The sequence below is a fragment of the Kitasatospora sp. NPDC004669 genome (genome assembly GCF_040609455.1).
In the GTDB taxonomy this organism is placed as follows: domain Bacteria; phylum Actinomycetota; class Actinomycetes; order Streptomycetales; family Streptomycetaceae; genus Kitasatospora.
Genome location: NZ_JBEXKB010000060.1, coordinates 1 through 52855, shown reverse-complemented (window position 1 = coordinate 52855; position 52855 = coordinate 1). Strand labels below are relative to the sequence as shown.

At 73.9% G+C, this 52855-nt stretch carries 52 protein-coding genes and 2 pseudogenes; 37 read left to right on the top strand and 17 right to left on the bottom strand.

What is annotated here, in order from left to right:
- Positions 1–99 precede the first annotated feature (99 nt).
- Entirely contained in the window at positions 100–1725 is a 1626-nt protein-coding gene (locus ABZW30_RS35810) for an FAD-dependent monooxygenase (protein ID WP_355675431.1), read from the bottom strand.
- A gap of 306 nt (positions 1726–2031) precedes the next feature.
- Here ABZW30_RS35810 and ABZW30_RS35805 point away from each other — a divergent pair, with 306 nt between their 5' ends.
- The 9 genes from ABZW30_RS35805 (at position 2032) to ABZW30_RS35765 (ending at position 8812) form a co-directional block, all read left to right on the top strand.
- A complete protein-coding gene (locus ABZW30_RS35805) occupies positions 2032–3198 on the top strand; it encodes a SchA/CurD-like domain-containing protein (RefSeq protein ID WP_355675430.1) in 1167 nt (388 codons plus the stop codon).
- A 31-nt stretch (positions 3199–3229) separates the two neighbouring features.
- Entirely contained in the window at positions 3230–3655 is a 426-nt protein-coding gene (locus ABZW30_RS35800; protein ID WP_355675429.1) for a cupin domain-containing protein, read from the top strand.
- On the top strand, positions 3652–4908 hold the full coding sequence (locus tag ABZW30_RS35795) for a beta-ketoacyl-[acyl-carrier-protein] synthase family protein (RefSeq protein WP_355675428.1): 1257 nt from the start codon (positions 3652–3654) through the stop codon (positions 4906–4908). The genes ABZW30_RS35800 and ABZW30_RS35795 overlap by 4 nt, the downstream gene beginning before the upstream one ends.
- A gap of 5 nt (positions 4909–4913) precedes the next feature.
- Positions 4914–6155 carry a beta-ketoacyl synthase N-terminal-like domain-containing protein gene (locus ABZW30_RS35790; RefSeq protein WP_355675427.1) on the top strand — a complete coding sequence of 414 codons (1242 nt, stop codon included), beginning with the start codon at positions 4914–4916 and terminating at the stop codon, positions 6153–6155.
- 28 nt (positions 6156–6183) lie between these two features.
- Positions 6184–6444, top strand: coding sequence for an acyl carrier protein (locus tag ABZW30_RS35785; protein ID WP_355675426.1), 261 nt, complete (start codon positions 6184–6186; stop codon positions 6442–6444).
- 1 nt (position 6445) lies between these two features.
- Positions 6446–6901 (top strand): SRPBCC family protein, encoded by a 456-nt coding sequence (locus ABZW30_RS35780; protein WP_355675425.1) that lies wholly within the window; start codon positions 6446–6448, stop codon positions 6899–6901.
- On the top strand, positions 6898–7227 hold the full coding sequence (locus tag ABZW30_RS35775; RefSeq protein ID WP_355675424.1) for a TcmI family type II polyketide cyclase: 330 nt from the start codon (positions 6898–6900) through the stop codon (positions 7225–7227). The genes ABZW30_RS35780 and ABZW30_RS35775 overlap by 4 nt, the downstream gene beginning before the upstream one ends.
- Before the next feature lie 282 nt (positions 7228–7509).
- Positions 7510–7950 (top strand): hypothetical protein, encoded by a 441-nt coding sequence (locus ABZW30_RS35770; protein WP_355675423.1) that lies wholly within the window; start codon positions 7510–7512, stop codon positions 7948–7950.
- Positions 7951–8104: 154 nt separating this feature from the next.
- Positions 8105–8812 carry a class F sortase gene (locus tag ABZW30_RS35765; RefSeq protein ID WP_355675422.1) on the top strand — a complete coding sequence of 236 codons (708 nt, stop codon included), beginning with the start codon at positions 8105–8107 and terminating at the stop codon, positions 8810–8812.
- A gap of 65 nt (positions 8813–8877) precedes the next feature.
- Here the strand turns inward: ABZW30_RS35765 and ABZW30_RS35760 are convergent, their stop codons facing one another.
- Together ABZW30_RS35760 and ABZW30_RS35755 are read right to left on the bottom strand one after the other, a co-directional pair.
- Positions 8878–9912, bottom strand: coding sequence for a methyltransferase (locus ABZW30_RS35760; protein WP_355675421.1), 1035 nt, complete (start codon positions 9910–9912; stop codon positions 8878–8880).
- A 58-nt stretch (positions 9913–9970) separates the two neighbouring features.
- Positions 9971–11050 (bottom strand): right-handed parallel beta-helix repeat-containing protein, encoded by a 1080-nt coding sequence (locus ABZW30_RS35755; protein ID WP_355675420.1) that lies wholly within the window; start codon positions 11048–11050, stop codon positions 9971–9973.
- A gap of 304 nt (positions 11051–11354) precedes the next feature.
- Between ABZW30_RS35755 and ABZW30_RS35750 the strand changes: the two genes are divergently transcribed.
- Positions 11355–12296, top strand: coding sequence for a deoxyribonuclease IV (locus ABZW30_RS35750; RefSeq protein WP_355675419.1), 942 nt, complete (start codon positions 11355–11357; stop codon positions 12294–12296).
- 274 nt (positions 12297–12570) lie between these two features.
- On the opposite strand, the gene ABZW30_RS35745 is transcribed toward ABZW30_RS35750, so the two are convergent.
- Positions 12571–12786 (bottom strand): hypothetical protein, encoded by a 216-nt coding sequence (locus tag ABZW30_RS35745; RefSeq protein ID WP_355675418.1) that lies wholly within the window; start codon positions 12784–12786, stop codon positions 12571–12573.
- A 337-nt stretch (positions 12787–13123) separates the two neighbouring features.
- Here ABZW30_RS35745 and ABZW30_RS35740 point away from each other — a divergent pair, with 337 nt between their 5' ends.
- From ABZW30_RS35740 to ABZW30_RS35705, 8 genes and pseudogenes are all read left to right on the top strand, one after another.
- Positions 13124–14584 carry an amino acid permease gene (locus ABZW30_RS35740; RefSeq protein ID WP_355675417.1) on the top strand — a complete coding sequence of 487 codons (1461 nt, stop codon included), beginning with the start codon at positions 13124–13126 and terminating at the stop codon, positions 14582–14584.
- 89 nt (positions 14585–14673) lie between these two features.
- The gene (locus ABZW30_RS35735) at positions 14674–14862 is read left to right on the top strand and encodes a DUF1508 domain-containing protein (protein WP_355675416.1); all 189 of its coding nucleotides are present in this window, start codon (positions 14674–14676) and stop codon (positions 14860–14862) included.
- A gap of 167 nt (positions 14863–15029) precedes the next feature.
- Positions 15030–16274 carry a glycosyltransferase family 1 protein gene (locus tag ABZW30_RS35730; protein WP_355675415.1) on the top strand — a complete coding sequence of 415 codons (1245 nt, stop codon included), beginning with the start codon at positions 15030–15032 and terminating at the stop codon, positions 16272–16274.
- Positions 16271–17467 carry a glycosyltransferase gene (locus ABZW30_RS35725; protein ID WP_355675414.1) on the top strand — a complete coding sequence of 399 codons (1197 nt, stop codon included), beginning with the start codon at positions 16271–16273 and terminating at the stop codon, positions 17465–17467. Before ABZW30_RS35730 ends, ABZW30_RS35725 begins: the two co-directional genes overlap by 4 nt.
- Positions 17442–18326 (top strand): SGNH/GDSL hydrolase family protein, encoded by an 885-nt coding sequence (locus ABZW30_RS35720; RefSeq protein ID WP_355675413.1) that lies wholly within the window; start codon positions 17442–17444, stop codon positions 18324–18326. Before ABZW30_RS35725 ends, ABZW30_RS35720 begins: the two co-directional genes overlap by 26 nt.
- A gap of 189 nt (positions 18327–18515) precedes the next feature.
- A pseudogene (locus ABZW30_RS35715) lies at positions 18516–18821 on the top strand (ABC transporter ATP-binding protein); the annotation flags it as partial.
- A gap of 96 nt (positions 18822–18917) precedes the next feature.
- A complete protein-coding gene (locus ABZW30_RS35710) occupies positions 18918–20066 on the top strand; it encodes an NUDIX hydrolase (RefSeq protein WP_355675412.1) in 1149 nt (382 codons plus the stop codon).
- A 10-nt stretch (positions 20067–20076) separates the two neighbouring features.
- Positions 20077–20490 carry a DUF6188 family protein gene (locus ABZW30_RS35705; protein ID WP_355675411.1) on the top strand — a complete coding sequence of 138 codons (414 nt, stop codon included), beginning with the start codon at positions 20077–20079 and terminating at the stop codon, positions 20488–20490.
- Positions 20491–20524: 34 nt separating this feature from the next.
- Here ABZW30_RS35705 and ABZW30_RS35700 read toward each other — a convergent pair whose 3' ends face one another.
- From ABZW30_RS35700 to ABZW30_RS35675, 6 genes are all read right to left on the bottom strand, one after another.
- Positions 20525–20899, bottom strand: a complete 375-nt coding sequence (locus ABZW30_RS35700; RefSeq protein ID WP_355675410.1) for a hypothetical protein — start codon at positions 20897–20899, stop codon at positions 20525–20527.
- Positions 20900–21001: 102 nt separating this feature from the next.
- Positions 21002–21397: a roadblock/LC7 domain-containing protein gene (locus ABZW30_RS35695; RefSeq protein WP_355675409.1), complete on the bottom strand. Its 396-nt coding sequence runs from the start codon at positions 21395–21397 to the stop codon at positions 21002–21004.
- An 82-nt stretch (positions 21398–21479) separates the two neighbouring features.
- Positions 21480–22583, bottom strand: coding sequence for a hypothetical protein (locus ABZW30_RS35690; RefSeq protein ID WP_355675408.1), 1104 nt, complete (start codon positions 22581–22583; stop codon positions 21480–21482).
- A 157-nt stretch (positions 22584–22740) separates the two neighbouring features.
- The gene (locus ABZW30_RS35685) at positions 22741–23124 is read right to left on the bottom strand and encodes a hypothetical protein (protein WP_355675407.1); all 384 of its coding nucleotides are present in this window, start codon (positions 23122–23124) and stop codon (positions 22741–22743) included.
- Between the two features lie 682 nt (positions 23125–23806).
- On the bottom strand, positions 23807–24847 hold the full coding sequence (locus ABZW30_RS35680; protein ID WP_355675406.1) for an MsnO8 family LLM class oxidoreductase: 1041 nt from the start codon (positions 24845–24847) through the stop codon (positions 23807–23809).
- A gap of 32 nt (positions 24848–24879) precedes the next feature.
- Positions 24880–26076, bottom strand: coding sequence for a peptidoglycan-binding protein (locus tag ABZW30_RS35675; RefSeq protein ID WP_355675405.1), 1197 nt, complete (start codon positions 26074–26076; stop codon positions 24880–24882).
- Between the two features lie 665 nt (positions 26077–26741).
- On the opposite strand from ABZW30_RS35675, the gene ABZW30_RS35670 reads away from it, so the two are divergent.
- From ABZW30_RS35670 to ABZW30_RS35625, 10 genes and pseudogenes are all read left to right on the top strand, one after another.
- Complete coding sequence (locus tag ABZW30_RS35670; protein WP_355675404.1) at positions 26742–27821, top strand: hypothetical protein; 1080 nt, start codon at positions 26742–26744, stop codon at positions 27819–27821.
- Positions 27822–28060: 239 nt separating this feature from the next.
- Positions 28061–29659, top strand: a pseudogene (locus ABZW30_RS35665) (AMP-binding protein); the annotation flags it as partial.
- A gap of 12 nt (positions 29660–29671) precedes the next feature.
- Positions 29672–30088 carry a thioesterase family protein gene (locus ABZW30_RS35660; RefSeq protein WP_355675434.1) on the top strand — a complete coding sequence of 139 codons (417 nt, stop codon included), beginning with the start codon at positions 29672–29674 and terminating at the stop codon, positions 30086–30088.
- Complete coding sequence (locus tag ABZW30_RS35655; RefSeq protein ID WP_355675403.1) at positions 30085–32442, top strand: FAD-dependent monooxygenase; 2358 nt, start codon at positions 30085–30087, stop codon at positions 32440–32442. The genes ABZW30_RS35660 and ABZW30_RS35655 overlap by 4 nt, the downstream gene beginning before the upstream one ends.
- A 2-nt stretch (positions 32443–32444) precedes the next feature.
- Positions 32445–33416 carry a carbon-nitrogen hydrolase family protein gene (locus tag ABZW30_RS35650; RefSeq protein WP_355675402.1) on the top strand — a complete coding sequence of 324 codons (972 nt, stop codon included), beginning with the start codon at positions 32445–32447 and terminating at the stop codon, positions 33414–33416.
- Complete coding sequence (locus tag ABZW30_RS35645; protein WP_355675401.1) at positions 33413–34528, top strand: cupin domain-containing protein; 1116 nt, start codon at positions 33413–33415, stop codon at positions 34526–34528. The genes ABZW30_RS35650 and ABZW30_RS35645 overlap by 4 nt, the downstream gene beginning before the upstream one ends.
- Before the next feature lie 16 nt (positions 34529–34544).
- Positions 34545–35438: a fumarylacetoacetate hydrolase family protein gene (locus ABZW30_RS35640; RefSeq protein ID WP_355675400.1), complete on the top strand. Its 894-nt coding sequence runs from the start codon at positions 34545–34547 to the stop codon at positions 35436–35438.
- 75 nt (positions 35439–35513) lie between these two features.
- On the top strand, positions 35514–36266 hold the full coding sequence (locus ABZW30_RS35635) for an Asp/Glu racemase (protein ID WP_355675399.1): 753 nt from the start codon (positions 35514–35516) through the stop codon (positions 36264–36266).
- A gap of 81 nt (positions 36267–36347) precedes the next feature.
- A complete protein-coding gene (locus tag ABZW30_RS35630; RefSeq protein WP_355675398.1) occupies positions 36348–37178 on the top strand; it encodes a PaaX family transcriptional regulator C-terminal domain-containing protein in 831 nt (276 codons plus the stop codon).
- Between the two features lie 151 nt (positions 37179–37329).
- The gene (locus tag ABZW30_RS35625; RefSeq protein ID WP_355675397.1) at positions 37330–38973 is read left to right on the top strand and encodes an amidohydrolase; all 1644 of its coding nucleotides are present in this window, start codon (positions 37330–37332) and stop codon (positions 38971–38973) included.
- A 7-nt stretch (positions 38974–38980) separates the two neighbouring features.
- On the opposite strand, the gene ABZW30_RS35620 is transcribed toward ABZW30_RS35625, so the two are convergent.
- Positions 38981–39499 (bottom strand): universal stress protein, encoded by a 519-nt coding sequence (locus ABZW30_RS35620; protein ID WP_355675396.1) that lies wholly within the window; start codon positions 39497–39499, stop codon positions 38981–38983.
- 131 nt (positions 39500–39630) lie between these two features.
- A complete protein-coding gene (locus ABZW30_RS35615) occupies positions 39631–40212 on the bottom strand; it encodes a hypothetical protein (RefSeq protein ID WP_355675395.1) in 582 nt (193 codons plus the stop codon).
- A gap of 142 nt (positions 40213–40354) precedes the next feature.
- Here ABZW30_RS35615 and ABZW30_RS35610 point away from each other — a divergent pair, with 142 nt between their 5' ends.
- From ABZW30_RS35610 to ABZW30_RS35595, 4 genes are all read left to right on the top strand, one after another.
- Positions 40355–40996, top strand: coding sequence for an alpha-ketoglutarate-dependent dioxygenase AlkB (locus ABZW30_RS35610; RefSeq protein ID WP_355675394.1), 642 nt, complete (start codon positions 40355–40357; stop codon positions 40994–40996).
- Between the two features lie 70 nt (positions 40997–41066).
- A complete protein-coding gene (locus ABZW30_RS35605) occupies positions 41067–41825 on the top strand; it encodes a VOC family protein (RefSeq protein WP_355675393.1) in 759 nt (252 codons plus the stop codon).
- Positions 41826–42031: 206 nt separating this feature from the next.
- Positions 42032–42637, top strand: a complete 606-nt coding sequence (locus tag ABZW30_RS35600) for a hypothetical protein (RefSeq protein ID WP_355675392.1) — start codon at positions 42032–42034, stop codon at positions 42635–42637.
- A 363-nt stretch (positions 42638–43000) separates the two neighbouring features.
- A complete protein-coding gene (locus tag ABZW30_RS35595) occupies positions 43001–43711 on the top strand; it encodes an alpha/beta hydrolase (protein WP_355675391.1) in 711 nt (236 codons plus the stop codon).
- A gap of 70 nt (positions 43712–43781) precedes the next feature.
- On the opposite strand, the gene ABZW30_RS35590 is transcribed toward ABZW30_RS35595, so the two are convergent.
- Both ABZW30_RS35590 and ABZW30_RS35585 read right to left on the bottom strand, forming a co-directional pair.
- Positions 43782–44306, bottom strand: a complete 525-nt coding sequence (locus ABZW30_RS35590) for a universal stress protein (protein ID WP_355675390.1) — start codon at positions 44304–44306, stop codon at positions 43782–43784.
- A 196-nt stretch (positions 44307–44502) separates the two neighbouring features.
- The gene (locus ABZW30_RS35585; protein ID WP_355675389.1) at positions 44503–45174 is read right to left on the bottom strand and encodes a helix-turn-helix domain-containing protein; all 672 of its coding nucleotides are present in this window, start codon (positions 45172–45174) and stop codon (positions 44503–44505) included.
- Positions 45175–45312: 138 nt separating this feature from the next.
- Here ABZW30_RS35585 and ABZW30_RS35580 point away from each other — a divergent pair, with 138 nt between their 5' ends.
- Positions 45313–46131, top strand: a complete 819-nt coding sequence (locus ABZW30_RS35580) for an MOSC N-terminal beta barrel domain-containing protein (protein ID WP_355675388.1) — start codon at positions 45313–45315, stop codon at positions 46129–46131.
- A 79-nt stretch (positions 46132–46210) separates the two neighbouring features.
- Here the strand turns inward: ABZW30_RS35580 and ABZW30_RS35575 are convergent, their stop codons facing one another.
- Positions 46211–46546: a ribonuclease gene (locus ABZW30_RS35575; protein ID WP_355675433.1), complete on the bottom strand. Its 336-nt coding sequence runs from the start codon at positions 46544–46546 to the stop codon at positions 46211–46213.
- Between the two features lie 348 nt (positions 46547–46894).
- On the opposite strand from ABZW30_RS35575, the gene ABZW30_RS35570 reads away from it, so the two are divergent.
- Together ABZW30_RS35570 and ABZW30_RS35565 are read left to right on the top strand one after the other, a co-directional pair.
- The gene (locus tag ABZW30_RS35570) at positions 46895–48442 is read left to right on the top strand and encodes a carboxyl transferase domain-containing protein (RefSeq protein WP_355675387.1); all 1548 of its coding nucleotides are present in this window, start codon (positions 46895–46897) and stop codon (positions 48440–48442) included.
- A gap of 478 nt (positions 48443–48920) precedes the next feature.
- The gene (locus ABZW30_RS35565) at positions 48921–49295 is read left to right on the top strand and encodes a transglycosylase SLT domain-containing protein (protein ID WP_355675386.1); all 375 of its coding nucleotides are present in this window, start codon (positions 48921–48923) and stop codon (positions 49293–49295) included.
- A 211-nt stretch (positions 49296–49506) separates the two neighbouring features.
- Here the strand turns inward: ABZW30_RS35565 and ABZW30_RS35560 are convergent, their stop codons facing one another.
- Positions 49507–49965 (bottom strand): HD domain-containing protein, encoded by a 459-nt coding sequence (locus ABZW30_RS35560; protein WP_355675385.1) that lies wholly within the window; start codon positions 49963–49965, stop codon positions 49507–49509.
- Between the two features lie 161 nt (positions 49966–50126).
- Here ABZW30_RS35560 and ABZW30_RS35555 point away from each other — a divergent pair, with 161 nt between their 5' ends.
- Entirely contained in the window at positions 50127–51053 is a 927-nt protein-coding gene (locus tag ABZW30_RS35555) for an AEC family transporter (protein WP_355675384.1), read from the top strand.
- A gap of 6 nt (positions 51054–51059) precedes the next feature.
- Here the strand turns inward: ABZW30_RS35555 and ABZW30_RS35550 are convergent, their stop codons facing one another.
- Positions 51060–51497, bottom strand: a complete 438-nt coding sequence (locus tag ABZW30_RS35550; protein WP_355675432.1) for a MarR family transcriptional regulator — start codon at positions 51495–51497, stop codon at positions 51060–51062.
- A gap of 141 nt (positions 51498–51638) precedes the next feature.
- Here ABZW30_RS35550 and ABZW30_RS35545 point away from each other — a divergent pair, with 141 nt between their 5' ends.
- Positions 51639–52505 carry an alpha/beta hydrolase gene (locus ABZW30_RS35545; protein ID WP_355675383.1) on the top strand — a complete coding sequence of 289 codons (867 nt, stop codon included), beginning with the start codon at positions 51639–51641 and terminating at the stop codon, positions 52503–52505.
- Positions 52506–52855 lie beyond the last annotated feature (350 nt).

Here is a 52855-nt window from a genome sequence, read left to right as displayed (position 1 = left end):
TCGGGGTGGGGGGCGGCGGGGCGGCCCCCTGCCCCCCCCCCGTCGCGGGGGGGCGCGGGGCGCCCCCCCCCCCCCCCCCCCGGGCCCGTCCCGTTTCCGTCAGAGGTCCAGCACCGCCCGCAGCGCCGCCGCCACCTCGGCCTCCGGGTCGTCGACCGGGCCGGGCGAGCGCCAGGCGACGAAGCCGTCCGGGCGCACCAGCAGCGCGCCGTCCGGGCCGATGCCGTGCAGGGCGGCGAAGTCCGCGCCCGGCTCGGGGGCCAGGTCCTCCTCGGCGCCGTTGCCGATCCGGTAGGCGTCCAGCGGGACGGCCAGCCGGTCGGCCGCCCGCCGGGCGCCCCGCTGCCAGGCCGTACCCGCAGGACCGGTGAGCAGCACCATCGCCTGCTCGTACAGGTCCAGCGTGGACAGCCGGACGCCCGCGCGCAGCAGCCACTGGTGCGGGGCGCGGCTGCCCGGCTCGCCGGCGGACTCGAACGTCTCCGGGACGACCGCGCCGGACGGGTCCGTGCCGAGCACCGCGCCCTTCGGGTAGCGGTAGCCGAGCGCGACCGCCAGCACCCCGGCCTGACGGCCGACGCCCGGGACCACCGCGTAGCCGGGGTGGCTGTGCTCGGCGGAACGGGCCGAGGCCCGCTCGCTGGTCACCAGGGCGACGGGGCGGCGCTCCTGCCCGTACGTCTCCAGCAGGCCGGGCCCGGCCCAGCCGCACAGCACCGCGGCGAGCTTCCAGGCCAGGTTGTGGGCGTCCTGGATGCCCGTGTTGGAGCCGAAGGCGCCGGTCGGGGACATCTCGTGGGCGGAGTCCCCGGCGAGGAAGACCCGCCCCGTGCCGTAGCGCTCGGCCACCCGTTCGGCGGCGTGCCAGGGCGCCTTGCCGGTCACCTCGACGTCCAGCTCCGGCAGGCCGACGGCGGTGCGGATGTGCCCCTCGCAGCGCTCGTCGGTGAAGGCCTCCAGCGGCTCGCCGTGCTCGGGGTGCCAGGGCGCGTGGAAGACCCACTCGCTCTGGTTGTCCACCGGCAGCAGCGCGCCGTCCGCCTCCGGGTTGGTCAGGTAGCAGGCGATGAAGTGCCGGTCGCCGACCACCTCGGCCAGCCGCTTGGCCCGGAAGGTGATGCTGACGTTGTGGAACAGCTCACCCTTGCCGGTCTGGCCGATGCCCAGCCGCTCGCGGACCGGGCTGCGCGGGCCGTCCGCCGCGACCAGGTACTCCGAACGCACCACCCGCTCCTCGCCGGTCTCCCGGCTGCGCAGCACCGAGGTGACACCGTCCGCGTCCTGCGCGAAGGAGACCAGCTCGGTGCTGAACCGGACGTCTCCGCCGAGCTCGCGGGCTGCCCGCAGCAGCACCGGCTCCAGGTCGTTCTGGCTGCACAGGCACCAGGAGCTGGGGCTGAACCGGGCCAGCTTGCCGCCCGGGTCGATCTCCCGGAACAGCCACTCCTGGTCCACGCCGGTCAGTGAGGGCGCCTGGAGGATGCCGTGGTTGGGGGCCAGCACCGAGGCCGCCTCACGGATCGCCGGCTCGATCCCGGCCCCCCGGTACAGCTCCATCGTGCGGACGTTGTTGCCTCGCCCGCGCGGGTGATGCGAGGTGTCGGCGTGCTTCTCGACCAGCAGGTGCCTCACACCCAACCGACCGAGGAACAGCGAGGCCGACAGCCCGACCAGGGAACCGCCCACGATCAGGACCGGCACCCGGTCGTCAACCTTCGGATTCATCAATTGCTCCACCCTGTAAGGGGATTCCGCGGCCCGGCGACTGGACTCGGTGCCGCCCTCGACGGGCCCGCTCAGCCGGGGGCCCCGCTCTTCCATCCCCCGCCCGGGGCGGGCTGTGCCGCCTCTTCGCCCGGATGGCCCGCAAATCTCGCGCCGCGCCCGGTCGGCCGCTCACGATCGACCTCAGGCCTGGCGCCGACTGCCCCGGGCCGACCGCCACCGCAACTGCCTCCCCCAGGCCGGGAGGACCCCGGCAGACGCGGCCGTCACGGCCCGCCGCGTGCGGCCCAGAGCAGAAAGTGGATCATGACAACTCTGTCCGAACCGCAGCCGAAGCAGCACGAAGAGCTCGACACCCGGCTGAGGGTGGTGCTGATGCTGGAGATCCGGGACGGCGCCCAGCAGCGCTTCCTCGACGTCTACGAGCAGCTGCGCCACCAGGTGGCCGCGGTGCCCGGCCATGTCAGCGACCAGCTGTGCCAGTCGATCAACGACCCCCGCCAGTGGCTGATCACCAGCGAGTGGAAGGACCAGGAGACCTTCCTGCAGTGGGTGGACAGCCCGGCCCACCGCGAGATGGTCCAACCGATGCACAGCTGCGTCAGCGACAGCTTCCGCTCGCTGCGGTACGCCGTCCTGCGCGAGACCTCGGCGGCCGGCTCCACCGGCACCCGGGCCCCGATGGAGGTCCCGCCCGGGCTGCCGCGCAGCGCGCCCGCCGGGCACGCCGGCCCGCCGAAGGCCGACCCGGGCCCGGACGGCGTGATCCGCCACGCGCTGACCTTCACCGTCAAGCCCGGCAGCGAGTCCGAGGTGGCCCGGATCCTGGCCGGCTACGCCTCCCCCAAGGCCGAGGTGGACGAGCGCACCCGGCTGCGCCGCACCTCGCTGTTCATGCACGGCAACCGGGTGGTCCGGGCCGTCGAGGTGGTCGGCGACCTGGGCGACGCGCTGCGCCACGTGGCGATGCAGCCCGAGGTGCGGGCGGTCGAGGAGGAGATCAACCCGTACCTGGAGGAGGCCCGCCAGCTGGGCGACCCGATGGCCGCCCGCGCCTTCTTCGCCAAGGCGGCGCTGCCCGCCAAGCACCAGGCGATCGCCAGCTCCCCCGCCTCCGGGCGACTGCACCGGCACGCCGTGCTGTACCCGGTCCGCCCGGGCCGGGGGCAGGCCGTCGCCGAGCTGCTCTTCGACCACGACAACCTCGCCACCGCCGACCCGACCGGCCCGGTCGCGGCGGCCACCGTCTTCCAGCGTGAGGACACCGTGGTGCGCCTGGTCGACCTGCGGGTGCCGGCCGAGGCCGAGCCGGCCGCCGCCCTCGGCGTGGCGGGCGAGCAGGAGGCCGCCGAGCTCGCCCGACTGCTGGACCTGGGCCCGCGGAGCGACCTGCGCACCGTCGCCGGCCTGAGCGCGTTCCTCGCCGCCCGCGCCATGAACCCGATCACCGACCGCAGCTCGCAGGACAACTGACGCCAGTCAACTCTTCCGGAGGAAAGCCATCATGACCACGCAGTACCCACGGATCGTCAACGTCGACGAGGCTCCGGAGAACCGCCGCCACGGTGCCGAACTGCGCACCATGCTCACCCCGACCAGTTGCGGGGCGACCAGCGGCTTCATGGGCCTGGCGATCGTCCAGCCCGGGGAGCGGATCGGCGAGCACTACCACCCGTACTCCGAGGAGTTCGTGTTCGTCGTCCACGGCGACCTGGAGGTGGACCTGGACGGGAAGACCCGGCGGCTCAAGCCCGACCAGGGCCTGATGATCCCGATCAACATGCGGCACCGCTTCCGCAACGTCGGCGACACCGCGGCCCGGATGGTCTTCCACCTCAGCCCGCTCGCCCCGCGCCCCGACCTCGGCCATGTGAGCACCGAGGAGACCGCCGCCTCCGACCCGCCGGAACACGCCAAGGTGACCTCGTGACACGGCGGGTCGCCGTCACGGGGATCGGTGTGGTCGCGCCCGGAGGGATCGGGATCCCCGCCTTCTGGGATCTCCTGACCGCCGGCCGCACCGCCACCCGGGGCATCACCCTGTTCGACCCGGCCGGGTTCCGCTCCCGGATCGCCGCCGAGTGCGACTTCGACCCGGCGGCCCACGGACTGACCCCCGAGGACGTCCAACGGGCGGACCGCTACGTGCAGTTCGCGATGGTCGCGGCCGACGAGGCGATCGCCGACGCCGGGCTGGACCTGGCCGCCGAGGACCCGTGGCGGGTCGCCGTCTCGCTCGGCACCGCCGTCGGCGGCACCACCCGACTGGAGCACGACTACGCCCTGGTCAGCTCCGCCGGCGCGCGCTGGGACGTGGACCACCGGCAGGCCGAGCCGCAGCTGCACCGGGCCTTCGCCCCCAGCACGCTGGCCTCCGCGGTGGCCGAGCGGGTCGGCGCGCACGGCCCGGTGCAGACCGTCTCCACCGGCTGCACCTCCGGCCTGGACGCGATCGGCTACGGCTTCCAGGCGGTCGAGGAGGGACGCGCCGACATCTGCGTCGCCGGCGCCTCCGACTCCCCGATCTCCCCGATCACCGTCGCCTGCTTCGACGCCATCAAGGCCACCAGCGAGCGCAACGACGACCCGGAGCACGCCTCCCGCCCCTTCGACGCCCACCGGGACGGCTTCGTCCTCGGCGAGGGCGGCGCCGTTCTGGTGCTGGAGGAACTGGAGCACGCCCGTCACCGGGGCGCCCGGATCTACGGCGAGGTCGGCGGCTTCGCCACCTTCGGCAACGCGTACCACATGACCGGCCTCACCAAGGAGGGGCTGGAGATGTCCCGGGCGATCGACCACGCGCTCGACCACGCCCGGGTCGACCGCACCGACGTCGACTACGTCAACGCGCACGGCTCGGGCACCAAGCAGAACGACCGGCACGAGACTGCCGCGGTCAAGCGCTCGCTGGGCGGTCACGCCTTCGAGACGCCGATGAGCTCGATCAAGTCGATGGTCGGGCACTCGCTCGGCGCGATCGGCGCCATCGAGGTGGTCGCCTGCACCCTGGCGCTGGCCCACGGCGTGGTGCCGCCGACCGCCAACTACGAGACTCCGGACCCGGAGTGCGACCTCGACTACGTGCCGCGCACCGCGCGCGAGCTGCCGCTGAGCCATATCCTCTCGGTCGGCAGCGGATTCGGCGGATTCCAGTCCGCCGTCGTGCTCAACAGGACGGGGTGAGTTCCATGACGTCACGTCAGCAGGGCCGCCGGGCGGTGGTCACCGGCCTCGGCGTGGTGGCGCCGAACGGTGTCGGGGCCGACGCCTTCTGGAAGGCCACCAGGCAGGGCGTGAGCGTCCTCGACCGGATATCCCGCGAGGGCTGCACCGATATTCCGCTCAAAATCGCGGGCGAGGTACGTGAGTTCGATCCCCAGTCGGTGATCGACAGCCGCTTCCTCGTGCAGACCGACCGGTTCACGCACTATGCGATGGCCGCCGCCGACCTGGCGGTGGCGGACGCCGGCTTCCGGCCCGACTCCGAACAGCCCTTCGCGGTCGGCGTGGTGACCGCGGCCGGCTCCGGCGGCGGCGAGTTCGGCCAGCGCGAGCTTCAGCAACTCTGGGGCAAAGGGCCGAAGTTCGTCGGACCGTACCAGTCCATCGCCTGGTTCTACGCGGCCAGCACCGGCCAGATCTCGATCCGCGGCGGCTACAAAGGCCCGTGCGCAGTGGTTGCCAGCGACGAGGCCGGCGGCCTGGACGCCCTCGCGCACGCCGCCCGCTCGATCAAGCGCGGCACCGACACGGTGGTCGTCGGCGCCGCCGAGGCCCCGCTGGCGCCGTACTCGATGGTCTGCCAACTCGGCTACCCGGAACTGAGCCTGGCCGACCAACCCGACGCGGCCTACCTGCCGTTCACCGCGCAGGCCTGCGGCTTCGCCCCCGCCGAGGGCGGCGCGATGCTGCTGCTGGAGGACGAGGAGGCGGCCCGGCGGCGCGGAGCCAACGTCCGGGCGCACCTGGCCGGACACGGCGCCACCTTCACCGGGGCCTCCCGCTGGGAGGAGTCCCGGGAGGGGCTGGCCGCCGCGATCCGGATCGCACTGGACGAGGCCCGGACGGCACCCGAGGAGATCGACGTGGTCTTCGCCGACGCGCTCGGCGTCCCCACCGCCGACCGGGCCGAGGCCCTCGCGCTGGCCGACGCGCTCGGCTCGGCCGTCGAGAGCGTCCCGGTCACCGCTCCCAAGTCCGGAACGGGGCGGGCCTACTGCGGCGCCCCGATGCTGGACGTGGCCGCCGCCGTACTGGCCATGGAGGACGGCGTGCTGCCGCCCACCCCCAATGTCACCAAGGTCTGCCACGACCTCGCCCTGGTGACCGACCACGCCCGCCCGGCCGAGCTGCGCACCGCGCTGGTGCTCAGCCGCGGGCTGATGGGCTCCAACTCCGCGCTGGTGCTCCGGCGCGGGGACCAGCCCTGATCCACTACACCTTTCGAAGGGACACCCCGTGAGCAACACCCTCAGCTATCCCGAGCTGGCCGCCCTGCTCCAGGCCCGGGCCGGCGTCACCGTCGACCCCGGCGACCTGCAGCAGCCGGGCGCACTGTTCGACGAGTTCGGCGTCGACTCGCTCGGGCTGCTCGGCATCGTCGGCGAGTTGGAGAACCGGCACGGCCTCAAGGTCACCTCCGGTGCCGAATCCGCCAAGACCCCGGCCGAGTTCGTGGAGCTGGTCAACACTTCCCTCGCCGTGAAGGCTGGTGCCTGAGATGCCCGGACACACCGACAACGAGATCGTCATCAACGCCCCGCTCGACCTGGTCTGGGAGATGACCAACGACCTGGAGAACTGGCCTGACCTGTTCAGCGAGTACGCCTCGGTCGAGGTCCTGGAGCGCGAGGGCGACCGCGTGCAGTTCCGGCTCACCATGCACCCGGACGAGAACGGCATGGTGTGGAGCTGGGTCTCCGAGCGCACCACCGACAAGCCCTCGCTCGCGGTCAACGCCCGCAGGGTCGAGCCCGGCCCGTTCGAGTTCATGGAGATCCGCTGGGAGTACGCGGAGGTCCCGGCCGGCACGAAGATGCGCTGGATCCAGGACTTCGCGATGAAGCCCACCGCCCCGGTCGACGACGAGGGCATGGTCAACCACATCAACAGGAACTCCCGGATCCAGATGCAGCTGATCCGCGAGAAGGTCGAGAAGCGGGCGGCCGAGCGATGACCGGAACCCACCGCGCCCTGATCGTCGCCCGGATGAAGCCCGGGGCGGCCCCGGACATCGCCGAGGTGTTCGCCGACTCCGACCGGGGCGAACTGCCGCACCTGATCGGCGTCACCGGCCGCAGCCTCTTCCAGTTCGGCGACGTCTACCTACACCTGATCGAGGCGGACCGCCCGCCGGGCCCGGCCGTCGCCAAGGTCCTCGGCCACCCGGAGTTCCGGGCCGTCAGCGACCGCCTGACCGCCTTCGTCCAGGCCTACGACCCGGCCACCTGGCGCGAGCCGAAGGACGCGATGGCGCGCGAGTTCTACCGCTGGGAGCGCTGACCTCCCGCTCCCCGCATGGGCCCGCCCCCGGCCGTACGCCGGGGGCGGGCCCATGTCCGTACCACCCCGCGCCCGCACCGATTCACCCGGATCACCGGGGCACGCGGGTGAACATGGCCGGGACTCCACCCGAAGAGCGCACTGTCCGTACCGGTGCCGCCACGCTCCGGTGGCAGGCGGCCTCGCGGTGGTTGACGGTAGATCAGGCACCACTGTCCGCGGGTCCCTTTGACCGGCACCGTGCCGGCGGTCGCGGACGCTTGCGCCGGAAGGATCATCCTCATGCGTTCTGCACGCGCACTGCTCGCCGGGGCGGCCGTCACCGCCGTCCTGACCGTCGGCACCCCCATGGCCTTCGCCGACGGCTTCTCCGACCAGGGCAAGAACCTCACCTGGCAGGAGAAGCAGTCCGACAAGGGCTCCGACGGCCGCGGGAACGAAGGCGGCCGCGGGAACGAAGGCGGCCGGGGCAACGAAGGCGGCCGCGGGAACGAAGGCGGCCGGGGCAACGAAGGCGGCCGCGGGAACGAAGGCGGCCGGGGCAACGAAGGCGGGGGTGAGGACCACAAGTCCCCGCACGGCGGCGTGCACACCGGCGGCGGCGGTATGGCGCTGTCCGGCGGCGGCCTGGCCTCCGGCGCGGTACTGCTGCTCGGCGGCCTCGGGGCCGGCGCCGTGGCGCTGCGCCGCAGCCGTCGCACGAACGGCGCGGCCGCCGTCTGAGCCCGCCACCGCCGCCTCTGGGCGCCTCTCCCCGACCGGGGTGGGGCGCACGGGGGCGGCGAGCCGTTGCGGAACCGGTTCCAGCGGTTCCGGCGGTTCAGCGCTTGCCGCGGTGCCAGCGGTTCCAGCGGAGGACTTCTAGCGGAGGACAGGAATGACGGGCGCTCCCGGCTCTGGAATGCCCCGGCTGCTGCGCGCGGGGATGGGCGCGGCAACGGTCGGTCTGCTGCTGCTCTACAACTCGATGGGCTCCCGGCCGAGCGGCGACTCGGTCGTCGGCCAGGCCGCTCCCCCGGCGGTCGTCGCACCCGCCGTCCCGGGGCCGTCGGCATCCGCCGGCGCCACCGCGACGGCCTCCCGGGCGGCCGCGCCGGCCGCGCCGGGCTCGCCGGTGCTCAAGCCGTCCAAGCCGACCCGGCTGCGGATCCCGCAGATCGCGGTGGACGCACCGTTCACCGAGTTGACCCTCAACCCGGCCGGCCAGCTCAATGCCCCACCGCCGGACGAGAAGAACCTGGTCGGCTGGTACCGGGACGGCGTCACCCCGGGTGAGCGCGGCAGCGCGGTCGTCGCCGGGCACGTCGACACCACCAAGGGCCCGGCGGTGTTCCTGCTGCTGAGCATGCTGCGGCCGGGCAACAAGGTCGAGGTGAGCCGGGCGGACGGCACGGTCGCGGTGTTCACGGTCGACTCGGTGGAGACCTTCGCCAAGAAAGCCTTCCCGGACCAGAAGGTGTACGGGAAGACCCCGGACGCCCAGCTGCGGCTGATCACGTGTGGCGGCGCCTACGACAAGAAGCACAAGGACTACATGGACAACGTGGTGGTCTTCGCCCACCTGGAGTCCTCGCACAAGGCCTGACCGACAACGCCAACGGCCGCTGCCACCCCGGGAGTCGGGGAGCAGCGGCCGTTCGGTGTGTCGGGTCAGCCGCGGACGACGGCCTCGAAGGCGTGCAGGTACGGGTTGACCGGGCGTACGGCGGTGACCTCCAGGCCGGCCTCTGCCATCAGGCCGACCATGCTCTCCTCGGAGTGCTTGGCGCCGCCGACGTTGAGCATCAGCAGCAGGTCCATCGCGGTGGTGAAGCGCATCGACGGGCTGTTGTCGACCAGGTTCTCCACCACCACGACCCGGGCACCGGGGCGGGCCGCGGCGACCACGTTGGCGAGGGTGCGGCGGGTGCTCTCGTCGTCCCACTCCAGGATGTTCTTGATGATGTAGAGGTCGGCGTGGACCGGGATCTCCGTCCGGCAGTCGCCGGGCACCAGGCGGGCGCGGGTGGAGAAGGAGCCGCCGTCCTGCAGCCGGGGGTCGGCGCCGGCCACCACCTTGGGCAGGTCGAGCAGGGTGCCGTGCAGCGCCGGGTGCTTCTCCAGCAGGCTGGCCAGTACGTGGCCCTGGCCGCCGCCGATGTCGGCGACCGAGTCGATGCCGGTGAGGTCCAGGTACTCGGCGAAGTCCTGGGCGGACTGGCGGCTGGAGGTGGTCATCGCCTTGTCGAAGACCTTGGCCGAGTCGCCCGCGTCGCTGTGCAGGTAGTCGAAGAACTCCTTGCCGAACAGCTCGGGGAAGACGTTGCGGCCGGAGCGGACCGCCTCGTCCAGCTTCGGCCAGGCCTCCCAGGTCCACGGCTCGGTGCACCAGAGGGAGATGTAGCGCAGGGAGTTGGGGGCGTCCTCGCGCAGCAGGCGGGACATCTCGGTGTGCTCGAAACGGTCGTCGGAGGTCTCGGCGAAGATCCCGTAGCAGGTGAGCGCGCGCAGCAGGCGGCGCAGCTGGCGGGGTTCGGTGTCGAGCTCGTCCGCGAGTTCGGTGACGTCGGCCGGGGTGGCGCCGAGCACGTCCGCGACGCCGAGCCGGGCGGCCGCGCGGACGGCGGCGGCGCAGGCGGCGCCGAAGACGAGCTCGCGCAGGCGCATCTCGGCGTGGGAGACGGTGTTGGCGGGTGCAGTGGTCATGGGCGGTCCCTGTGGGTGTGTGGGGCTCGGGTCTGCGGGGGCTTCGGGTCTGCGGGGCTCAGCAGCGGCCGGACGGCTGGGAGACCGAGCAGGTGTTGCGGCTGTAGGCGTTGTCGGTGCCGGTGTCGCGGTCGGCGAGGTCGGCCGGGCCGTTGCCGCTCAGGTGGTTGTCGGCGATGGTCGCCCGGGTGTTGGGGATGCCGACGACGCTCTTGAAGAGGACGATGCCGCCGGAGAAGTCCGAGGTGCCGGCGTTGTCGTGGATCTCGTTGTCGGTCACCCGGGTGTCCTCGGTGCCGGTGAGCACGATGCCGGCGCCCTGGACCGCACCCAGGCGTGGGTTGGCCGGGCAGAACTTGTTGTTGGCGACCACCCGGTTGTGCCGGACGTCCAGGTCCCCGGCGCGGGGCACGCCGTCGTCGCCGACCACGAAGACTCCCGCGCAGTTGCCGCTGATCTCGTTGCCCTCGACGGTCAGCACGCGCAGTCGGCGGACGGTGACGCCGACCCGGTTCCCGGTGAGCTCGTTGCCCGCGACGACGGTACCCCCGGTGTCGGGCGCGCCGCCCTTGCGGTAGGCGTAGTTCGCGAGGAAGACACCGGACTGGCCGTTGTCGGTCGCGCGGTTGCCGATGATGGCGGCCTTGGTGGACATCTCCTGGCTGATGCCCTGCTCGGCGTTGTCGTGGACGTAGGTGGCGCGGACGGTCAGGCGGGTGGTGCCGCCGGCGTCGATGCCGTTCTTGTGGAAGCCGGTGACGGCGAGGGCCTCGATCGTGACGTCGGACAGCGGGGCCTGCTCGGTGCCGACCACGCAGACGCCGTGCCCGGCGGTGGCGCAGGCGTTCTCCGTACCGTCCCCGGGGGTGATCACGCTGCGGGCGCCGACGCCGCGCAGGGTGAGGCCGGGGGTGGCGATGCGGACGCTGCCGCGGTAGGTGCCGGGGAGCAACTGGACGGTGTCGCCGGGCTTCGCGGCGTCGACGGCCCGCTGAATCGATTCGCCCGGCTGGACGAGGTGCAGGGTGCCGTCGGCGGCGTGGGCCGCGGGGGCGGCGGCCAGGGTGACGAGGGCGGTGGTCAGGGCGGTGGCGGCGGCGGTGGCCGCGGCGAGGTGGTGGACCCGACGCGTGGGCATGAGTGGTGACCTGTCTTTCGGCGCGCTCGGTGTGGCGGTGATGGAGGTGATCGGGGAGGTGGTCCGACGCGGTGCGTCCGACGCGGCGTGTGCGGGTGGTGACGGTCGGTGGATACGGCCGAGTCGACGGTATGGGCGCCCGGGTGAACCCGCCACCAGGGCTGGGCTGCGGGACTGACGGTGCGTCGGCCGCCGGAGGGACGCCCCGGCGTGGCGTGCATGGCCGCCGGGATGTCGGGCCGCCCGCTGCCGGGGCGGACGGGCCGCGCACCGGCCCCGTCCGGGCCCGTGACATCCTCGGGGCATGAGCACCGCGTCCGTACCGCCCGTCGCCACCGTCCGCAACCCGATCGGCGCCCACGTTCCGGTCGCCGCCCGCGGCCTGGCCGGGACGGGCCTGGCGTACGCGCGGAAGGTCGGCGCGGAGACGGTGCAGGTGTTCGTGGCCAACCCGCGGGGCTGGGCCACTCCCCCGGGCGATCCGGCGCAGGACGAGGAGTTCCGGACCGCCTGTGCCGAGCAGGGCATCCCGGCCTGGGTGCACGCGCCGTACCTGATCAACTTCGGATCGGACAATCCGACCACCCGCGAGCGCTCGGCGGACTCGCTGCGGCACTCGCTGCACCGCGGCCACGCGATCGGCGCGCTGGGCGTCGTCCTGCACACCGGCTCGGCGGTCGGCACGGCGCCCGGCGGCGGGTCGCGCCGGGCCGAGGCGATGGCGCAGGTCCGGGCGGACGTCCGGCCGCTGCTGAACGAGCTGGACGCGCTCGGCGAGGACGCGCCCTGGCTGCTGCTGGAGCCCACCGCCGGGCAGGGCAGCTCGCTCTGCTCGCGGCTGGAGCAGCTGGCCGAGTACGTGGAGGCGCTGGACGGGCACCCCAAGGTGGGCGTCTGCCTGGACACCTGCCACGCCTTCGCGGCCGGGCACGACCTGGCGGCACCCGGCGGGGTGACGGCCGCGCTCGACGCGCTGGCCTCGGCCGCCGGTCCGGGCCGGCTGCGGCTGATCCACGCCAACGACTCGGAGGACGTGGTCGGCGCCCGCAAGGACCGGCACGCCAACATCGGCGCGGGGATGATCGGCGCGGAGCCGTTCCGGGAACTGTTCGAGCACCCGCAGACGGCCGGGGTACCGCTGCTGGTGGAGACCCCGGACCGCAAGCACGGCGGGGACGGCACGGGCCACGCGATGGACATCGCGGTGCTGAAGGAACTGCGCGAACGGGCGGCGGCCCGGGTCTGAGGCTGCCGGTCGGCCGGGGCGGTGGGCGACTGGAACGAGTCGTCGCCTCCGCTCCTGGCGGGCTGCCCCGCCCCCGACCCGGTGGCCGACCGCGCTGCCGTACGGACACTGCGGCAAGCGGGTGGTGCCCGCCCTGTGGGGTGCCGCTGATCGCGCTCGGCCCACCGGCCTGCGAGCTCATGGGCGCTGAGGACGACCAAGCGTCCGGCCGGCCGCCGGGCAGCGGTGAGCCCGGGGGCCGACGAGCGGCCTCCGGGCTCGGAGTGCAACGGATTCAGCAGTCGCAGTCGCTCTCGCTGTGCTCGTGGAAGTTGAACCACTTGGCGTGCGGGCCGACCAGGCCGACGCCCGCGGAGCCCGCCTCCAGGCTGTGCGAGGACGACTGCATCGGTGCGTGGCCCCACGCCATCGCCGAGGTCGGCGCCGCCACGACGGCACCGGCCACGGCAACGATCACGGCGAGCTTGCGGATGTTCCCACGAAACGACATCTGATGTCCTTTTGGTTCGTCTCTGGTCCTCAACCCGACTCCCCGAACGGCCGGTTCGACCGCTCGGCGGACCGGGCCGCGCCCCACCGGGGAGGCGCCGCGCCAAGGTTGGCACGCGAACACGCCGCCACGGGCGCGCGCCGCAACCGGGCTGGGGCATCCGGGTGACACATCTCCCCCGCGCGGCCGAACCACCGCACATCCGGTCGAACGGTCTTGCGAAGCGCGCCGGACGAGTGCCGGTCGGACCGGCGTTCGACCGCAAGTCTTGCGGTGCGACGGCGGGCTGCAAGAACAAATCCCATCGATTTGGTGCAAGGTGTCGCCCCATCCGAGCATGAACGGTCGCTCCACCGAGCGCGTGCAGGACCACGAAAGGCGCACCACCCTCATGCAGACCAGCCCCGCCGCACCCCGGCAGGCGACCCGACCGAGCGACCCGGAGACCCCGGACCAGGTCGATGCGAGACCCTCGAAGAACGGCCGCTTCGGGCTGCCGACCGCCACCGCCCTGGTGATGGGCAACATCATCGGCGGCGGCATCTTCATGATCCCGGCCGCCGTGGCGCCGTTCGGGACGGTCAGCCTGCTCGCCTTCGTCGTCCTCACCGTGGGCGCGATCGCGCTGGCACTGGTCTTCGGGCAGCTGGCCCGCCGCAACCCGCGCACCGGCGGGCCGTACGTCTACGCCCGTGAGGCCTTCGGGGACTTCGCCGGCTTCCTGTCGGCCTGGTCGTACTGGATCACCACCTGGGTCAGCAACGCCGCGCTCGCCGTGGCCGCCGTCGGCTACCTGGACGTGCTGGTGCCGATCAGCCACTCCACCGTGCTGAGCATCGCCGCCGCACTGGCCTTCCAGTGGCTGCCCGCGCTGGCCAACCTGGCCGGCACGAAGTATGTCGGCGCGGTCCAACTCGTCTCCACCGTCCTGAAGTTCATCCCGCTGGCGCTGGTCGCGGTGGGCGGGCTCTTCTTCTTCGACCCGAAGAACCTCGGGCCCTTCGACGCGAGCGGGCAGGGCTGGATGGGCGGCATGACGGCCGCTGCGGCGATCCTGCTGTTCAGCTACCTGGGCGTGGAGTCGGCCGCGATGAGCGCCGGTCAGGTCCGCGACCCGGAGCGCAACGTCGGCCGGGCCAGCGTGCTCGGCACCACCGGCGCGGCCGTGGTCTACCTGCTGGGCACCCTCGCGGTGTTCGGCACCGTCGCGCACGAGCAGCTGGTGCACTCCAGCGCGCCGTTCTCGGACGCCATGAACGGCATGTTCGGCGGTTCCTGGGGCGGCGCGGCGATCGCCGTCGCGGCGCTGATCTCGATGACCGGCGCGCTCAACGGCTGGACGCTGCTGGCCGCCCAGGCGCCGTACGCGGCCGCCCAGGACGGCCTGTTCCCGGCCGCCTTCGGAAAGGAGAAGCGCGGCGTGCCGACCTTCGGCGTGATCGTCAGCGTGGCCCTGGCCTCGGTGCTGACCGTCGCCAACTTCGCCAGCGGCGCCAAGGGCGCGTTCGACATGCTGGTGCTGGTCACCACCTTCACCGCGGTCGTCCCGTACCTGCTCTCCACCGCCGCTCAGCTCTACTGGCTGGTCCGGGGCGCCACCGACAAGGTCGACGGCGCCCACCTGGTGCGCGACGCCGTCCTCGGCCTCGGCGCCTTCGCCTTCTCGCTCTGGCTGCTCGCCGGCGCCGGCTACGCCGCCGTCTACCAGGGCGTCCTCTTCCTCTTCGCCGGCATCCTCGTCTACGTCTGGCTCGCCGGCCGCCGCCGGGGCGTCAGTTCGGCGGGGGACGCTTCCTGACCCGAACGGCTCGGCCGGGGGGCGGGGCGCCGGGACGGCGCATACGGTGCGGTGCCAGGGGGTTACCCGAGCGAGAGGTGTCAACTGGCATGGCTGGGAAGTTCGAGCTGTACACGGACGAGAGCGGGATGCACCGGTTCCGGCTCAAGGCGAGCAACGGGTCGGTCGTGGTGACGGGCGACCCGCAGGAGAGCAAGGACGACTGCCTGAAGAGCATCGAGTCGATCCGCAAGCTCGCGCCGTACGCGGAGCTCAAGGAGGCGGCCGGGTCGGCCTGAGCCGGCCAGGGCCTGTCTCTCCGTGGTCCCGGCGGACCCGGTAAGGACCCGAGAGACAGGCCCTGACGCTGAACACGCGGGTCGGTGGTGCAAATCGCCGACCCGCGTTCGCTTGTGCGACAGATCCCTTTGGCCGGAAGCATGCCGGGCACGGACAGAACACTGGCATGCGCGTCGTCATCGTCACCGAATCCTTCCCGCCCGAGGTCAACGGAGTCGCCCACAGCGTGCTGCGGACGGCCGAGCACCTGGTCCGCCGGGGCCACCAGCCCCTCGTCGTCACCCCCGCGCCGGCGCGGGGCGCCCAATGCCCGCCGCAGACCTTCGGCACCGGCGCCGAGGCGGAGCGGATCCCCGTGGTACGGATCCCCTCGATGCCGCTGCCGGGCTACCCGCAGGTGCGGATCGCGCTGCCGAGCCGGCGGCTGGCGGCCGCCGTCGCCGGGCACCGGCCGGACATCGTGCACCTGGCCAGCCCGTTCGTGCTGGGCGCGCGCGGGATGCAGGTCGCGGCACGGCTCGGAGTGCCCGCCGTCGCCGTCTACCAGACCGACCTCGCCGGATACGCGCACGCCTACCGGGCCGGGCGGGGGCTCGGGGAGGCCACGGCCTGGCGGCGGATCCGGGCCGTGCACCGGGCGGCCGCCCGCACCCTGGCGCCGTCCACCCCGGCCGCGCAGGACCTGACCGCGCACGGGGTGCCCCGGGTGCAGCTGTGGCCGCGCGGGGTGGACTCGGTGCGCTTCCACCCCCGACACCGGGACGAGGCGCTGCACCGGGCGCTCGCACCGGGCGGGGAGGTGCTGGTCGGGTACGTCGGGCGGCTGGCGCCGGAGAAGCGGGTGGACCTGCTGGCGGCGGCCTGTGCCCTGCCCGGGGTGCGGGTGGTGGTGGTCGGGGACGGGCCCTCGGCGCCGGGACTGAAGGCCTCGATGCCCGGTGCGGTGTTCCTCGGCCGCCGCACCGGCGAGGAGTTGGCGCGCTGTTTCGCGACGCTGGACGTGTTCGTGCACACCGGCCCGCTGGAGACCTTCTGCCAGACCATCCAGGAGGCGATGGCCAGCGGCGTGCCGGTGATCGGCCCGGCGGCCGGCGGCCCGCTGGACCTGGTCGCCCACCACCGCACCGGCCTGCTGGTGCCGCCCCGGGACGGCGCGGCGGTGGCCCGGGCGGTGGCCGAGCTGGCCGCCGCCCCGGCCCGGCGGGCCGCGTACGGGAAGGCCGGACGGGCCGAGGTGACCGCCCGGACCTGGGAGGCGGTCGGGGACCTGCTGCTGCGGCACTACGACGAGGTGCTCGCCGTGCACCGGCGGCTGCCGCTGCGGGCCGCCTCCCCGGTCTCGGAGTCGGGCCAGGCCTCGGCCCCGACGGCGCCGGTGGTGCCCGTGCTGCCGGAGGAGCTGCCGGCATGAGCGACCTGCCTCGCTCCGATGGGTTGACCATCGTCCGGCTGGCCAACTTCGTCACCCCGGTCTCCGGCGGCCTGCGCACCGCTCTGCGCCACCTCGGCGCCGGGTACCGGGCGGCCGGGCACCGGCCGGTGCTGATCGTGCCCGGCGAGCGACGCTCGGTGGAGGAGACCGAGCAGGGACTGGTGGTCACCCTGCCCGGCCCGGTGCTGCCGGCCAGCGGCGGCTACCGGCTGCTCGCCGACCGGCGGGCGGTGGAGGCCGAGCTGACCCGGCTCAGCCCCGACCGGCTGGAGGTATCCGACCGGACGACCCTGCGCTGGACCGGCGGCTGGGCCCGGCGGCACGGCGTCCGCTCGGTGATGGTCTCGCACGAGAGCGCCACCGGGGTGCTGCGCACCCGGGGCCTGCCCGGTCCGCTGGCCTCGGCGGCCGCCGACCGGCTGAACGCGGCCACCGCCCGCGCCTACGACTCGGTGCTCTGCACCACCGACTGGGCGGCGGCGGAGTTCCGCCGGATCGGTGTGCCCAACCTGGTCCGCGCCCCGCTCGGAGTGGACCTGACGGCGATGCGGCCGCTGCCGCCGACCGTACGGGCCGAGGAACGGGCCCGGTACGCGGCGCCGAAGGACGTACTGCTGGTGCTCTGCTCGCGGCTGTCGGCGGAGAAGCGGCCCGAGCGGGCGGTCGAGGCACTGGCCCGGCTGCGGGCGCTGGGGCTGCCCGCCGTCCTGGTCGTGGCCGGGACCGGGCCGCTGCGGGAGCGGCTGGCCGCCCGGGCGGCCCGGCTCCGGCTGCCGGTGTGCTTCCTCGGGCACCTGGGCCGACGCGAGGCACTGGCCCGACTGCTGGGCTGCGCGGACGTGGTGCTGGCGCCCGGGCCGGTGGAGACCTTCGGGCTGGCCGCGATGGAGGCGCTGGCCTGCGGCACCCCGGTCGCGGTCAGCCGTTCCTCCGCGCTGCCCGGGCTGATCGGGCTCGCCGGGGTGGCGTCCGTCGACACCGGATCTGGATTCGCTCTTGCCGTCAGGGAGTTGCTCGGGCGACCGGAGGAGGTGCGGCGGGCCGCCGCCCGGGCGCAGGCCGAACGGTACGGCTGGCCGGCCGCGGTGGCGGCCTTCCTGGCGGCCCACGGGGTGCGGAACTCGGCAGCGGCGGAAGGGGGTTGGGATGAGCCTGCTGGACGCCGGGCCTGACCGGTCGGCGAAGGAGCGGCCGGCGACGGGCGAGCTGCTGCGTTTCGTCGCGCTCGGGGACTCGCTCACGGAGGGGATCGGGGACCAGGTCGGCGAGGAGTGGCGTGGCTGGGCCGCCGTGCTGGCGCACTCACTGGCCCCCGGGGGCCGGAAGGTCGAGTTCACCAACCTGGCGTACAGCGGGGCACTGACCGCCGACCTGACGGCCCGTCAGCTTCCGGCGGCGCTGGCACGGCGACCGCAGCTCGCCGCGGTGGTGGTCGGCGGCAACGACACCCTGCGGGCGGGCTTCGACATCCGGCGCACCACCCTGGAGTTGGACGCCACCATGGGCGAACTCTCCGCCCACGGCGCCGTGCTGCTGACCGCCTGCCTGCCCGATCCCGGCACCCTGCTGCGGCTCCCGACCCCGCTGGCCCGCCCGCTGGCGCGGCGGATGCGGGCGGTCAACACCGTGGTGCACGCGCTCACCACGCGGCACCGGGCGGTGCACCTGCACATCGCCGAACTGCCCTGGTGCGCGCAGCGCCGGCTGCTGAGCGTGGACCGCCTCCACCCCAGCGCCGAGGGGCACCACGTGATCGCCCGCCGATTCCACGACCTCCTCACCGAGGCCGGCCACCCGCTCGGCCCGCCGCCCGCCCCCGAGGCGGCCGAACCCCCGCCGGGCCTGGCCGCCGACCTGTGGTGGATGGCCACCAAGGGCACCCGCTGGGTCGTCGCCCGCAGCACCGACCTGCTGCCGGGCCTGCTCGCCCTGGCGGCGGCCGAGGGCCTCACCCGGTTGCGCGGGGCGAGCGGGCGGCACGACGAGCGGATGGCCCGGGCGGCGGCCCAGGCGCTCGCCTCACTGGGGTGAGTCGTCAGCCTTCGGCGTACGGCTGGATGCCGTCGAGGAGGTAGCCCGGGCCGAGGGCGAAGGTGCCGTCCCCGTCGCCGCCGACCGGCGGGCCGTGCTCGGCGAGCGTCGGGTAGCGGTCCCGGTGCGCCGCCAGGTGCCCGGCCGCCGCCGCGCGGGCCGCCGACCCGTCGTCGGTCTGTCGGCTGGTCTGCCCTGGGCCTGCGCTGGGAGCGGGCCCGCGGGCGGCCGGTGAACACGCTGTCCGGCGGCGAGCAGAAGCGACTCGCCCTGGAGGCGCTGCTGCGCGGCCCGTACCGGGTGCTGCTGCTGGACGAACCGGACAGTTACCCGGACGTGCCCGGCAAGCGCTGGCTGGAGGAGCAACTGAGGGCGACCGGCAAGACCGTCCTGCCCGTCTCGCACGACCGGCGGCTGCCGGCCGAGGCCACCGACCGGATCGTCACCGTCGAGTCACGCGGCGTCTGGGTGCACGGCGGCGGCTTCGCCGGATACGTTCCGGGGGAACCATGACTGCGGCCGGGGGTGTCGTCCCCGGGTGGAGCAGCATGCTGGAACAGCTGCTGGAACAGCGTGGCGGAGGGAGCTGGGGTGGAAGCGTCTGGTGGGCCGGGCCGGGGGATCCTTGCGGCAGCGGGGGTGCTGTTCCCGGACGGGGACGGGCGGGTGCTGGTGGTGCGGCTGCCGTACGACCGGAAGCATCCGGTGGCGGTTCCGGGTGGCGGCTGGGACCCGACCGACCGCTCGCCGAGGGAGACCGCCGTACGCGAGATCGCCGAGGAGCTCGGGTTCACGCCCCGGTTGGGTCCGCTGGCCTGCGTCGACTGGGCGATGTCCCGGACCCGGCCGCCGATCGTGGCGTACCTGTACTGGGGTGAGCCGCTGACGGCGGAGCAGGTGGCGGCGATCCGGCCGGACGCGGCGGAGGTCGGCGGATGGGTCTGGCTGACGACGGAGGAGGCGGGGCACGCGCTGCCGCCCCGGCTGTCACGGCGGGTGACGGCCTGTCTGCGGGCGCCGCGGGCGGCCGGGCCGCTGGAACTGGAGGACAGCCGGCCGGTCGGGCACACGCTGCGGGAGCTGTCCGCCGACGGTCCGGTGCCCGAGTACACCGGGCTGGCCGCCGCGCCCGGCTTGGGAGCGGCGGACGTGGCGGTGGCGCAGGAGCAACGGCCGGAGCCGCCGATGGACCGGGACACCTACTACGCCACCCGGCCGCGGATCCGGGCGAAGGCGCGGACGCTGTTCACCGACGGTGACGGGCGGGTGCTGCTGGTACGGCTGCGGCCCTGGGACGGGCCGCGCGGGCAGGTCCCGTACTGGACGTTGCCGGGCGGCGGCGTCGAGGCGGACCGGGAAGGACCCCGGGCCGCGGCGCGGCGGGAGATCCGCGAGGAACTGGGCTGGGAGGTCGAGCCCGGGCGGCTGCTGGTGCTGGACTGGCAGCCGGGGACGGCCGCAGACCCGGGGGCCGACCCGGCGACCGGTCGGGACACCGCCGTACTGGTGTACGTCTTCGACGGCGGCACGGTGACGGAGGAGCTGCTCGGCTCGATCGCGCTGCAGGAGCAGGAGTTGGTCGAGTGGCGGCTCTGCGACCCGGCCGAGGCGCGGGCGCTGCTGACCGGACCGTCCTGGGATCGTACGGCCGCCGCGCTGGCCGCCCTGGAACGGGCGGGCGGCGGGCCGGTCGAGCTGGTGCGGGGGCGATCGGTCGGCCTGGAGGTGGCCGGTGGGTGACACTGGGGGTGTGCGGCAGGGAATGCGGAACGGGATCAGTGAGGTGCTGACCGGTCGGCGGGTGGCGGCGGTCAGCGGCGGCGGACGGCTCGACCTGCGGTTCGACGGCCCGGTGACCGTCCGGGTGGCGCACGAGTTCCGCTTCGCGGCGCCGTCCTTCGCCGCGCCGGAGGAGGTCGAGCACTTCTTCCCGGCGCTGACCTTCCGTCCGACCCCCACCCTGCTGGCGCTGGTCGGCCGGACGGTCGACACCGCCCGGATCACCCTGGCCGGCGGCCTGGAGCTGGGCTTCGCCGAGGGCGGGGCACTGTCCGTCGCGCCGCATGCGCTGCTCGCGCCGTGGAGCGTGCTGACCGCCGAGGGGACGGTGTGCGCGGGGCTGCCGGGCGGCGAGGTCCGATGGACGGAGCCCGGCGGGGCGTGAGCCACCGCCGGGGCCTCGTCCTTCACTGATGGTCTCAGACCTCCAGGTCGGCCTCGATCTTGACGAGCTGATGGCGGGCCATCGCCAGGTTGGCACGCCCCTTGTCCAGCGCGAGGTAGAGGAACAGGCCCTTGCCGGTGCGGCCGGTGAGCGGGCGGATCAGGTGGTACTGGCTGGACAGGGTGATCAGGATGTCCTCGATGCCGTCCTGGAGGCCCAGCATGTCCATGGTGCGCATCTTGGCGCGGACCACGTCGGTGTTCCCGGCCGCGGCGACGCTGAGGTCCAGGCCACCGGGGCCGTCGAGGGTGGCGAGCGCCATGCCGCTGTTGTAGTCGACAAGGGCCGCGCCGATGGCGCCCTCGATGACGGTCATGGCCTGCTTGAGCGCGCCGGCTGCGTCGGTCATTTCTTTCAACTCCTGTTGGGTTGCGGGTTGGTGGGTTCGGTGAGTTGATCGGTCGCGGGTGGTCGGTCGGTCTCGGGTGGTCGGTCGGTTCGGCGGTCGGGGTCAGAGCGCGTCGCGCGGGTCCTTGGGCACCAGGGCCTCGTCGAGTAGTCCGGCGATGCGCCGGGCGCAGCGGCGGGCCTCCAGGTGGAGCCGGCCGACGTTGACATCCGGGTGCGCCAGCAGGGTCAGCACGCAGCTACCGCCGGCCGCGTAGGTGGCGACGTAGCCGTGCTCGCCGCGCACCAATGACTCGCGGAAGTCCCCCTGCCCGGTGGTATCGGCGAGCCGTTGGGCCAGCGAGAGCGAGGCCGCCGTCATCGCGGCCAGGCCGGAGGGTTCGGTCCCGTGGGTGTCGTGCGCGACCAGGAGGCCGTCCACGCTGGCCACCAGGCCGCCCGCGAGATGCGGGACGCGCCGCTTGACGGCGCGGAGTTCGGCGAGCAGCTCGGTCTCCAAGGCGATCAGTTGTCTCCTTCCGACACGCTGCTTGAGCGCCCGCCTCATGGCCGGTACGGCGGGGTCGCGGGCGGAGAATTGCTCAAAGTCGGGCCTCCAGAAGGTCTCGGACCCGGGTCAGCAGCGCGATGTCCGGGTCGGGGACGGTCAGCGGGTGGGCCGCTGCCGTGATGGGCGGGCGGTCAGGGCGGGTCAGGGCGGTTTCCGTCGTAGCCGCGGTTGCCGCGGTTGTCGCGACTTCCGGGCGGCCGGTGGCCGGGGTTCCGGGGCGGCCGGTGGCCGGGGCACCCGGGTGGCCGGTGGCCGCAAGGCTGCGGAGGGTGGCGCCGGGGACCCTGCGGTGCAGGGCCCCGGCCGGTCCCCGCCGTCCCTGCGGGGGGACTTCAGGCGTCGCGGCCGGCGGCGCGGCGTGCCGCGGGGCGTCGGAGCGGGGGGCCTCGGGTAGGGGCGCGTCGAGCCCGTGTGCCTCCGGTCGGGCGGCGTCCTTTCGCGGGACGTCGAGCAGTCCGGCGGCGGCCAGACGGCGGACGTCCGCCGTCACACCGAAGCCGGAGCGGCCGAGCAGGCGGGCCAGGTCCGCCGGGGTTCTTCGACCGTCGGCGTGGTCCAGCAGTTCGCGCCGACGGCCGCCGGGCGGGCGGCGGGAGGGGCGCCGGGTGTGCTCGACCGGTCGGACGGGCGCGGTGTCGAGCTGCGGCCAGGGCCAGATCCCGTCGAGGAGTTGGCCCCGGCGCTCGACCTCGCGGTGCAGCCGCGCCGGGTCGACGGCCGCCACCGGTCCGAGCCAGTGCCGGACGTCGGGCTCGAAGCGCCAGGTGCCGCCGGCCCGGTCCGCGAGGACGAAGTAGGCGGCGTCGAACAGCGTTCCCAGGTGGCCGAGTTCGAGCTCGCCCCGGGTGAGCAGGCCCCGATCGACCAGCACCTCGCCGACCCGGCCCTGGGCGCCGTGGAGGCGGAGGAGTTCGGCCCAGCCCTCGGGGGCGATCCGGCCGCAGCCGGTGAGCAGGTCGGCCAGGCCGGGCGCGCGCGGGGACTCAGCGGCGGTCACCTGGCCGTCGACCATGTGGAGACTGCCGAGCGGGCCGTGCAGGGCGCCGGTGGCGCGGCGGGCGGCGAGCAGGGCCACCGCTTCGCCGGGGGTCCTCGGCGCGGCCTGGCCGGTCGGCGCGGCCTGGCCGACTGGCATCGCCGGCCCTGTCGGCCCCGTCGGTCCCGCCGGTTCCGTCGCGGGCGCGGTCGTGGTGGGCGGGGCGGTGGAGGGCGCTGCGGTCATGCGGGCCACCGCCGAGGGGCCTCCGTCCGGCGGGCCGGCCGGAATGCGACGGCCGGCGCGGGAGTCACGCTCACCCCAGCACCAGCTCCTCGGCGAGCGCCTGGAGGCGGAAGCGGGCGACGGCGAGGTTGCCCTCCTCGCGGTCCAGCCAGAGGTGCAATACCAGACGACTGTCGAAGACGGTGTCGATGAAGCGGATCACGTGATAACTGCGGCCCGCGGTGACGATGATGTCCTCCAGCGGGGACCTCCGATCCTCCGCGACGGTGAAGGTCTGACTCTCAACGGCGGCGCGCACCAAGTCGGTTGCCTCGGCGGCGGAGGTCTCGTGCTCGCCGGTCGGGCTGTCGCCGAGGCTGCCGAGGGCGAGTCCGCTGCTCCAGTCGACCAGGCTCGCGGCGCGGGCGCCGGCGATCTCCATCACCCCGGAGAGGCATTCGTCGATACCCGGCACACCGGCTCCTTCGCGGGGTCTGGGGTGGCCGGGCGCAGCGCGGTTCCGACCGGATCGCCACCAGCAGTGGCAGGTTCGACACGGAAGGCTACTGCCGGATTCCATATGACGAACATTCCAATGGCATATTCACACCAGTAGCAGTGAGTTCCGGCCAAGGTGTGACGATGCATCAGACCGGCCCGGCGGGCAAAGCCGCTGGCCGGTCGGCCGCTGCGGAACGTCATCCGTCGGCCACCTGGTACGGGACCTTGGCCGATACCCGGCCACGCCACAGGGTTTCGGGCCGGAAAGTGCGATAAGAGGACGCGCGCACTGGAACGTCGCCGTCGCGCCGACGGCGGCCGGGGTCGCGACCGAAACGACGAAGGGGCCCGTTCCGTTGGACGGAACGAGCCCCTTCGAGTGGAGCGCCAGGCCCGGATTGCACGGACTCTTCCTACTGAAAGTAGGACGTGCTCTGGTAGCACCGCTGACGCCTGTTCGAGAGATCCCCTCTGCTGAAGATCACTCCCTCTCGACGGAAGGAACAGTAGCAGGTCATCACCCCTGGTCAGAAATCCCCGCCGGGCGGACGGGCCCGGTCCGGGCAGGTTCGAGGCCACCACGGTCGGGCTGAGCGGGGGGCGACGGGGCGACGGGGCGACGGGGCGACGGGGCGACGGGGCGACGGGGCGACGGCTCACACCTGCACGACGGCCTCGGCGAGCAGCCGGTAGGAGTCGAGCAGCGCGGCGCGGTCGTAGGTGCTGGTCACGACCAGGAACTCGTCCGCACCGCTGCGCTCCACCAGGGCGGCGAGCTCGGCGGCGGCCTGCTCCGGAGTGCCGGCGATATGGCCCTTCAGCGACTGCTCGAACGCCGCCCGCTCGCGCGCGCTCATCGCCCGCGCCCGGATCTCGGCGGCCGGGGCCAGTGGCGGAAACTCCCCGTGGGTGCGGGAGTAGGCGCCGGCCCAGGCCTCCGGCACGAGCAGCTCGCGCGCCCGCTCCTCGGCGCCGGCCACCGCCACCGCGCCCGAGACCACCACATACGGCTCGGCGGCTTGCGCCGAGGGGCGGAACCGGGTGCGGTAGCGGTCGATCGCCGCGAGCATCCGTTCCTCCCCGCGCGCGGCGGCGATGACCAGCGGCAACCCGGCGTCGGCGGCCACGTCGGCGCCCGCACCGGTGGCCAGGACGAAAGCCGGGACGTGCAGGCCCTCGGCCGGGCGTGCGTGGACATCGCGGTGCACCTGCTGCGAGCCGTCGAAGTAACCGAGCAGTTCGGCGAGCTGGGCACCGAAGTCGTCCGCGGCGTCCTTCTCCCGCCCGAGCGCCCGCCGGACGCCGTCGGTGAAGCCCACCGAGCGGCCGAGCCCCATGTCGATCCGCCCGGGGAACAGCGCCGCCAGCACCCCGAACTGCTCGGCCACCACCATGGGTTGGTGGTTCGGCAGCATCACCCCACCGGTGCCGACCCGGATCCGTGTGGTGGCCGCCGCCACCGCCGCGGCGAGCACCGTCGGCGCCGAGCCGGCCACCCCGGGCACGCCGTGGTGCTCGGAGACCCAGAAGCGGTGGTAGCCCAGCCGCTCGATCTCCCGGGCGAAGGCCACCGTGTCCCGCAGCGCCTGCGCCGGCTCCTCGCCCCGTCTGGTCCGGGAGCGATCGAGGACGGAGAGCCTGGTCACGGGCTTGGCGCTGGTCACACCGGTGGACAACACCCACCCGCGCGCGGGCATTCCCCGCCACAGTCCTCCGGCCCGGCCCGGCCTCAGTCGGTCACCGCGAAGTCCTGTGCCGCGCCCAGCCGGTGGAGCGAGTCCCAGCCGGGGATCCCGTCTGCGGCCCCCGCCGTGTACCCGCACCACCGCTGCCAGCCCGCGTACGCCGTGACCGTACGACTGCCGAAGGAGCCGTCCACCCAGCGCTGTTCGAGCAACCCCTCGTCCGCCAGCGCCTGTTCGACGATCGCCACCTCGGCCCCGTACGTCCGGTGCCCCTGCTCCGCCCCCGGGTCGCTGCGCGCCGCCGCCACCACGTGCGCCAGCGAGACCGTGCGGGGCCCGGGCAGGTAGCCGAGCAGCCGCAGCAGCGAGCCCTCGCCGGGGACACCGTCCGCCGCCTGCCCCGTGCAGCCCAGGCTCCGCTGGTAGTCCGCGTAGTTCTCGGTGTCCGCGTCCGTCCAGTCCGGCCCGGGCCCGGAGTGGTAGTGGGTGCCGAAGCCGCCCGCGACCAGCGCCCGCCCGACCACGGTCACCTGGTAGCCGTGGGCGCCGTAGCCGTACGCCAGACCGTTGAGGGTGACCTGGTAGCGGGCCGGGCCCGGGTCCTCCGGCGCCGGGTACGGCTGCGAGGGCGGGGTGGACGGCGAGCCGGGGCCGCCGGTGAAGACGGGCCAGGAGCCGGGGTCGACGTGGTCGTTGAACGGCACGTGGGCGTGCGCGTACCAGCCGCCCTGGGTCTCCCACACCCGCTCGTCGCGGTGCTCGGAGAAGTCGGTCGGACGGCCCATCGGCCACACGTCGGGCACGCCCAGGGAGGAGATCCAGGCGTGGATCCGGTCCCAGCCCGTGCACGGGGTGTCGACCAACCGCGGGTACACCGCCCCCCCGTAGCGGCAGTACGGGAAGAACACCGCCTCGATCTGGATCACCACCCGCCCGGCCCGGTTGGTGCGGGTCGGGCTCTGGGCCGGGCTGAGCAGGCTCTTGGAGCGGGAGTCGGCCGGGAACAGCTGCGCCGTCCGGCCGCTGAACGGGTCCCAGACCAGGTGCGGGGCGTCGCCGGCGCCGCTGCCGGTGAAGTACCCCACCAGGTCCTCGTAGGTGCACCAGTCCTGCGGTGCGGCGGCGGTCGCGTTGCGGTCCCAGGTGATGTGCGCGATGGCCTTCGGCGGGTACTGCTGGTTGGTCGGCGCGTGGTCGCCGAGGTCGTGGATCTCGGCACCGGGCAGCCACAGCTGAGGCATGCGGGCTCCTCCGAACGGCGTAATGACGTGGTTACGGGTATCGGCAGATCCGCGGCCCGGAATTACCCCGACGGCGTAATGTGCGGCATCGAACCGCCGGATCTCGCACTGCCGTTCGGGCCAATGACGGGAATTCGCCCTGACGTACGGATCGGTGGCCCGCGCCGCGCGCCGCCGGATCCGTGCTCCACCCTCCCCGGAGGGGGCTCCGGGAAACGCCCCGCGAGGCCCCGGAAGCCGCCGCGCGGGGCGCATCCCACCCCGCCGCAGCCGCCCTGCATCCGGGTCTTCCTGGCTCCGGCCGCTCGGCTACCGGGCGCACCGGGAGGTGGCGGTGCCGGGCTGCTACGGGCGGCGGGCTGTCAACATGTCGACACCGATGCGCCGACGTGCAGGGATACGGATGCACCCGTTCGAAGTAGCCCGTACTACGAAGATCACTCCATCGGGTGAAGCTGCTGCCGGCCGCGCCCTGCGCGCGGCCGCCGGCCCCGACCCCCGCACGGCCGTGACGGGTGGAGCCTGTGCGCCTCCGGGTATCCGGGATTCTCCGTCACGTCCGGGGGCGGTTGCAGTTGCGTCTCCGTTCGACTCGACGGGGGTGTGGAGCGGTCGGCGGTCCAGGATCGTAGGGGGCAACGACTCGTGCGGCGGGGGGAGTTGCCATGGGGGACGGTCGGGAGTCGGTACCGGGCGTGGTGGGGGCGTTGGTCCGGCTCGCTCAGGGCACGGCCGGCGGTCCGGGGCAGGCGGTGGCCGAGGTGGTGCGGGCCCGGCTTCGGCTGATGCCGGACGGGGCCCTGGCCGTGGCGGCGCTGGAGGCGAGCCCGGACGATCCGCGGGCGCGGGAGCGCCTGACGGCCTCCGTCACCCGACTGCTGGCCGTCGACGTGGCGTTCGCCCAGTACGTGGCCACCACCGAACTCGGAAGACCCGCCGACCCGACGACCGTCCGACTGCGAGTGGGCCCCGCGGCCCCCGCGGACCCGACCACCGTCCAACTCCGAATGGACCCGACGGCCCCGGCCGACACGAGCACCGTCCAGCTCCGGGTCGACCCGGCGGTCGCCAACGCCCAGGCCCTGGCCGCCCGGCGCAGCAACACCGGGATCATCGTCGCGCTGGCCCTGGTCCTGATCGCCGCCCTGGTCGCGCTCGGGATCAACCTCGGCTCGCGCCCGCTGCTGCACCCCAACGGCCCCGACTTCGCCCACGCCGCCCAGACCGTCCGCGACCCCGCGCAGCTGCAGGGCGTGCTGCCGAACGCAGCGGCGATGCCGGGCGGCTGGCAGGTGGAGAGCGCACCGGAGTCCGGCGCCGGCTCGGGGTACGCGGTGCCCTGCCTGCTCCCGGACTCCTGCGACCAGCAACTCGCCTACGCCACGGTGACCTTCCACGCTCCACCCGTCCAGTCCGTGAAGTTCACCGCGGTCACCTTCGCCTCCTCCGAGGCGGCCGGCCGGGCCTTCGCCACCGGCCTCGACCGCGTCAGCGGCGCGGGCCCGACGGCCGCGGCGGCGATCCCGCCGATCGGCGACCAGAGCACGGCCCGCACCCGGGGTTCGACGGGCGCGGAGGCGCTGGTCCGGGTCGGCCCGACGCTGCTGTACGTGCGCGACGACGGCCCGGGCGCGGCCGTCGCGACGCCTACCCTGGTCCTGTTCGCCCGCCTGCTCGTCGAACGCGCCCGGCAGGCCCAGGACGGCCGCACACCGGACGCCGCCTTCCACGCCGACGTCAGCTGAGCGCCGGACCTGATCAGACGCCCCGCAGGCCCCACCGGCCCGCGGGGCGTTCCGTTTGCCGCACCGCACCCCGCCGCCCCCCATCGCGCCCGCCCCCATCGCGCCCGGCGCCCTCCACCCCCGTCGCGCCCAGCACCCCGCCACCCCCGTCACCCGAATGCATGTATCGCTCTCTTGACTGGCGTCACCAGCGCGCCATACTGGCTCTACTCCCCGCTCGCACAATGAGGTGCCCGCCCATGGAGCTCTTCCCCTCGGCACATGTGGACACGTTCTGTCGCGACCATCTCCCACCCTTCGACCAGTGGCCCGAACTCCTCTTCGACCTACCGGAGTTGGCCTACCCGGACCGCCTGAACTGCGCGGCCGCCCTGCTCGACGACCCGATCGCCCGCTTCGGCCCCGACCTCCGATGCCTGCTCACCCCCACCGAGCAATGGAGCTACGGCGAACTGCGTGACCACGCCGACCGGATCGCCCGCCTGCTGACTGACGACCTGGGCCTGGTCCCCGGCAACCGGGTGCTGCTACGCGGCCCCAACAACCCCTGGCTGGCGGCCTGTTGGCTCGGTGTCCTGAAGGCCGGCGGGGTGGTCGTCACCACCATGCCGCTGCTGCGCGCCGCCGAGCTGACCGAGCTGATCCGGATCGCCAGACCCTCCGTCGCCCTGTGCGACCACCGCTTCCTCGCCGAGCTCCACCAGGCGAACGCCCCTGACCTGCACATACTCCCCTTCGGCGGCACCGACCCCGAGGACCTGACCGTCCGCTCCGCCGCCCGGCCGCCCGGCTTCACCGCCGTTCCGACCGCCGCCGACGACGTCGCACTGATCGCCTTCACCTCCGGCACCACCGGCCGCCCCAAGGCCACCCTGCACTTCCACCGCGACGTGCTGGCCAACGCCGACACCTTCTCCCGGCACCTGCTCCGGCCCACCCCCGACGACCTGTTCACCGGCACCCCGCCGCTGGGCTTCACCTTCGGCCTCGGCGGACTGCTGGTCTTCCCCCTGCGGGCCGGCGCCGCCAGCCTGCTGCTGGAGCAGGCCACCCCCGAGCAGCTGGCCGAGCAGGTGGCCCGCCACGGCGTGAGCGTGCTGTTCACGGCGCCGACCGCCTACCGGGCGATCCTGGCCGCCGGACTGGCCGACCGGCTGGCGGGCGTCCGGCGCTGCGTCTCGGCCGGGGAGCCACTGCCCGCCGCCGTCTGGGAGGCCTTCCACGCGGCCACCGGGCAGCGGCTGATCGACGGCATCGGCGCCACCGAGCTGCTGCACGTGTTCATCTCGGCCGCCGACCAGGACGTCCGCCCCGGCTCGACCGGCCGTCCCGTCCCCGGCTACCGGGCGGCGATCCTGGACGAGTACGGCGACCCGGTGCCGGACGGCCGACCCGGGCTGCTGGCGGTCAAGGGCCCGACCGGCTGCCGCTACCTGGACGACGAGCGCCAGCGCGACTACGTCCGGAACGGCTGGAACCTCACCGGCGACACCTACCTCCGCGACCGGGACGGCTATTTCTGGTACCAGGCGCGCAACGACGACATGATCGTCTCGGCCGGCTACAACATCGCCGGGCCCGAGGTCGAGCAGGCGCTCGCCACCCACGCCGCGGTGGCCGACTCCGCCGTGGTCGGCGCGCCGGACGAGCGGCGCGGCACGGTGGTCAAGGCGTACGTGGTGCTGCGCGAGGGCGTGTCGGCCGGGCCGGAGACGGTCGAGGAGCTCCAGGAGCACGTCAAGCGCACCATCGCCCCGTACAAGTACCCGCGCGCGGTCGAGTTCGTCGACGAGCTGCCGCGCACCGCGACCGGCAAGCTGCTGCGCGCCGAACTCCGCAGGAGGGCCGCCTTGAACCCCGCCAGCGTCACCATCGAGCGCCGGGTCGAGTGGTCGGACACCGACGCCGCCGGGCATTACCACTTCTCAGCCGTACAGCGCTGGGCCGAGGCGGCCGAGGCCACGCTGCTGCGCCGGCTCGGGCTGGCCGAACTGTTCGGGCGGATCCCCCGGGTGCACTTCGAGGCGGACTACCGCGAGCGGCTCTGGTTCGGGGACGTGGTCCGCACCGAGCTGCGGGTGGTCCGGGTCGGCGGCTCCTCGCTGCACTACGCCTTCGAGGTGCACGGCCCGCAGGGGCTGGCCGCCAGCGGCCGGATGTCGGTGGTGCACGCCGCCCCGCACACCAAGGGCGCCGAGCCGTGGCCCGCGCCGGTGCGCCGGGCACTGACCGAGGCCGGGCCGCAGCGAGCGGAGGTGCTCGGATGACGGCCGTGGCCCGCCGGATCGCGGTGATCGGCGCCGGCCCGGGCGGGCTCTACTTCGCGGCCCTGGCCAAGCAGTTGGCGCCGCACCGGGAGATCACCGTGTTCGAACGGGATGCCCGGGAGGACGAGTTCGGCTTCGGCGTGGTCTTCTCCGACGAGACCCTGGACGGCATCGCCCAGGCCGACCCGCAGGTCTTCGCCGCGATCAGCGCCGAGTTCGCCCGCTGGAGCGACATCGACATCCGCTACGCCGGCCAGGTCCGCACCAGCGGCGGGCACGGCTTCGCCGCCCTGGACCGCAATCGTCTGCGCGCGATCCTGCGACAGCGCTGCGCGGAGCTGGCGGTGGACGTGCGCTACCGCACGCCCGCCCCGCCCCTCGACCGGCTCTCGGCCGAATACGACCTGGTGGTGGCCGCCGACGGCATCCACTCGGCCACCAGGGCGGCCCACCCGGACACCTTCCGCACCGAACTGGACGAGCGGAACTGCCGCTACATCTGGCTCGCCACCGACCGGGTCTTCGAGGCCTTCACCTTCATCGTCGAGGAGTTCGACTTCGGCGTCCTGCAGGTGCACGCCTACCCGTACAGCGCGACCCGCTCCACCTTCATCGTCGAGATCGCCGAGGACGCCTGGCGCCGCGCGGGCTTCGAGGCCTTCGCCGCCCGGGAGTCGGCGCGCGGCGAGAGCGACCACGAGAGCGTGGACCGCTGCGCGGAGCTGCTCGCCGGACACCTGGACGGCCGTCGGCTGATCCCCAACGCCTCCCGCTGGATCCGCTTCACCACGGTACGGAACGCCAGTTGGCGCCATGGCAACACGGTGCTGCTCGGCGACGCCGCGCACTCCGCGCACTTCTCGATCGGCTCGGGCACCAAGCTGGCCCTGGAGGACGCCCTCGCCCTGGCCGCCGCGCTGAGTGAACAGCCCGCCCTGGACGGCGCCTTGGCCGCCTACGAGGCCGAACGGCGGCCCGTGGTGGAGTCCACCCAGCGGGCCGCGCAGGCCAGCCTGGAGTGGTTCGAGACCGTCGGGTGCCGTACCGGGCAGGGCATCGACCAGTTCGCCTTCAACCTGCTCACCCGCAGCCGTCGCGTCACCTACGGCAATCTGCGCGCCCGCGACCCCGAATTCACCGACGCGGTGGACGCCGCCACCGGCGGATCGCCCGGGGTACCGCCGATGTTCCGGCCGATGAAGCTCGGCACGCTGGAGCTGCGCAACCGCGTCGTGGTCCCCCCGCTCGCCACCTTCACCTCCCCCGACGCGCTGCCCAGCGCCTTCGACCGGGCCCAGCTGACCGCCCACGCGCTCGGCGGCGCCGGGCTGGTGATCGCCGGGATGACCGCCGTCAGCCCCGAGGGCCGGGCCACCGACCGCTGCCCCGGGCTGTGGAGTGACCGCCAGCAGGCGGCCTGGACCGAACTCCGGGACACCGTAAGGGCGGTGAGCAACACCCCGGTCGGCCTCCAGCTCACCCACGCCGGCCGCCGGGCCGCGACGACCGTCCCCGGACCGGACGGCATCGGCCGCCCGCTCGCCGAGGGCTGGCCGCTGTTCGCCGCCTCGCCGCTGCCCTGGGACGCCGACAGCCCGACGCCGCACGAGGCCACCGACATCCAACTGACAGCCGTCACCGCCGACTTCGCCGCCTCTGCCGAGCGCGCCGCCCGGGCCGGCTTCGACGTGCTGGAGCTGCAGTTCGGCCACGGGCACCTGCTCTCCTCCTTCCTCTCCCCGCTCACCAACCACCGCACCGACCACTACGGCGGCCCACTCGCCCACCGGCTGCGGCTGCCGCTGGAGGTGCTGGCCGCCGTGCGCGCAGTCTGGCCCGCCGGCCGGCCGCTGCTGGTCCGGATCTCGGCCGCCGACTGGGCCCCCGGCGGCACCACCGGGGCCGAGGCGGTGGCGATCTGCCGGGCGCTGGCCGACGCCGGGGCGGACGCGGTGGACGTGTCCACCGGCGAGGTCGTGGCGCACCAGCGGCCGCCGTACGGGCGCGGCTACCAGACGCCGTTCGCCGAGCTGATCCGCGCCGCCACCGGTCTGCCCACCGTCGCGGTCGGCGCGATCTCCGGACACGACGACGCCAACTCCGTCCTGCTCGCCGGCCGCGCCGACCTGGTCGCGATCGGCCGGGCCCAACTCCACGACCCGCTCTGGACCCTGCACGCCGCCGCCGACCAGGGCCACACCGGCCCGGGCGCCCGCTGGCCCGAACCCTGGCGGGCGGGCAGCCGCAAGCCGCCGGGCCCGGGCGCCGACCGGGTCGCCCCGCGGCTGCACCTGCTGCGCGAACCCGCCCCGCCCGTCCACCGCCGCTGGCTGCCCGATCGAACCGAGGAGTGAGCATGCCGGACCTGCCCCGCTTCACCGCCGCCGCCGTGCAGGCCGCCCCCGTCTACCTGGACCCGGCCGCCACCGTCGACAAGGCCGTCGCCCTGATCCACGAGGCCGCCGGACACGGCGCCCGGCTGGTCGTCTTCCCCGAGGTCTTCGTCCCCGGCTACCCCTACTGGAACTGGACGATGACCCCGGTGCAGGGCTCGCCCTGGTACGAGCGGCTCTACCGCTCCGCCGTCGACGTCCCCGGACCGTACGTGGACACCCTGCGCGCCGCCGCCCGGCAGACCGGGGTGGTGCTGGTGATCGGCGTCAACGAACGCGGCCGGCACAGCCTCGGGGTGCTCTACAACACCCTGCTGATCATCGGCTCGGACGGCGAACTTCTCGGTGTGCACCGCAAGTTGGTCCCCACCTGGGCCGAGAAGCTGACCTGGACCCAGGGCGACGGCAGCTCGCTGCGGGTGCACCGTACGGCCGTCGGCCCGCTCGGCGCGCTGGCCTGCGGCGAGAACACCAACACCCTGGCCCGCTTCACCCTGCTGGCCCAGGGCGAACTCGTCCACGCCGCAAGCTACATCGCCCTGCCGGTGGCCCCCGAGGACTACGACATGGCGGAGGCCATCGCGCTGCGCGCCGCCGCCCACTGCTTCGAGGGCAAGCTGTTCACCGTGGTCTCCTGCTCCACCATCTCGCCCGAGATGGTGGACCTGATCGCGGGCGAGGACCAGCAGGTACGGAAGCTTCTCGCCCGCCCGCGCAACGCGCTGTCCGGCGTCTTCGGCCCGGACGGCCGGGCGGTCACCGAGCCGCTGGTCGACGAGGAGGGCATCGTCTACGCCGAGATCGACCTCGGCCGCTGCATCCAGCCCAAGCAGATGCACGACATCGTCGGCCACTACAACCGCTTCGACGTCTTCCGGCTGCACGTGGACAACCGCCCGCTGCGGCCCCTGGTGTTCCCCGAGGAGCAGGCATGACCAACCACGACGACGACCGGATCGGCCGGGCCCGGGTCAACGACAGCCCGGAACTGCACGCCTACTACGAGGAGTTGGCCAAGCACGAGGCCGGCGCCCTGTGGACGGTGGCGAACGAGATCGAGCCCTGGTACCCGCAGCCCAAATCCGTCCCGGTGCTCTGGCGCTACACCGACCTGCGTCCGCTGGTGCGCAAGGCGCTCCCGCTGGTGAAGGCCGACGACGCGGGCCGCCGGGTGGTGATGCTGGTCAACCCGGGGCGCCGTGAACTCAGCGCCGCCGTCGGCCTGTTGTACACCGGCCTGCAGATCATGGGACCCGGCGAGGCGATGACCGCGCACCGCCACCAGGCCTCCGCGCTGCGCTTCGTCCACGAGGGCACCGGCGCCTGGACCGTCGTGGACGGGCAGAAGCTCAAGGTCGGCCCGCGCGACTTCGCGATCACCCCCAACAACACCTGGCACGAGCACGGCAACGAGGCCGAGGACAACCCGGTGATCTGGCAGGACGGCCTGGACATCCCGCTGGTCAACACCCTCGACGCCAACTTCTACGAGGTCCACCCCGAGCTCTACCAGCGCCCCGGCCCGGTGGTGAACTCCTCGCTGCTCAGCTACGGCGGCAACCTGCTCCCGTACGGCGTCGAGAAGTGGACCAGGCCGTACTCGCCGCTGCTCGGCTGGCCCTGGGAGCCCAGCTACCACGCGCTGTGCCAACTCGCCGGCGCCACCGAGGGATCGCCCTACGACGGGGTGGTGATGGAGTACACCAATCCGGTCACCGGCGGCTCGGTGATGCCCACCATGGCCGCCCACCTGCAACTGCTGCGCCCCGGCCAGGCCACCCGCGCCCACCGGCACACCGGCTCGGTGGTCTACACGGCGGCCAAGGGGCGCGGCGTCTCGGTGATCGCCGGGCAGCGCTTCGAGTGGCAGCAGGGTGACATCTTCGTCGTCCCGTCCTGGGCCTGGCACGAGCACGCGAACCTCGACCGGGGAGAGGACGCCTGCCTGTTCTCCTTCAACGACTTCCCGGTGATGCACTCGCTCGGCCTCTACCGCGAGGAGGCCTACCCGGACCACGACGGACACCAGCCCACCACCGCCTCGTAACAGGAGCCCCGGAGCCATGCACCTGCTGACCTACCGCACCGACGGCGACGACACCCCGCGCCTCGGCGCCCGGATCGGTACCGACCGGGTCGCCGACCTGACCGCCCTCGCCACCGCCGCCGGGGTACAACTCCCGGGCGACCTGCTCGGGTTGATCCGGGCCGGGGTGCCCGCGCTGGCCACCGCCCGGGAGCTGCTCGCCGGAACGCCCGACACCCGGCCGCTCGCCGAGGTCTCGCTGCGCGCGCCGCTGCGCCCCGGCAAGATCATCGGCGTCGGCCTCAACTACGTGGAGCACGTGGCCGAGTCGCACCGAACCCTGGAAACCGAGCGCGAACTCCCGGACCGTCCGGTCCTGTTCGGCAAGCCCTCCACCGCCGTCACCGGGCCCGGCCAGCCGATCCTGCACAACGCCGACCTCACCAAGCAGCTCGACTGGGAATGCGAACTCGCCGTGGTGATCGGCGAACCCGCCTTCCGGGTGGCCGAACAGGACGCCCTGCGGCATGTGTTCGGCTACAGCATCGTCAACGACGTCAGCGCCCGCGACCAGCGCCGCTCCGGACAGTGGTTCTTCTCCAAGGGCCAGGACAGCTACGCGCCCTTCGGCCCGGTCGTGGTCACCGCCGACGAGATCCCCGACCCCCAACGACTCGACCTCTCGCTGAAGGTCAACGGCGAACTGCGGCAGGACTCCAACACCCGGCACATGCTGTTCGGCATCGCCCGGCTGATCGCCGACATCTCCTCCGGCATGACCCTGGAACCGGGCGACGTGATCGCCACCGGCTCCCCCTCGGGCGTGGGCGCGGGGATGGTCCCGCCGCAGTTCCTCCAGCCCGGCGACCTGGTCGAGGCCACCATCGAACGGATCGGCACCCTCGCCAACCCCGTGATCGACGCCCGCTGACCCCGTGGCCCGCCAACCCCGCGACCGAATCCCGCTGACCCCGTGGCCGAAGCCCGCCGAAGGGAGCACCCGCTGATGCCGACGTACCGGATCGGCCAGATCGTCCCGAGCTCCAACGTCACCATGGAGACCGAAGTCCCCGCCCTGCTGCGGGCCCGCGAGACCGTCGCCCCCGAACGGTTCACCTTCCACTCCAGCCGGATGCGGATGACCAGGGTCACCCCGGAGCAGCTGCGGGCCATGGACGCCGAGTCCGACCGCTGCGCCGCCGAACTCTCGGACGCCCGGGTCGACGTGATCGGCTACGCCTGCCTGGTCGCGGTGATGGCCACCGGTCCCGGCTACCACCGCGAGGCCGAGCAGCGGCTGCACCGGCGCACGGTCGAGAACGGCGCCCCCGCGCCCGTGGTCACCAGCGCCGGCGCCCTGGTCACCGGCCTGCACACGCTCGGCGCCAAGAAGGTCGCCATGGTCACCCCGTACCTGCGGCCGCTGGCCCGCACGGTGGTCGACTACCTCGCCCAGGAGGGCATCGAGGTACTCGACCACGCCGCCCTGGAGATCGCCGACAACCTCGACGTAGCCGCCCACGACCCGGCCCGGCTGCCCGCGATCGCCAAGGGCCTCGCACACACCGAGGCCGACGCCGTGGTGCTCTCCGCCTGTGTGCAGATGCCCTCGTTGTCCGCCGTCGAGGAGGCCGAGCAGCAACTCGGCAAGCCGGTGGTCTCGGCCGCCATCTGCACCACCCACCAACTCCTGCGCGCCCTCGGCCTGCCCGCCCACGCCCCCGGCGCCGGGCACCTGCTCTCCGGCGCCTACGCGTAGGTGCCCACCCACAGGCACCTGCACCCGGCACCGTCGCCACCGCTATGATCACCGCCAGTCGTCGGGGAGGAGGGCCCACGCATGTCGGAGACCGCACCCCGGCCCAGCTCCCTGATCCACACCGTCTACGGCGAGTACGTCCGCCGCCTCGGCGGCTGGATATCGATCGCCGACCTGATCGCGCTGATGGCCGAGCTGGACGTCGACGCCCAGGCCGTCCGCTCGGCGATCTCCCGGCTGAAGAAGGCCGGCACCCTGCTCCAGGAACGCCGCACGGGCACCGGCTACCGCCTCGCCCCCGCGATGGACCCGGTGTTCGAGGAGGGTGACCGCAGGATCTTCCACAGCTTGGAGCCCGCAGAACTCGCCGACGGCTGGGTGGTGGCGGTCTTCTCGGTGCCCGAGTCCGAACGCGCCCACCGCCACCAGCTGCGCTCCCGGCTCAGCTGGCTCGGCTTCGGCAACGCCGCCCCCGGCGTCTGGCTGGCGCCCGCCCGGCTGCTGCCGGACGCCCGCCGCCTGCTGGAGCGCCTCGGACTGAGCGCCTACGTCCACCTCTTCCTCTCCGCCGAGTACGCCGGCTTCGCCGAACTCCGTACGGCGGTGGCGAGTTGGTGGGACCTCCCGGCGATCGAGGCGCAGTACGCGGCCTTCACCGACGCCTGGCGCCCGATCGCCGAGGAGCTACGCGGGCAGGAGCGGACCGACCCGGTCGAGGCGTTCCGGGGCTACGTACCGATGCTCACCGAGTGGCGCCGGCTGCCCTACCTCGACCCAGGGCTGCCCGAGCCACTGCTGCCCGCCGACTGGAACGCCGTCCCGGGCCGCGCCGTCTTCACCGAGTTGCACGAACGGCTCGCCGAGCCCAGTCTGCGGTACGTCGAGAAGGTCACCGGGCTGTCCCACTCCTAGGGGCGTGTCCTGCTCCTACGGGCGTGTCCTGCGGATCTTCACCGGGTCCACGACGCTCCCCAGCCCTCGGCCGGGAGGTACCCCAGGGCACGAGCACGCCTCGCCGCGGCCTGATCCGACAAGACCCGCAAGACACGCCCCAGGAGCCGCCATGTCCGCCGGAAAGACCGACCACACCCCCACCGACCTGCTGATCCGCGCCGCTGCCGTCCACACCCTCGACCCCGGGCGCGCCCCCGACGAGCCGCCGCAGCGGGTGGTCGCCGTCACCGGCGGCCGGATCACCGCCCTCTCCCCCGAGCCCGACGGCCTGGACGCCCTGATCGGCCCCGACACCGAACTGGTGGACGCCCCGGACGCGACCGTGCTGCCCGCCTTCGACGACACCCACACCCATCTGATCCTGGCCGGCCACAGCGTCCACGGCGTCCCCGTTCACCGGGCCCGGAACCTCGCCGAGTTCCTCGGGCTGATCCGCGAGCACGCCGCCCGCACCCCCGCCGGGGCGTGGATCCGCACCACGGTCAACTGGCAGGAGGTACTGCTGGCCGAGCAACGGATGCCCACCACCCGGGAGTTGGACGCCGCCACCGCCGACCACCCGGTGCTGGTGCGCCGCGGCGCGTACAACATGGTGCTCAACTCCGCCGCGCTGCGGCTGGCCGGGATCACCGAGGCCACCGAGGCACCGCCCGGCGGGGTGATCGAGCGCGACGAGCAGGGGCGACTGACCGGCCGGCTGATCAACCGGGCGATCGAGCTGGTCGAGCGGGTACTGCCGCGCCCGGACCTCACCGAGCGGATCGCGGGCCTGCGCGCGGCGTCCGAGGACTTCGCCGCGACCGGGATCGGCACCGTCCGCGACTGCCTGGTCCCGGTCGAGGACCTCGACGTACTGGACGCGGCCCGCGCCGAGGACGCGCTCGCCGTCCGGGTCCGGGTGCTGGTCTCCGGCTTCGCCGCGCGGACGCCCGAGCAGGTGGACGCACTGCTGGACCGGATGGACGAGTGGCAGGCGAACGGCCGGGACGACGACCGACTCCGCCTGTGGGGCGTCAAGTTCGGCATCGACGGCGGCTTCGAGGCGGGCGCGCTGGAGGAGCCGTACCAGGGGCAACCCTGTTACCACGGGCGGCTGCTCTGGGAACCGGAGGAGCTGGTCGCCGCGGTGGACCGGGTGGTCGAACGCGGCCGGCGGGTCGGCGTGCACGCCTGGGGCGACCGTGGCCTGCGGGTGCTGCTGGACGTCTTCGAGCAGGTGCTGAAGCGCCGCCCCGGCCTGCCGCCCGGCACGCTGGTGGTCGAGCACGGCGGACTGGCCCGGGCCGACCAGCGGGCCCGGGCGATCGCGCTCGGCATCCCGGTGACGGTTCAGCACCCGCTGCTGCACGACGGCGCGCTCACCCAGCAACGCGTGTGGGGAGAGGAACGCACCGCCGCGCTGTTCCCCCTGCGGGAGTGGCTGGACGAGGGGGCGCAGCTCTCGGCCGGCTCGGACTTCCCGGTCGGCCCGTACGGGGCGATGGTGTCGGTGTGGGGCATGACCACGCGCGACACCACGGCCGGGGTGGTCGGCCCGGAGCACGCGATCGAGCGGGCCGAGGCGGTCGCGCTGCACACCGTCAACGCCGCCCGGCTGACCGGCGAGAGCAGCGTGCGCGGCAGCCTGCGGCCGGGCCACCTCGCCGACCTCACACTGTGGCTGCTGGACCCGCTGAGCTGCCCGGTGGACGCGCTGCGCGAGCTGCGGCCCGTCCGCACGGTGGTCGGCGGGCGGACCGTGCACCGGAGTTGACGATCCGTCAGGCCGCGACGAGCTCCCGCAGGTCGATGCCGCGGTGCAGCGCGCGCAGGTCATCGTGCAGGGTGGACGGCGGGACGACGAGCACGCCGCACGGCGCGTGGTCGAGGCAGTAGCGGCTGACCGAGCCGCGCACCAGTCGGCGCAGCCGCCCGCGCGCCGAGCCGTGGCGGCCGGCACTGATCACCAGCAGGTCGCCCGGCCGGTCGGCCAGCTCGGTCAGCACCCGGCCGGCCTCACCGCGCATGACCAGCGGTCGCACCGGCACGCCGACCGGCAGGCCGCCGAAGGCCTGCTCCAGCGCGCGCTCCAGCCGGGCCTCGGCGGCGTCCCGCCAGGCGCGGAGCAGCGGCGGGCACGGCCGGGCACGGTAGTTGCGCTCTCCCCCGACCGGGGTCCAGGCGAGCACCGGGACCAGCACGGCCCGCCGGGCCCGGGCCTCCTCGGCCGCCCGGTGCAGGGCGGTGAGGCTGTGCAGCGAACCGCTGACTCCGACGATGACGCGCGCGACGTCCGACATGATCCTTCGCTTTCCGATACCGAGGCTGTTCAGTGTCTGAGATTATGCTGCCACCATCTCGCCTCGGCCTGCAAATCAAAGGCATTAACTGAATATCGCCTTGCATCGCCCGCCGAGCGCCCCGGCTTCCCCTACCTCGGCCGGACCTCCTGCAACAGCCCCCAGGTGAAGTCGGCCGTACACAAGCACACCCGCCCGTCCGCGTCCGGCGCCTCGAAGTCCAGCTGGAACCGGTTCGGCGCACTCCCCTCACGCGGCCGGGCCCCCGGGAAGGCGGCGCCCACATCGCCCACCACACAACCCCACGGCACCAGGTCGGCCGGCGTCCGCAGCTCGGGCGCGGGGGCGCCCGCCGCCCGGACCAGCCACTCGTTCAGCAGCGGCACGCCGATCTCGGCCGGGCCGAGCAGGATCTCGAAGCGCAGCTCCGGCCAGAGCGGCAACGCCCATTGCCGCGCCACGCACGCCAGGTCCCCGATCCGGCGCGGCAGGCCCGCCTCCGCCGGCCCGAGCACGGCGGCGTACCGAGCGGCGCCACGCGGGAACCGGGGCGCGCGGACCATCGCCTGCCAGCGCTTGTTCGCCTCCCGCATCGAGGCACGGGTGGCGCCGAGCCGCCGCACCGCGTCCTCGACCAGGTCGGGGCGGTAGTCGGCCATCCGGCGCAGCAGAACGAGCTGGAACTCGGTGACCCCGAAGCCGTTGATCGCCATATCGGCAGACTAGGGCCCATCCCGACACTCAGGCCCGACACCCGGGCCTGGTGCCGAGGCCCGATTCCCGGAGCTCCGGGGCTCTCCGGAGCCAGCTGCCAATGTTCGAGCATCTGTTCGATTAGAGGCGTACGCTGGCCCCATGCACAGCACCGTCCACCTCCAGCCCTCACTGCTCGACGACGCCGACACCGGGGACATCCACCTCGGCCGGCTCGACGGCCTGCGGCGGCTGGTGCTCGGCGACGGTGCCTGGCTGGACGTACTGCCCGGCTGGCTGCACGGAGCGGACCGGCTGTTCGAACAGCTGGCCGCGACCGTGCCCTGGCGGGCCGAGCGGCGCGAGATGTACGAACGGACGGTCGACGTGCCGCGGCTGCTCGCCTCCTATCCGGCGGAGGCCGAGCCGCCGCACCCCGTCCTCGGCGAGGCCCGGACGGCGCTGAGCCGGCACTACGCGAAGGAACTGGGCGAGCCGTTCCGCACCCTCGGGCTCTGCTACTACCGGGACGGCCGGGACAGCGTGGCCTGGCACGGCGACCGGATCGGGCGGGGAGCCCGCGAGGACACCATGGTGGCGATCCTGTCGGTCGGCGAGCCGCGCATCCTGGCGCTGCGGCCGCGGTTCGGCGGCGGAGCCGTCGTTCGCCGACCGCTCGGCCACGGGGACCTCGTGGTGATGGGCGGCTCCTGCCAGCGCACCTGGGAGCACGCGATCCCGAAGACGGCCCGCCCGGTGGGCCCGCGGATCAGCATCCAGTTCCGGCCGCGCGGGGTCGCCTGAGGCCCCGCTTGCCACCCGCCGGTCGGACGCGGAGGCTGGCGAGTGGGGCCGACGGCACCAGGAGGGCGGCATGCCGAAGGCGGGCAGGTACCGCGAGGGCGTCCCGTGCTGGGTCGTGCTGACCACCCCGGACGTCCCGCGGGCTGAACGCTTCTACGGCGCGCTGTTCGACTGGGAGTTCGTCCCGACCGGCCCCGGCGAGGCGGTCGCCACCCGGTACGGCGCCCAGGTCGCGGCGATCACCTCGTCACCCGTCACCCCGGCCGCCGTCTGGACCACCTACCTCGCCTGCCCCGACCTGCGCCGCACCACCGCGCAGATCCGGGCCTCCGGCGGCCGGATCACCCGCGAGCCGTACGAGGTGCCCGACCAGGGCCGCGCCGCCCTCGCCGTCGATCCGCTCGGCGCACCCTTCGGCCTCTGGCAGGGCGAGGCCGTCGAGGGCGCCGGACTGGTCAACGAGCCGGGCACGCCCACCTGGAACGAGCACCTCTCCCCCGACCCGGACGCCGCGCGCGCCTTCTACCGCCACGCCTTCGGCTACGGCTACGACCGCCCCCGCGCGGGCCACACCCTCGCCCGGGTCGCGGGCCTGCCCGCCTGCAGTATCGGCCCCTCCGACACACCGCAGGCCACCGCCGCCTGGCGCATCCAGTTCGGGACGGCCGACGCCGACCGCACCGCCGCCCGACTCCGTTCCCTCGGCGGCACCGTCCTGACCGACCCCGAACCCACTCCCTTCGGCCTCTCGGCGTTGGTCCGGGACGGCGCCGGCGCGGAGTTCGTCCTGATCGCCGTCCCACCCGACGAATCCGCGGCGGCAGCCTGAGATGACCGGCGGCAACAACCCCGAGCAGCGATTCGCCTCCCCGGTCGAGGAGTTGAAGGACCTCCCCCGGCTTGGCGGAGCCAACCTCCGGCCGCCACCCTCTCCTGGCCCCAACTCGACCGCGAGGACCACGCGTTCGTCCACAGCCACCGCTGACCCACCGGGCCCGTGAGCAGGCTGTCCGTCACGGCGGCTACGGTGACCCCATGAGTTCCTTCCTGACCGTGTATCTGACCAACCTCGAGGACAAGCACACCCTGGCCGGCTGCGCCAGCGAGGACGTGCTCGAAGAGGTGCGCGGGTTCTTCGGCACCAATCTGGACCGCGCCGACCAGGAGTTCGCCGACCAGATCGCGGACGGCGCCCCCACCGCCCACGAAGCACTGCGCGCGGTGGTGTACGGCGGGCCGTTCGACAAGGAGCACGCGTTCCAGTACGGCTACGCGTACCAGCGCCTCTGCAAAATCGACGCGTCCGTCCTCGACAGCCGCTCCTTCGGCCCCTTCCGGGGCCTGTGGCTGGACGAGGTCGACCAGGGCCTGCGCGCGTACGGCGTCACCGCCGTCTCGGTCTCGGACTTCCAGTACGGCAGCGGCTTCCCCACCGAACTCCCCTACTGCGCCGAGGTGTCCTGCGGCGAGTGGTCTCCCGAGCAGTGCCGGGAGGCGCTCCGGCAGTTCGAGCTCGCCGAGCGCGAGGGCCGCGCGCCGGCGCTGGAGCGCGAGGTGGCCGAGGCCGTCGCGGAGGTCCTCGGCTGGCTCCGTGGGGCGCAGGAGGTCGAGGAGTACGGGGTCATCGGCTTCGTCTCCTGAGCCGCCCGGACCACGTCGGCTACGCCCCGCAAGGCCTTTCGGGACTTCCCGTCTCCGACGGGAACCCCGGCTGCGCGCCGACCTCGCCCAGGTCGGCCTGCGGATCTCCCACGAACCGGGCTCCGACCGCCGGCCGTCCCGAACCCGGCTTCGCCCGGGAACGCAGACGGGGCCCGATACCCGAGCAGGTACTGGACCCCGTCCGACAGTGGAGCGCCAGGCCCGGGTTGCACGGACTCTTCCTACTGAAAGTAGGACGTGCTCTGGTAGCACCGCTGACGCCTGACGAGGAATCATCTCCCTCGCGACAGGAAGTACAGTAGCAGCTCCGTGATCAGGCACCGAATCGGAGGGGAACCCGGCATGACGAGCGCTCGACCCGAGGTCGTTCCGTATGCGGACGGACGGCTGCTGGACGTCCACCGCCCGACCGCCGGCACCGCCGGGCCCGCCCCGGTCGTGCTGCTCTGGCACGGCTCGGGCCCCGACGAACGCGACGTGATGGGAACGCTCGCCCAGGAGGCCGCCGGGCTCGGCCTGTTGGTGCTCGTCCCGGACTGGCGCTCCGACCGCGAGGACGGCGGCCGCGCCGAGCTGCTCGCCTCCCTCGCCTTCGCCCGCCGCAACGCCGGCGCGTACGGCGGGGGCCCGGAGCGCTTCGTCCTGGCCGGCTGGTCGCTCGGCGGCCGGGAGGCGATCGCCGTGGCCACCCACCCCGACACCCCCGACGAGCTGCGTCCCACCGCCGCCGTCGGCATCGCCTCCGCGTACGGCCGCCCTGCCACCACCACCGGCGACTGCCCGCTGGACCTGCTCGCCGCGAGCCCCTCCCCCGTCCCGATCCGGCTGGTGCACGGCACGGCGGACGAGGTGGTTCCGGCGGAGCTCACCCGCCGATTGCACGCCGTGGTACCGACGGCCGAGTTGCTCGAACTCCCCACCGACCACGCCGGCGTGATCATGACCGCCTACAGCCCCGAGGCCAAGCGCTGCCTCCCCGCCACGGACCCCGACACCTTGAGCGCCGGCCGCCGGACCGCCGCCGTCCTCGCCCGGGCCGCCGGACTGCCGTAGCCGGATGCCCTGACGCCGCCGGCCGCGCTGCGGGCCACCGGCCGCAGGACGGGTCCGCCGGCCGCAGGGCTCAGTTCCCCGCCACCAACTCCCGCAGCCCGTGACCGCGTTCCAGCGCCTCCAGGTCCCGCTGGAGCGGCGGCCGCGGCACGGTCAGCACCGGGCAGGTGGCGTGCCGCACGCAGTAGGCGGTGACCGACGGCCGGATCATCCGGGACAGGCAGCCGCGCTCCCGGCCCGCGCCGAGCACCAGGACGTCCCCGGGCCGGTCGGCGCAGCGCACCAGGCTGTGGCCGGTCTCCCCGCGGACGGCCTGGCAGCGCAACCGGGCGCCGGCGTGGCGCCCGGCGAAGGCCTCGTCGAGCGCCTGCCGCAGCCGCGCGACGGCGGCGTCGCGGCCGGCGTCGAGCACCGGCGGGCAGACGGAGCGGCGGTATCCGAGTTCGTCGCCGGGCGGGCTCCAGCAGAGCACCGCAAGCACCTCGACGTCCGCGCGCCGGGCCTCGGCGACCGCGTGGTGGAGGGCGGCGAGGCTGCCGAGTGAGCCGCTGACGCCGACCACGATCCGGCCGCCGTCCGCACCCGTGTCCGCCATGGCCCGCCCCTGCCTCTCCGCCCGCGTCACTGAACCGAACCCATCCAAACCGAACCGAGCCATGTCGTCCGCACCCGACCGGTCCGTGCTGTGTCACCCCAGCAAAGCCGCCGACACCCACTCGGCCCCGCCCGTTGACACGGCTCTGACGCCGCGCCCGGCGTTCCGTACGCGTCCCTGATGCCCGCGGGGCCCGTCAGACCTCCGGCGGCTCGGCCTCCCACAGGTCGGCGAACATCCGGTCCAGGTGTTCCTCGCCGATCGGCGGGACCGGCAGCGGGTGGGTGGCCTGCGCGCGGAAACCGTCCAGCAACAGGGCGAGGTAGCGGCGCCAGAGGTCGGGGCGCAGCTCGGAGGCGGCGGGCAGGGCGCGGCAGAGCGGGCCGAGCAGGAAGAGCAGGTCCATGGTGACGACGTCGCGCCGCATGGTGCCCTGCTCCTGGGCGCGGGCGATCAGGGCGCCGACGGTGGCGGCGTGCCCGCGGCTGATCTCGATCATGCCGGGGATGGTGGGGATGGCCTGGGTGACCAGGTCGTTGATGCCCCGGTCGGCAGCGACGAGTTCGAAGATCCGCCCGAAGTAGCGTTCCAGTCCGGTCCAGGCGTCCTCGGCGGCGAGCGCCTCCTCCCCCGCCGCCGCCAGACCGGCCCCGGCGTCCGCGAAGACCTCGGCAATCAGCGCCTCGCGGGTCGGGAAGTGCCGGTAGAGGGTGGCGTTGCCGACTCCGGCCTCCTTGGCGATCTGGTCCAGGGGGACGTCGAGGCCGTGGCGGGAGAACATGTCGCGGGCGGCGGCGAGCAGCAGGTCGCGGTTGCGCTGCGCGTCGCGCCGGAGCCGTCCCGGGGGGTTCGCGCTGCTCGGTGCCATGCCCCGACCCTAGCAACCGGGCGGCCGCCCGGCGTTCAGCGGCTCGACACCCGCACCGACGACCACCCCGGGCCGACAACTACCCTGAGGGGAAACGGAGAAGTCGAATCCGAAACGGCCGGAGGGTACGGGGGATTGATGGCCACGGTGACGGAGTTGCGGTACTACCCGGTGAAGGGCTGCGCCGGGGTGGTGGTGGAGCAGGCGGAGCTGACCCGGGCCGGGCTGGCCCATGATCGCTCGTTCATGGTGGTGGACGCGAAGGGAGTGTTCCGCTCCCAGCGCCGGGACCGGCTGCTGGCCACGGTGCGTCCGACCGTCCTCGGCGGCGGGGACCGGCTGGCCCTGGCCGCGCCCGGGGTGGAGCCGGTGGCGTTCGACGTGGACACCGGGGGTCCGCGCCGCGAGGTGCGGATGTTCGACAACCCCTATCTGGGCATCGACCAGGGCGAGGAGGCCGCCGGATGGCTCTCCGAGGTGCTGGGTGCGCCCAGCCGGCTGGTCCGGGTGCCGCCGGAGCACGACCGGGTGACCGACGGGCTGACCCCGGGGACCTCCGGGTTCGCGGACAGCTCCGCCGTGCACCTGCTGTCGCGTTCCTCGCTGGACGACTTCAACGCGCGCTCCGGCGAGGCCCCGCTGTCGCTGGACCGGTTCCGTCCGAACCTGGTGGTGGACGGCTGGCCGGAGCCGCACACCGAGGACCTGCTCCGCCGATTCGCCGTCGGCGGAGCCGAGTTGGGGTACACCAAGCTGGCGATCCGCTGCGCGGTGACGCTGGTGGACCAGTCGACCGGCGCCCAGGCCGGCCCGGAGCCGCTGCGCACGCTGGCCCGCTACCGTCGGGCGGCGGCCGGCGGGGTGGCGTTCGGCAGCAAGTTCGCGGTGCTGCGGCCGGGCACGCTGCGGGTCGGGGACGAGCTGGCGGTGAGCGCCTGGGGGACGTCCGAACTGTAGGGCGCGTCCTGGACCGTTCCCGGTACGCCCGTGGCCCCGGCGGGGAGGTCCGCCGGGGCCGCGGTCGTGCCGGGAGGTGTCAGCAGGTCTGGTCGATCAGGGAGAACGTGGCGTAGTGGTCGCCGGTGTAGTAGTCCTCCTGGTCCTGCTGGCCGGTCACGATCCGGCGGGCGCCGCGGGTCGGGGCGCCCGGGGTGATGACGGTGTACTCGTGGTAGTACCCGTAGGACTGGCCGGGCAGGACGCTGCCTCTGTTCTGGAACACCACGCCGTCCTGCGAATACGGGAACGGCCCGCCGGTGGAGATCAGGTTGAGGGTGTCGGTGGCCTCCGGCGGAAGGGTGGACAGGCACACCGTGCCGCTCACGTCGGCGTGCGCGTCGGTGGCGACGGCGACGGGGGCGAGGGTCATCATGGCGACGGCGGTGATGGCGGCGGCGCGAGTCTTCCACGCGCGTAGAGTGCGGGTCATGCCCATCAGTGTGGCGGGCCACCGACAAGTCCGGAAGCCCTCAGTCAACTTTTTACCCACCGGTAACTCACCTGCCCCACCAGCGACTTCACCCGTACGCCCACCCCCGGAGCCACCCTCACCGAAGCCGTCCACGAACCGTCGGCACCGCCCTTGGGTCGACCGCCGTCGAACTACCGGGATCGACCCTGTCGGCCTGCTCACACCTTCACGGCCCTCCCACGACGCGCCACCGACGCCGCATAGAGTGGCGCACCGTGTCGGGCCGGAACGATCTCTGACGGGGTGGACATGGGTACGGGAGCGGGCACTTCGCTGACGGCGCACCAGCTGATCGGACTGCTGGTCGACCCGGGCGGCTTCCGCAGCTGGGACGAACCTCCGGCCGGGCCGCTCGGCGACCCCGACTACCGCGCCTCACTCGACCGGGCCCGCGAACGCACCGGCCTGGACGAGGCCGTGCTCACCGGCCTCGGCCTGATCGACGGACGGCCGGTCGCCCTGGTCGCCTCCGAGTTCGGCTTCCTCGGCGGCTCGATCGGCGTCGCCACCGCCGAACGGATCACCCGGGCCGTCGAGCGCGCCACCGCCGAGCGGCTGCCGCTACTCGCCCTGCCGGTCTCCGGCGGCACCAGGATGCAGGAGGGATCGGCGGCCTTCCTCTGCATGCTCCGCATCACCGCCGCCGTCCAGGCGCACCGCGCGGTCGGCCTCCCCTACCTCACCTATCTGCGCAACCCCACCATGGGCGGGGTCTTCGCCTCCTGGGGCACGCTCGGCCAGCTGGTCTTCGCCGAGCCCGGCGCCCGGCTCGGCTTCCTCGGCCCGCGGGTCTACGAGGAGCTGCGCGGCGTGGAGCTTCCGGCGGACGTCCAGCGGGCGGAGACGCTGGCCGAGCGGGGGCTGGTGGACGCCGTGGTGCCACCGCAGGAGCTGCGCGAGCTGCTCCGCCGAACGCTCACCGTCCTCGGCACGACTCCTCCCCCTCATACGGACGCCGCCCGCGCCGGTACGGGCCCCGCTCACGTCGAGGAGGTCGAGGCCGACGAGCACCCCGATGCCTGGGGCTCCGTCCGCCGCACCCGCCGCCCCGACCGCCCCGGTACCCGCGAGCTGCTCCGCCGCACCGCCGAGGAGCTGGTACTGCTGGACGCGCCCGGCGGCCGCGGCGGTGCGCTGGTCCGGGCCCTCGCCGTGCTCGGCGGCCGGCCCGTCCTGGTCGTCGGCCAGCAGCGGCAGAGCCCGGAGCACGAGCGCCCCTTCACCGCCGCCGACCTGCGGGCCGTCCGCCGCAGCGCCCGGCTCGCCGAGCAGCTGGGGCTGCCGCTGGTCACCGTGGTGGACACGGCCGGGGCCGAGCTCTCCGCCCAGGCCGAGCTGGACGGGATCGCGGTGGAGATCGCGCACTGCCTGACCACCCTGCTCGCGCTGCGCACGCCCGTCCTCGCCGTCCTGCTCGGCCAGGGCTCCGGCGGCGGCGCGCTGGCGCTGCTCCCGGCCGACCGCGCACTCGCCGCCGGGCACGCCTGGCTCGCGCCGCTGCCGCCGGAGGGCGCCTCGGCGATCGTCCACCGGGACGGCGAGCACGCCGCCGAGCTGGCCCGCGCCCAGGGCATCGGCGCGCACCAGCTGGCGGAGGTCGGGCTGGTGGACCAGGTGGTCCCGGAGCTGCCGGACGCCGCCGAGGAGCCGGAGGCCTTCTGCGCCCGGATGGGAGCCGCCATCGGTACGGCGCTCGACGCCCTGGCCGCCACCGGGGAGACGGACCGACTCGCGGCCCGGGCCGCCCGGCACCGACGGCTGGGCGACGCTCAGCGAGGCGACACCTCCGGGCTGTGACGCCGAGGTGTGGCGCCGGGCACAGATCGTCTGTACCCAAAGTGGCGTGACCGGGCCGTCCGGTGACAGCCGCCGCGCCCAAACGGTGAGTGCGCTCACAGACGAATCGAGCCTACGACGGGCGGTAGTGGTGGCTCCCGGGTACTTGACAGGCCTCCGCCCGGGACGCCTCCCGACCGACGTCTTCCCAGGTCATCACCGGTCCGGGCACCCACCACCGCCGTTCCTGCGAATCCACGGCGCCGACCGCGCGTACGACCGGGCGTCGTAACCAGGGGGTCTTGGCTACGGCCTCCCCGGTCTGGCAACAATGGCTCTCGTCGTCAGCCGCACCGGCCCCTGTCCCGCCGGTGAACGGCTCACCGCCGAAACGCGCCCCACGACCACTCGGCCCCTGTCCGGCCACGGTCCAGGCGGGGCGTGACACCGGCCCAACCCGATTGAGGTCCCGTCTTACATGCCCGCTTTCAAGCTCCGTATGCGCACTTCCGCCGCGACCCTCGCCGCCACCGCCGGTCTGACCGCCCTGGGCGCGGGCGTTCTGCCCGCCACCGCGAACGCCGCCACCGTGTCCCCGAAGACCATCGCCGCCCAGATCGTCCCGGCGAACCAGCTGGCCTCGTTCAGCCACATCATCTTCCACGAGTCCAGCTGGAACGTGCACGCGACCAACCGGAGCTCGGGCGCCTACGGTCTGGGCCAGGCGCTGCCGGCCTCCAAGATGGCCTCCGCGGGTGCGGACTGGAGGACCAACCCGCGCACCCAGATCAAGTGGGCGCTGAACTACATGAACACCCGCTACGGCAGCCCGAACGCCGCCTGGGCGTTCTGGCAGACCCACCACTGGTACTGAGCCGACCGACCACCGGCGTACCGACTTCCACCCGTCTCCTGACCACTCTCCCCTCACCCCGGGGGTCGGACAGGGACCACCGGGGTGACCCGAGAGGGCCCGGGCCCGCGCGATCCGCGTGGCCCGGGCCCTCCCGTGGTTTCCGTGCCTCTCACAGCTCCCCGGTTCGGGGTTCTCCGGTTCACAGCTCCCCGGTTCACAGCCCGCCGCTTCACAGCTCCCCGGTGAGCCCGAGCAGCTCGCGCATCCGCGCGTACTTGGCGGCCAGCCGCTCGGCGGTCACCCGGTCCAGCGAGGCCAGCCGGGCCGGGTCGGAGTTGTGCGCCAGATCGGCCCGCTTGACCAGCAGCGCGCCGGGCGTGGCCAGGATGCGCGCGGTGTACTCCTCCACCGGCTCGTCCGGGCGGCGGGTGAGCGCGTCCACGATCGCCTTGGTCTCCGTCGACAGCGCGGCCGCCGCCAGCCACTCCCGACTCAGCCGGTCGTCCTCGACGGTGTCGTGCAGCCAGCCCGCCGCGATCTGCGCCTCGCTCCCACCGCGTGCGGCCGTTCCGGCGGCGACCGCCACGATGTGCTCGCTGTACGGGTGCCCGTTCTTGTCGACCTGCCCCTGGTGGGCGCGACGTGCGACGGCCTCCACCTCGGACAGGCTCAGATACTGCTGCTCCATCGGCCCATCGTAGGCCCGTGATCTTCGCGGTGGCGGCTGCTGGTTTACTGCCCCGGGGCTCCGACGGCGCCCTGGGGCCACCGCCCCGGGGGTTGACGGCTCTCTGGCGGGCTACCCACGCCGCCGCACCCGGCAGACCCGTCCGAGCGACCCGAGGAACCATGCCATCCCTGCATCCGCTGCTGTCCGGCTTCGCCCCGATCTGGCTCCTGACCGGGATCGGCTACCTCGTCGGCCGCTCCGGACTGCTCGGGCCGCAGGCCGAGGTGGTGCTGAACCGGTTCGTCTTCCACGTCGCGATGCCGGCCGCGCTCTTCCTGATGATCGTCCGCACCCCGCTGGACCGTTTCGCCAACCCCTCGATGCTCGCCTTCGCAGCCGGCACCGCCGTCGCGACCGGCCTCGGACTGCTCGCCGGACACCTGCTCTTCCGACGCAAGCCCGGCGAACTGGCCGTCGGCGCGATGGCCTCCGGCTACGTCAACTCCGCCAACCTCGGCATACCCGTGACCATGCAGGTCCTCGGCGACGCCTCCTTCGTCGCACCCGTGGTGCTGTTCCAGATCCTGCTGGTCACCCCCGCCGTCCTCGCCGTCCTGGACAGCGGCGCGGCCGGCCGCCGGGCCCTGCTCACCCTGCCGCTGCGCAACCCGATCCTGCTCGCCACCGCACTCGGCGCCGTCGTCTCCGCGACCGGGCTGCACCTGCCCGCCGAGCTGAACCGTTCCGGCGAACTGCTCGGCGGTGCCGGAGTACCCACCGCCCTGATCGCCCTCGGCATGTCCCTGCACAACCGCCCGCCCGCCGACGGCCGTTCGCGCCGCACCGAGGTCGGGCTGACCGTCGCGATCAAGACCCTGGTCCAGCCGCTCGCCGCCCTCGCCGTGGCGGGCCCGCTGCTCCACCTGCCGCCCCATCAACTGCTCACCGTGGTGCTCTTCTCCGCGCTGCCGACGGCGCAGAACGTCTACACCTACGCCCGCGAATACGGGCAGGGCTCCGTCCTCGCCCGGGACGCGGTGCTCTGGTCGACGCTGGTGTCGATGGCGACCCTGTCCGTCATCAGCTGGGCCCTCGGGCCCGCGTAGCCCGTCTCAACTCCCGCCCCGGGCGGCGGCCACGACAGCGGTCATCGCCTCCAGAAAGTGCCGGGCCGTCGCCAGCTCCGCCGGGTCGAACCGGCCCATCTCCGTCACCAGGTCCCCGATCAGGCCGCCGAAGAAGCCCTGCCCCAGCTCCATCGCCCGCTCCTCCACCACCAGCCGGACCTTCCGCCGGTCCCGCGGATCGCGCTCACGGCGGATCAGCCCGAGCCGCTCCAGCCGGTCCACCAGCCCGGTGGTCCCCGCCGAGTTCAACCGCAGCGCCTCCCCGAGCCGCCCCGGGGTGACCACCTCTCCGGCCCGGGCAGCGTCCAGCAGGTGGATCAGCGCCCGCAGATCGGTCGGATGCAGGCCGTTGCGGGCCGCGAACTCGGCCCCGAACAGGTCGAGTTCGACCGTCAGGCCGCGCAGCAGATGGACCAGCCGCATCGGCTCCTCAACCTCGGACACCCTGTCGTCCTTCCTCGGGCAGTCGCATGCCAGCATTCTCTCGTTCGGCGAGATACTCGTCCAACAAGTGATTCATTGTCCGACCCAGTCGGTGATCACACCACACTGCGGAGACCCATCATGTCCACCCGCACCGCCCCCTTCCTCGCCGCCTACGACGCCTTGCTCGCCCGCTGGCCCGTCCCGGTCGAACCCCTCGCCGTCCGCACCCCGCACGGCACCACCCGGATCAACGCCTGCGGCCCCACCGACGGCCGCCCCCTCGTCCTCCTCCACGGCGGCGGCGCCACCTCCACCATGTGGTTCGCCAACGCCGGCGCCTGGGCCGAGGCCGGCCACCGCGTCCTCGCCGTCGACCTCATCGGCGACCCGGGCCGCAGCATCCACGACGGCGCCCCACTCCGCGACCTCCCCGGCCTGCTCGGCTGGCTGGACGCCGTCCTCGACCAACTCGACGTCCCCGAGGCCGACTTCTGCGCCCACTCCTACGGCGCCTGGATCGCCCTGCACTACGCTCTGCACGCCCCCACCCGGGTCAGCCGCCTCGCCCTCCTCGACCCCACCCAGTGCTTCACCGGTTTCCGCCCCGGCTACCTCCTACGTGCCCTCCCCCTCTTCCTCCCCCGCCGCACCCCGGCCCGCGCGCGCTCCTACCTCGACTGGGAATCCGCCGGCGGCCACGGCCTCGACCCCGCCTGGCGCGACCTGTACGCCCTCGGTTACGCGGACTTCCCCGCCTCCCCCGTCATCACCGGCCCCCGCCCCACCCCCGCCCGCCTCCACAGCCTCACCACTCCCCTCCTCACCCTCTACGCCGCCAACTCCCGCCCCCACGACCCCCACCACACCGCCGAAGCCACCCGCCACGCCGTCCCCCACGCCACCATCGCCATCCTCCCGGGCACCTCCCACCACTCCCTCCCCACCGCTGCCGCACCGGAGGTCGACCGCCACGTCCTGGACTTCCTGCGCCCCGCCCGCCCCTGACCCGGCCCGGCGCAGCATCACGGCGAGCCGAGCGAACGCCCCAAGCCGACGCCCCCGCGCCTACGCGTTCCTTCGCCGTGTCTCGAAGCCCGCCTGGAAAGTCGGCGGGTCCGACTTCCCACCCAGGAAGACGTTCGGCCGCCCTCGACCGATCAGCGGCGTCGAGCCCATGCCTGTCCACCCGGTGGCTCGTCGGGTAGACCGTGGGGAAGGGGCCGCCGTCGTCGGTGTCGGACGACCGAGGTCGAATCCGCCGCCGCTGCTGCCGGAGCGGCCGCGAGCGCGGCGCGGGGAGGGGTTAAACGCCCCACAGCGGGGGCACGGGGGGGCAAACCAGAAAAGGAAGGACA

Coding starts and splice junctions, on each gene's coding strand:
- ABZW30_RS35570 (WP_355675387.1), top strand. CDS start 46,895: ATGGGTACGGGAGCGGGCACTTCGCTGACGGCGCACCAGCTGATCGGA.
- ABZW30_RS35780 (WP_355675425.1), top strand. CDS start 6,446: ATGCCCGGACACACCGACAACGAGATCGTCATCAACGCCCCGCTCGAC.
- ABZW30_RS35725 (WP_355675414.1), top strand. CDS start 16,271: ATGAGCGACCTGCCTCGCTCCGATGGGTTGACCATCGTCCGGCTGGCC.
- ABZW30_RS35810 (WP_355675431.1), bottom strand. CDS start 1,725: ATGAATCCGAAGGTTGACGACCGGGTGCCGGTCCTGATCGTGGGCGGT.
- ABZW30_RS35600 (WP_355675392.1), top strand. CDS start 42,032: ATGAGTTCCTTCCTGACCGTGTATCTGACCAACCTCGAGGACAAGCAC.
- ABZW30_RS35720 (WP_355675413.1), top strand. CDS start 17,442: ATGAGCCTGCTGGACGCCGGGCCTGACCGGTCGGCGAAGGAGCGGCCG.
- ABZW30_RS35805 (WP_355675430.1), top strand. CDS start 2,032: ATGACAACTCTGTCCGAACCGCAGCCGAAGCAGCACGAAGAGCTCGAC.
- ABZW30_RS35765 (WP_355675422.1), top strand. CDS start 8,105: ATGACGGGCGCTCCCGGCTCTGGAATGCCCCGGCTGCTGCGCGCGGGG.
- ABZW30_RS35735 (WP_355675416.1), top strand. CDS start 14,674: ATGGCTGGGAAGTTCGAGCTGTACACGGACGAGAGCGGGATGCACCGG.
- ABZW30_RS35775 (WP_355675424.1), top strand. CDS start 6,898: ATGACCGGAACCCACCGCGCCCTGATCGTCGCCCGGATGAAGCCCGGG.
- ABZW30_RS35625 (WP_355675397.1), top strand. CDS start 37,330: ATGTCCGCCGGAAAGACCGACCACACCCCCACCGACCTGCTGATCCGC.
- ABZW30_RS35605 (WP_355675393.1), top strand. CDS start 41,067: ATGCCGAAGGCGGGCAGGTACCGCGAGGGCGTCCCGTGCTGGGTCGTG.
- ABZW30_RS35575 (WP_355675433.1), bottom strand. CDS start 46,546: ATGATGACCCTCGCCCCCGTCGCCGTCGCCACCGACGCGCACGCCGAC.
- ABZW30_RS35670 (WP_355675404.1), top strand. CDS start 26,742: ATGGGGGACGGTCGGGAGTCGGTACCGGGCGTGGTGGGGGCGTTGGTC.
- ABZW30_RS35635 (WP_355675399.1), top strand. CDS start 35,514: ATGCCGACGTACCGGATCGGCCAGATCGTCCCGAGCTCCAACGTCACC.
- ABZW30_RS35610 (WP_355675394.1), top strand. CDS start 40,355: ATGCACAGCACCGTCCACCTCCAGCCCTCACTGCTCGACGACGCCGAC.
- ABZW30_RS35750 (WP_355675419.1), top strand. CDS start 11,355: ATGAGCACCGCGTCCGTACCGCCCGTCGCCACCGTCCGCAACCCGATC.
- ABZW30_RS35680 (WP_355675406.1), bottom strand. CDS start 24,847: ATGCCCGCGCGCGGGTGGGTGTTGTCCACCGGTGTGACCAGCGCCAAG.
- ABZW30_RS35590 (WP_355675390.1), bottom strand. CDS start 44,306: ATGGCGGACACGGGTGCGGACGGCGGCCGGATCGTGGTCGGCGTCAGC.
- ABZW30_RS35800 (WP_355675429.1), top strand. CDS start 3,230: ATGACCACGCAGTACCCACGGATCGTCAACGTCGACGAGGCTCCGGAG.
- ABZW30_RS35545 (WP_355675383.1), top strand. CDS start 51,639: ATGTCCACCCGCACCGCCCCCTTCCTCGCCGCCTACGACGCCTTGCTC.
- ABZW30_RS35760 (WP_355675421.1), bottom strand. CDS start 9,912: ATGACCACTGCACCCGCCAACACCGTCTCCCACGCCGAGATGCGCCTG.
- ABZW30_RS35730 (WP_355675415.1), top strand. CDS start 15,030: ATGCGCGTCGTCATCGTCACCGAATCCTTCCCGCCCGAGGTCAACGGA.
- ABZW30_RS35550 (WP_355675432.1), bottom strand. CDS start 51,497: ATGCGGCTGGTCCATCTGCTGCGCGGCCTGACGGTCGAACTCGACCTG.
- ABZW30_RS35790 (WP_355675427.1), top strand. CDS start 4,914: ATGACGTCACGTCAGCAGGGCCGCCGGGCGGTGGTCACCGGCCTCGGC.
- ABZW30_RS35620 (WP_355675396.1), bottom strand. CDS start 39,499: ATGTCGGACGTCGCGCGCGTCATCGTCGGAGTCAGCGGTTCGCTGCAC.
- ABZW30_RS35745 (WP_355675418.1), bottom strand. CDS start 12,786: ATGTCGTTTCGTGGGAACATCCGCAAGCTCGCCGTGATCGTTGCCGTG.
- ABZW30_RS35700 (WP_355675410.1), bottom strand. CDS start 20,899: ATGACCGACGCAGCCGGCGCGCTCAAGCAGGCCATGACCGTCATCGAG.
- ABZW30_RS35675 (WP_355675405.1), bottom strand. CDS start 26,076: ATGCCTCAGCTGTGGCTGCCCGGTGCCGAGATCCACGACCTCGGCGAC.
- ABZW30_RS35585 (WP_355675389.1), bottom strand. CDS start 45,174: ATGGCACCGAGCAGCGCGAACCCCCCGGGACGGCTCCGGCGCGACGCG.
- ABZW30_RS35640 (WP_355675400.1), top strand. CDS start 34,545: ATGCACCTGCTGACCTACCGCACCGACGGCGACGACACCCCGCGCCTC.
- ABZW30_RS35645 (WP_355675401.1), top strand. CDS start 33,413: ATGACCAACCACGACGACGACCGGATCGGCCGGGCCCGGGTCAACGAC.
- ABZW30_RS35615 (WP_355675395.1), bottom strand. CDS start 40,212: ATGGCGATCAACGGCTTCGGGGTCACCGAGTTCCAGCTCGTTCTGCTG.
- ABZW30_RS35655 (WP_355675403.1), top strand. CDS start 30,085: ATGACGGCCGTGGCCCGCCGGATCGCGGTGATCGGCGCCGGCCCGGGC.
- ABZW30_RS35595 (WP_355675391.1), top strand. CDS start 43,001: ATGACGAGCGCTCGACCCGAGGTCGTTCCGTATGCGGACGGACGGCTG.
- ABZW30_RS35555 (WP_355675384.1), top strand. CDS start 50,127: ATGCCATCCCTGCATCCGCTGCTGTCCGGCTTCGCCCCGATCTGGCTC.
- ABZW30_RS35565 (WP_355675386.1), top strand. CDS start 48,921: ATGCGCACTTCCGCCGCGACCCTCGCCGCCACCGCCGGTCTGACCGCC.
- ABZW30_RS35740 (WP_355675417.1), top strand. CDS start 13,124: ATGAACGGTCGCTCCACCGAGCGCGTGCAGGACCACGAAAGGCGCACC.
- ABZW30_RS35630 (WP_355675398.1), top strand. CDS start 36,348: ATGTCGGAGACCGCACCCCGGCCCAGCTCCCTGATCCACACCGTCTAC.
- ABZW30_RS35755 (WP_355675420.1), bottom strand. CDS start 11,050: ATGCCCACGCGTCGGGTCCACCACCTCGCCGCGGCCACCGCCGCCGCC.
- ABZW30_RS35770 (WP_355675423.1), top strand. CDS start 7,510: ATGCGTTCTGCACGCGCACTGCTCGCCGGGGCGGCCGTCACCGCCGTC.
- ABZW30_RS35650 (WP_355675402.1), top strand. CDS start 32,445: ATGCCGGACCTGCCCCGCTTCACCGCCGCCGCCGTGCAGGCCGCCCCC.
- ABZW30_RS35580 (WP_355675388.1), top strand. CDS start 45,313: ATGGCCACGGTGACGGAGTTGCGGTACTACCCGGTGAAGGGCTGCGCC.
- ABZW30_RS35560 (WP_355675385.1), bottom strand. CDS start 49,965: ATGGAGCAGCAGTATCTGAGCCTGTCCGAGGTGGAGGCCGTCGCACGT.
- ABZW30_RS35690 (WP_355675408.1), bottom strand. CDS start 22,583: ATGCCAGTCGGCCAGGCCGCGCCGACCGGCCAGGCCGCGCCGAGGACC.